The organism is Croceicoccus pelagius (assembly GCF_001661915.1).
GTDB lineage: Bacteria > Pseudomonadota > Alphaproteobacteria > Sphingomonadales > Sphingomonadaceae > Croceicoccus > Croceicoccus pelagius.
This window is the reverse complement of the sequence record NZ_LYWY01000019.1, coordinates 55,516-112,326: the sequence shown is the minus strand read 5'-3', so window position 1 is coordinate 112,326 and position 56,811 is coordinate 55,516. Positions and strand designations below refer to the sequence as shown.

The 56,811-nt window shown below is 61.7% G+C and carries 53 protein-coding genes and 1 tRNA gene (2 of these 54 cut by a window edge); 22 read left to right on the top strand and 32 right to left on the bottom strand.

Going from position 1 to position 56,811, the window contains the following annotated elements:
* The 3 genes in view from A9D15_RS03995 to A9D15_RS03985 are tightly spaced (at most 34 nt apart) and all read left to right on the top strand, a layout consistent with a single transcriptional unit that may run on beyond the window.
* Positions 1-859 carry the 3' portion of a hypothetical protein gene (locus tag A9D15_RS03995; protein WP_066761994.1) on the top strand. Its footprint begins 341 nt before the window's first position, so only the last 859 of its 1,200 coding nucleotides appear in the window; its start codon lies off the left edge, out of view; it ends in the stop codon at positions 857-859.
* Between the two features lie 34 nt (positions 860-893).
* Positions 894-1,856: a hypothetical protein gene (locus tag A9D15_RS03990; protein ID WP_066761993.1), complete on the top strand. Its 963-nt coding sequence runs from the start codon at positions 894-896 to the stop codon at positions 1,854-1,856.
* On the top strand, positions 1,843-3,186 hold the full coding sequence (locus A9D15_RS03985; RefSeq protein ID WP_066761989.1) for a sensor histidine kinase: 1,344 nt from the start codon (positions 1,843-1,845) through the stop codon (positions 3,184-3,186). The genes A9D15_RS03990 and A9D15_RS03985 overlap by 14 nt, the downstream gene beginning before the upstream one ends.
* Here A9D15_RS03985 and A9D15_RS03980 read toward each other — a convergent pair.
* From A9D15_RS03980 to gltX, 3 genes are read right to left on the bottom strand one after another with little or no spacing between them, the layout of a single operon-like run.
* Positions 3,183-3,386 carry a hypothetical protein gene (locus A9D15_RS03980; protein ID WP_066761988.1) on the bottom strand — a complete coding sequence of 68 codons (204 nt, stop codon included), beginning with the start codon at positions 3,384-3,386 and terminating at the stop codon, positions 3,183-3,185. The genes A9D15_RS03985 and A9D15_RS03980 overlap by 4 nt on opposite strands.
* 26 nt (positions 3,387-3,412) lie before the next feature.
* Complete coding sequence (locus A9D15_RS03975; RefSeq protein ID WP_066761987.1) at positions 3,413-4,687, bottom strand: citrate synthase; 1,275 nt, start codon at positions 4,685-4,687, stop codon at positions 3,413-3,415.
* 30 nt (positions 4,688-4,717) lie between these two features.
* Complete coding sequence (gltX, locus tag A9D15_RS03970; RefSeq protein WP_066761986.1) at positions 4,718-6,217, bottom strand: glutamate--tRNA ligase; 1,500 nt, start codon at positions 6,215-6,217, stop codon at positions 4,718-4,720.
* A 60-nt stretch (positions 6,218-6,277) separates the two neighbouring features.
* Here gltX and A9D15_RS03965 point away from each other — a divergent pair, with 60 nt between their 5' ends.
* Positions 6,278-8,449 carry a ComEC/Rec2 family competence protein gene (locus tag A9D15_RS03965; protein ID WP_172807459.1) on the top strand — a complete coding sequence of 724 codons (2,172 nt, stop codon included), beginning with the start codon at positions 6,278-6,280 and terminating at the stop codon, positions 8,447-8,449.
* A 15-nt stretch (positions 8,450-8,464) separates the two neighbouring features.
* Here the strand turns inward: A9D15_RS03965 and lexA are convergent, their stop codons facing one another.
* From lexA to A9D15_RS03920, 9 genes are all read right to left on the bottom strand, one after another.
* Positions 8,465-9,148: a transcriptional repressor LexA gene (lexA, locus tag A9D15_RS03960; RefSeq protein ID WP_066761982.1), complete on the bottom strand. Its 684-nt coding sequence runs from the start codon at positions 9,146-9,148 to the stop codon at positions 8,465-8,467.
* 82 nt (positions 9,149-9,230) lie between these two features.
* Positions 9,231-10,418 (bottom strand): molybdopterin molybdotransferase MoeA, encoded by a 1,188-nt coding sequence (locus A9D15_RS03955; protein ID WP_066761980.1) that lies wholly within the window; start codon positions 10,416-10,418, stop codon positions 9,231-9,233.
* Complete coding sequence (gene moaC, locus A9D15_RS03950; protein WP_066761978.1) at positions 10,415-10,906, bottom strand: cyclic pyranopterin monophosphate synthase MoaC; 492 nt, start codon at positions 10,904-10,906, stop codon at positions 10,415-10,417. Before moaC ends, A9D15_RS03955 begins: the two co-directional genes overlap by 4 nt.
* Positions 10,903-11,712, bottom strand: a complete 810-nt coding sequence (gene trpC, locus A9D15_RS03945) for an indole-3-glycerol phosphate synthase TrpC (protein ID WP_066762177.1) — start codon at positions 11,710-11,712, stop codon at positions 10,903-10,905. The genes moaC and trpC overlap by 4 nt, the downstream gene beginning before the upstream one ends.
* A gap of 8 nt (positions 11,713-11,720) precedes the next feature.
* Positions 11,721-12,686, bottom strand: coding sequence for an anthranilate phosphoribosyltransferase (trpD, locus tag A9D15_RS03940; protein WP_066761976.1), 966 nt, complete (start codon positions 12,684-12,686; stop codon positions 11,721-11,723).
* Positions 12,683-13,282 carry an anthranilate synthase component II gene (locus A9D15_RS03935; protein ID WP_066761974.1) on the bottom strand — a complete coding sequence of 200 codons (600 nt, stop codon included), beginning with the start codon at positions 13,280-13,282 and terminating at the stop codon, positions 12,683-12,685. The genes trpD and A9D15_RS03935 overlap by 4 nt, the downstream gene beginning before the upstream one ends.
* Entirely contained in the window at positions 13,279-14,238 is a 960-nt protein-coding gene (gene pip / locus A9D15_RS03930) for a prolyl aminopeptidase (protein WP_066762175.1), read from the bottom strand. Before pip ends, A9D15_RS03935 begins: the two co-directional genes overlap by 4 nt.
* Before the next feature lie 13 nt (positions 14,239-14,251).
* The gene (gene trpE / locus A9D15_RS03925) at positions 14,252-15,796 is read right to left on the bottom strand and encodes an anthranilate synthase component I (RefSeq protein ID WP_066761971.1); all 1,545 of its coding nucleotides are present in this window, start codon (positions 15,794-15,796) and stop codon (positions 14,252-14,254) included.
* A 7-nt stretch (positions 15,797-15,803) separates the two neighbouring features.
* Entirely contained in the window at positions 15,804-17,735 is a 1,932-nt protein-coding gene (locus A9D15_RS03920; RefSeq protein WP_066761970.1) for a peptidyl-prolyl cis-trans isomerase, read from the bottom strand.
* A gap of 191 nt (positions 17,736-17,926) precedes the next feature.
* Here A9D15_RS03920 and tpiA point away from each other — a divergent pair, with 191 nt between their 5' ends.
* The 4 genes from tpiA (at position 17,927) to A9D15_RS03900 (ending at position 21,747) form a co-directional block, all read left to right on the top strand.
* Positions 17,927-18,670 carry a triose-phosphate isomerase gene (tpiA, locus tag A9D15_RS03915; protein WP_066761969.1) on the top strand — a complete coding sequence of 248 codons (744 nt, stop codon included), beginning with the start codon at positions 17,927-17,929 and terminating at the stop codon, positions 18,668-18,670.
* Positions 18,671-18,764: 94 nt separating this feature from the next.
* Positions 18,765-19,151: a preprotein translocase subunit SecG gene (gene secG / locus A9D15_RS03910; protein ID WP_066761967.1), complete on the top strand. Its 387-nt coding sequence runs from the start codon at positions 18,765-18,767 to the stop codon at positions 19,149-19,151.
* 116 nt (positions 19,152-19,267) lie between these two features.
* Complete coding sequence (locus tag A9D15_RS03905) at positions 19,268-20,899, top strand: CTP synthase (RefSeq protein WP_066761965.1); 1,632 nt, start codon at positions 19,268-19,270, stop codon at positions 20,897-20,899.
* Between the two features lie 68 nt (positions 20,900-20,967).
* Entirely contained in the window at positions 20,968-21,747 is a 780-nt protein-coding gene (locus tag A9D15_RS03900; RefSeq protein ID WP_229660363.1) for a Crp/Fnr family transcriptional regulator, read from the top strand.
* 197 nt (positions 21,748-21,944) lie between these two features.
* Here A9D15_RS03900 and A9D15_RS03895 read toward each other — a convergent pair whose 3' ends face one another.
* Entirely contained in the window at positions 21,945-22,418 is a 474-nt protein-coding gene (locus A9D15_RS03895; RefSeq protein ID WP_066761963.1) for an Hsp20 family protein, read from the bottom strand.
* A 190-nt stretch (positions 22,419-22,608) separates the two neighbouring features.
* Between A9D15_RS03895 and grxC the strand changes: the two genes are divergently transcribed.
* The 4 genes from grxC to A9D15_RS03875 all read left to right on the top strand — a co-directional run bounded on the left by grxC (position 22,609) and on the right by A9D15_RS03875 (position 24,362).
* Complete coding sequence (grxC, locus tag A9D15_RS03890; RefSeq protein ID WP_066761961.1) at positions 22,609-22,881, top strand: glutaredoxin 3; 273 nt, start codon at positions 22,609-22,611, stop codon at positions 22,879-22,881.
* Between the two features lie 19 nt (positions 22,882-22,900).
* Entirely contained in the window at positions 22,901-23,725 is an 825-nt protein-coding gene (locus tag A9D15_RS03885; RefSeq protein ID WP_066761956.1) for a carbon-nitrogen hydrolase family protein, read from the top strand.
* Complete coding sequence (locus A9D15_RS03880) at positions 23,722-24,213, top strand: DUF1178 family protein (protein ID WP_066761954.1); 492 nt, start codon at positions 23,722-23,724, stop codon at positions 24,211-24,213. Before A9D15_RS03885 ends, A9D15_RS03880 begins: the two co-directional genes overlap by 4 nt.
* A 72-nt stretch (positions 24,214-24,285) precedes the next feature.
* A tRNA-Arg gene (locus A9D15_RS03875) sits at positions 24,286-24,362 on the top strand.
* A gap of 442 nt (positions 24,363-24,804) precedes the next feature.
* Here the strand turns inward: A9D15_RS03875 and A9D15_RS03870 are convergent.
* The 8 genes from A9D15_RS03870 to A9D15_RS03840 all read right to left on the bottom strand — a co-directional run bounded on the left by A9D15_RS03870 (position 24,805) and on the right by A9D15_RS03840 (position 33,292).
* A complete protein-coding gene (locus A9D15_RS03870) occupies positions 24,805-25,899 on the bottom strand; it encodes an alkene reductase (RefSeq protein ID WP_066761952.1) in 1,095 nt (364 codons plus the stop codon).
* 42 nt (positions 25,900-25,941) lie between these two features.
* Positions 25,942-27,321: an NAD-dependent succinate-semialdehyde dehydrogenase gene (locus A9D15_RS03865; RefSeq protein WP_066761950.1), complete on the bottom strand. Its 1,380-nt coding sequence runs from the start codon at positions 27,319-27,321 to the stop codon at positions 25,942-25,944.
* A 296-nt stretch (positions 27,322-27,617) separates the two neighbouring features.
* Positions 27,618-27,956: a hypothetical protein gene (locus tag A9D15_RS03860; RefSeq protein ID WP_066761946.1), complete on the bottom strand. Its 339-nt coding sequence runs from the start codon at positions 27,954-27,956 to the stop codon at positions 27,618-27,620.
* 269 nt (positions 27,957-28,225) lie between these two features.
* On the bottom strand, positions 28,226-30,163 hold the full coding sequence (gene asnB, locus A9D15_RS03855) for an asparagine synthase (glutamine-hydrolyzing) (RefSeq protein ID WP_066761945.1): 1,938 nt from the start codon (positions 30,161-30,163) through the stop codon (positions 28,226-28,228).
* Positions 30,164-30,218: 55 nt separating this feature from the next.
* Positions 30,219-31,310, bottom strand: coding sequence for an aspartate/ornithine carbamoyltransferase family protein (locus A9D15_RS03850; RefSeq protein ID WP_156521637.1), 1,092 nt, complete (start codon positions 31,308-31,310; stop codon positions 30,219-30,221).
* Entirely contained in the window at positions 31,307-31,429 is a 123-nt protein-coding gene (locus tag A9D15_RS17040) for a hypothetical protein (RefSeq protein WP_268237094.1), read from the bottom strand. The genes A9D15_RS03850 and A9D15_RS17040 overlap by 4 nt, the downstream gene beginning before the upstream one ends.
* Complete coding sequence (locus tag A9D15_RS03845) at positions 31,426-32,850, bottom strand: sodium:solute symporter family transporter (RefSeq protein WP_066761943.1); 1,425 nt, start codon at positions 32,848-32,850, stop codon at positions 31,426-31,428. Before A9D15_RS03845 ends, A9D15_RS17040 begins: the two co-directional genes overlap by 4 nt.
* Positions 32,843-33,292, bottom strand: coding sequence for a hypothetical protein (locus A9D15_RS03840; RefSeq protein WP_082924240.1), 450 nt, complete (start codon positions 33,290-33,292; stop codon positions 32,843-32,845). Before A9D15_RS03840 ends, A9D15_RS03845 begins: the two co-directional genes overlap by 8 nt.
* Positions 33,293-33,514: 222 nt before the next feature.
* Between A9D15_RS03840 and A9D15_RS03835 the strand changes: the two genes are divergently transcribed.
* Entirely contained in the window at positions 33,515-34,780 is a 1,266-nt protein-coding gene (locus A9D15_RS03835; RefSeq protein ID WP_066761941.1) for a Zn-dependent hydrolase, read from the top strand.
* Positions 34,781-34,826: 46 nt separating this feature from the next.
* On the opposite strand, the gene A9D15_RS03830 is transcribed toward A9D15_RS03835, so the two are convergent.
* Positions 34,827-35,723: a histone deacetylase family protein gene (locus tag A9D15_RS03830; RefSeq protein ID WP_066761939.1), complete on the bottom strand. Its 897-nt coding sequence runs from the start codon at positions 35,721-35,723 to the stop codon at positions 34,827-34,829.
* Positions 35,723-36,580: an archaetidylserine decarboxylase gene (gene asd, locus A9D15_RS03825; protein ID WP_066761938.1), complete on the bottom strand. Its 858-nt coding sequence runs from the start codon at positions 36,578-36,580 to the stop codon at positions 35,723-35,725. Before asd ends, A9D15_RS03830 begins: the two co-directional genes overlap by 1 nt.
* Before the next feature lie 187 nt (positions 36,581-36,767).
* On the opposite strand from asd, the gene A9D15_RS03820 reads away from it, so the two are divergent.
* Positions 36,768-38,114, top strand: a complete 1,347-nt coding sequence (locus A9D15_RS03820) for an aromatic ring-hydroxylating oxygenase subunit alpha (protein WP_066761936.1) — start codon at positions 36,768-36,770, stop codon at positions 38,112-38,114.
* Positions 38,115-38,118: 4 nt separating this feature from the next.
* Positions 38,119-38,577 carry a nuclear transport factor 2 family protein gene (locus A9D15_RS03815; RefSeq protein WP_066761934.1) on the top strand — a complete coding sequence of 153 codons (459 nt, stop codon included), beginning with the start codon at positions 38,119-38,121 and terminating at the stop codon, positions 38,575-38,577.
* A 43-nt stretch (positions 38,578-38,620) separates the two neighbouring features.
* Here A9D15_RS03815 and A9D15_RS03810 read toward each other — a convergent pair whose 3' ends face one another.
* Positions 38,621-40,786, bottom strand: a complete 2,166-nt coding sequence (locus A9D15_RS03810) for a M3 family metallopeptidase (protein ID WP_229660365.1) — start codon at positions 40,784-40,786, stop codon at positions 38,621-38,623.
* 276 nt (positions 40,787-41,062) lie between these two features.
* On the opposite strand from A9D15_RS03810, the gene A9D15_RS17110 reads away from it, so the two are divergent.
* The 3 genes from A9D15_RS17110 (at position 41,063) to A9D15_RS03795 (ending at position 44,033) form a co-directional block, all read left to right on the top strand.
* The gene (locus A9D15_RS17110; RefSeq protein ID WP_066761932.1) at positions 41,063-41,410 is read left to right on the top strand and encodes an FtsB family cell division protein; all 348 of its coding nucleotides are present in this window, start codon (positions 41,063-41,065) and stop codon (positions 41,408-41,410) included.
* Between the two features lie 170 nt (positions 41,411-41,580).
* Complete coding sequence (gene pdhA / locus A9D15_RS03800; protein WP_066761930.1) at positions 41,581-42,666, top strand: pyruvate dehydrogenase (acetyl-transferring) E1 component subunit alpha; 1,086 nt, start codon at positions 41,581-41,583, stop codon at positions 42,664-42,666.
* Positions 42,666-44,033 carry a pyruvate dehydrogenase complex E1 component subunit beta gene (locus A9D15_RS03795; protein ID WP_066761928.1) on the top strand — a complete coding sequence of 456 codons (1,368 nt, stop codon included), beginning with the start codon at positions 42,666-42,668 and terminating at the stop codon, positions 44,031-44,033. Before pdhA ends, A9D15_RS03795 begins: the two co-directional genes overlap by 1 nt.
* A gap of 73 nt (positions 44,034-44,106) precedes the next feature.
* Here A9D15_RS03795 and A9D15_RS03790 read toward each other — a convergent pair whose 3' ends face one another.
* From A9D15_RS03790 to A9D15_RS03780, 3 genes are read right to left on the bottom strand one after another with little or no spacing between them, the layout of a single operon-like run.
* Positions 44,107-44,601, bottom strand: a complete 495-nt coding sequence (locus A9D15_RS03790) for a TadE/TadG family type IV pilus assembly protein (protein WP_066761926.1) — start codon at positions 44,599-44,601, stop codon at positions 44,107-44,109.
* 5 nt (positions 44,602-44,606) lie between these two features.
* The gene (locus tag A9D15_RS03785) at positions 44,607-45,098 is read right to left on the bottom strand and encodes a TadE/TadG family type IV pilus assembly protein (RefSeq protein WP_066761924.1); all 492 of its coding nucleotides are present in this window, start codon (positions 45,096-45,098) and stop codon (positions 44,607-44,609) included.
* A 9-nt stretch (positions 45,099-45,107) separates the two neighbouring features.
* The gene (locus A9D15_RS03780; RefSeq protein WP_066761922.1) at positions 45,108-46,589 is read right to left on the bottom strand and encodes a pilus assembly protein TadG-related protein; all 1,482 of its coding nucleotides are present in this window, start codon (positions 46,587-46,589) and stop codon (positions 45,108-45,110) included.
* A gap of 278 nt (positions 46,590-46,867) precedes the next feature.
* On the opposite strand from A9D15_RS03780, the gene A9D15_RS03775 reads away from it, so the two are divergent.
* Positions 46,868-47,386, top strand: a complete 519-nt coding sequence (locus A9D15_RS03775; RefSeq protein ID WP_156521636.1) for a hypothetical protein — start codon at positions 46,868-46,870, stop codon at positions 47,384-47,386.
* A gap of 70 nt (positions 47,387-47,456) precedes the next feature.
* On the top strand, positions 47,457-47,927 hold the full coding sequence (locus A9D15_RS03770; protein ID WP_066761918.1) for an EF-hand domain-containing protein: 471 nt from the start codon (positions 47,457-47,459) through the stop codon (positions 47,925-47,927).
* Positions 47,928-47,933: 6 nt separating this feature from the next.
* Here the strand turns inward: A9D15_RS03770 and trmFO are convergent, their stop codons facing one another.
* Positions 47,934-49,310, bottom strand: a complete 1,377-nt coding sequence (trmFO, locus tag A9D15_RS03765) for a methylenetetrahydrofolate--tRNA-(uracil(54)-C(5))-methyltransferase (FADH(2)-oxidizing) TrmFO (protein WP_066761916.1) — start codon at positions 49,308-49,310, stop codon at positions 47,934-47,936.
* Positions 49,311-49,436: 126 nt separating this feature from the next.
* On the opposite strand from trmFO, the gene A9D15_RS03760 reads away from it, so the two are divergent.
* On the top strand, positions 49,437-50,066 hold the full coding sequence (locus A9D15_RS03760; protein WP_172807458.1) for a lysoplasmalogenase family protein: 630 nt from the start codon (positions 49,437-49,439) through the stop codon (positions 50,064-50,066).
* Positions 50,067-50,069: 3 nt separating this feature from the next.
* Here the strand turns inward: A9D15_RS03760 and gyrA are convergent, their stop codons facing one another.
* Positions 50,070-52,769 carry a DNA gyrase subunit A gene (gene gyrA, locus A9D15_RS03755; RefSeq protein ID WP_229660379.1) on the bottom strand — a complete coding sequence of 900 codons (2,700 nt, stop codon included), beginning with the start codon at positions 52,767-52,769 and terminating at the stop codon, positions 50,070-50,072.
* A gap of 406 nt (positions 52,770-53,175) precedes the next feature.
* On the opposite strand from gyrA, the gene A9D15_RS03750 reads away from it, so the two are divergent.
* A complete protein-coding gene (locus A9D15_RS03750) occupies positions 53,176-54,414 on the top strand; it encodes a tetratricopeptide repeat protein (protein WP_156521634.1) in 1,239 nt (412 codons plus the stop codon).
* Positions 54,415-54,495: 81 nt separating this feature from the next.
* Here the strand turns inward: A9D15_RS03750 and A9D15_RS03745 are convergent, their stop codons facing one another.
* From A9D15_RS03745 to tyrS, 3 genes are all read right to left on the bottom strand, one after another.
* The gene (locus A9D15_RS03745) at positions 54,496-55,215 is read right to left on the bottom strand and encodes an NYN domain-containing protein (protein ID WP_066761906.1); all 720 of its coding nucleotides are present in this window, start codon (positions 55,213-55,215) and stop codon (positions 54,496-54,498) included.
* A 60-nt stretch (positions 55,216-55,275) separates the two neighbouring features.
* On the bottom strand, positions 55,276-55,626 hold the full coding sequence (locus A9D15_RS03740; protein WP_066762161.1) for a PilZ domain-containing protein: 351 nt from the start codon (positions 55,624-55,626) through the stop codon (positions 55,276-55,278).
* Between the two features lie 112 nt (positions 55,627-55,738).
* Positions 55,739-56,811: the 3' portion of a tyrosine--tRNA ligase gene (gene tyrS / locus A9D15_RS03735; RefSeq protein WP_066761901.1), read on the bottom strand. The gene runs 157 nt beyond the window's last position; 1,073 of the gene's 1,230 nt are visible here — the last part of the coding sequence; its start codon lies beyond the right edge, outside the window — the gene reads right to left on this strand; it ends in the stop codon at positions 55,739-55,741.

The following is a 56,811-nucleotide window of genomic DNA, read 5'->3' as shown; positions in this document are numbered from 1 at the left end:
GCTTGAGGCAGGGTTCGAGCGGATCGATGCGGAACTTGCCTGGGGCGGTATTCTCGTCATTCCCGGTGCCTTGGCCGAGCGGTTACGTCAGTTGCCGCGCGATTGCGACGTTGCCTCCTCGCTGCTGCGCATTGCGTTGATGGCAGGCGTCACGCAACGCGCCGTCGATCCGCAGGCACTTCCCGACAGGCGGTGGGTCATCGTGCGCAGCGAGAGTGAGGGGCAGGCGATCGAGGCGCATCGTCTTCGCCTCAGCCTTGCCGAAGCGCATGGCAAGACGCCAGGTGCAAAGCTTGCGGGCCTGATCGTCGGGAAATTCGGCAATCGCCTGTTCGAGGCGGACCGGTCGGCCATCCTCGTATGGTGGGCAGCGATCCTGCCAGCGGCAGCCGCTGTTGCCTTTGCGGGCTTCGCCATGTTCGCGGCTGCCTTCTTCTCCATCGCGGCCACGTGGCTGGTGGTGCGCTGCGCGATCATTCTCGACAAGGCGGAGCGGCAGGGCAGGATCGACGCCGCTATGCCCGACCGCAGGCCGACTATCGTGCATCTCGCAATCGACCTGCTGTTATTCGTTGTTCTCGCCCTGGCGCTCACCGGATCTATCGAAGGTGAGCGGCTCGGGGCACTGGGCCCGTGGTTCGCATCGACCGTTTTCGTCTGTTTAGTCCGTCTGGGCGCGGTCCTGTTTCCCGTTCCCCATGCGCGGCCCTTCTTCGAGGACCGGGTGACACAGTGTGTCGTACTGGGGCTGGCCGTCATTGCCGGTTGGACGACACCGATCGTCATGGCAGTGTCTATGGCTGTCATGGCCGGGTGGGCGGCATTTGTGACATTCCGCGCGAATCAGGTGACAAGATAACGCGGCTTTAACCATGGGGTGTTAGTCCGTTCGCATGGGTGAACTGGAAAAGGCCACGGGCCTGCAATCAGTTATGCGGGTTGAGCTGAAGCGGGGAGACCGCGTTCTCGGCGCGCGGGGCGTCGTCTTGCGTCAGCTTATCGCGACCGAGGACCGTTCCATGTTCAGCGATGCGATTGTCGCTCGTGTGCGCGCAATGGCCGAGGATCTGGCCCGACAGGTCGGCTACAAGCTGGCGCAGGCGGCAGGCGAACGCGATCCGCGCGGATGGGCCAACTCGATTACGGAGCCGCTTTCGGGCGCCCTGATCGATGAGCCTGTCATCGTCGATCACCTCCATTCGATTGCCCTAGAATGGCAACTTACAGAATCGATGCAGCGCCGTGCAGGTGTCGATCCCGCGCTTTCGCCCCTGCTTCAGGCGCTGATCGGGGCGGACGATCCGACCAGTTCGGCCCTCGCGATGGACCTTCTGACGTCGCAGGCAGCCTTTGCCCGGCATCAGCAGCGCATGAGCCTGCCGGTGAACGAACTTCCAGCCGAAGTGTTGCATTCGCTGCTCGAAACGCTGCGCCACGCGGTTGCGGGCGATCTTGCCTATGAAGCACATGCGCGGAACACCGAACACGCGATCCGGGAAGGCTACGACGAGTCTCAATGCCGCATCTCGCTGGCCAACCGGCTTGTCGGGGCTTTGGGGGCAGGGGCATTTGCTGCGCTTTCGATCACCCATGCAGGCGTTCCGGTGTTTCTGTCGGCGCTGGCCGCGGCAACGGGCGATTCCCGTGACACCGTGGCCGTCGCGACGAGCGAGAGCCAGCTTGCGCGCCTTGCCCTGTCGCTGCGCGCAGCAGGCCTTGGCGACCGCGAGATCGAGCGCGAGTTCTACGCCATCCACCCCGAGATCACGCTTCCCGAAGGTTTCGGACGCTTGCAGGGCGGCGACGCCCGTGCTCTGCTGACCGGGCAAGGGGTATCGGACGATGTCAGGGGCTGAAGCCATCACCGAGACGGCAGCGGTAGAACCGCTGGTCGCGCGCAGCGATGCGGCGGACCGTCTCGTTGCTGCGGATGGTCCGCTGGCCGACATGCAGCTGGCCTGCGGCGGCGAAATTCCCGGATTGATCGCAGCGCCCGGACTGCTTGAACTGGTTCGCAAGTCACGCAGTTTCGGCATGAAGCTGGGCCGTCCGCTGGTCATGCGTCATAGCGAGGGCAGCCTTGAAGGCTGGGCCGAGGTCGAGCCCGATGGCGAAGGGTGCGCGATCCGCCTTTCGGACTGGCACCGATCGAGCCACGGAACCGGCACCAGCAACGGAGAGGCGACGCGCCTTGCGGTCGAGAACCTGCTGGCCGAAGGTGTCGTCTGGCTTGACGAAGGCCAGCGCGTTCTCGCGGTCGAGAGCCAGGTCGCTGATCTGGCCCCCCTCGTCGGACAAGCGCGTACGATGCGCGGGCAGCACTGGACCGGACTTTTCGACTTTTCGGCTCACGACACCGGAACGCCGCCGATCTGGCAGGCGCGGAGCGGGATGACCGTGCGGATCGCCGGGTCTCCGCGCGAATGGCACTTGCTGCTCGCTTCGGCCAACGTGGGTTTTCAGCTCCTGCTTCGCCCGGTTGGCGAGAACGAGTACGAGACCGAGGAAACGGATCTCCTTCCGCCGAACCTGCTGGGTGAGGAACTTGCGCCGGCCATGCGCAATCCGGTGGCACGGATCATTCGTCAGGCCGAGGCGATCCGCGACAGGCTGGCAGGTCCGTTACCGGCGGAATACCGTGAGTATGCGCTCGATATGGTCAATGCCGGCCGTCACCTCGGCGAACTGGCCGATGATTTGGGCGATGCGGAGGCAATCGAGCACGGTACTATCGCGATCCATGCAGAACCCGTCGCAGTGTCGGACATTGCGGAAATCGTCTGCCGCTTGCTTCAGGTTCGCGCCGATGCCCGTTCGGTGACGTTCGACGTGTCGAACAGCGATGCGGTTGCCATGGCGGATCGCAAGCGGGTGACGCAGATACTCCTCAACATCGTCGGCAACGCGATCAGCTATGGCCCCGAAGGCGGGCGCATCCTGGTCGATATCATGCGCAGCGGCGTGAACGTGGTCGTTTCGGTCACGGACGATGGCGAGAGCCTGTCGGCCGAGGAATTTATCCGCATGTTCGACAAGTTCGAACGGCTTGGCCGCAGCGGCGATGGCGGAAGCGGTCTCGGCCTCTACATCGCGCTGATGCTTGCGCGTGCGATGGGCGGCGACCTTGAAGGTTCGGCGGACGAGGGGGGCGGCAACCGCTTCACCCTGACGCTGCCCTCGGCCTAGTCTTTTTGCCCGCGGTTGCGGGTCAGCCAGATCAGCAGCAATCCGGCGCCAGCGGCAATCAGGCCGTAAGTGGCCCATTCCCTTTCGCCGAGCATGAAGCTTTCGGCGGGCCACATGACGAGGCCCAAGCCCTGGAGCGTCCAGAGCATTCCGGAAAGAAAAAGGGCGATGCCTAAGATCCTGATGAGGAATTTCGGCATCGCCTTGATCCTTACCTGTCAGCCGTTCAGCGCTTGTCGAACGGCACGTAGTCGCGCTGCGTCGGGCCGGTATAGAGCTGACGCGGACGACCGATGCGCTGGGCGGGATCGGAGATCATCTCGTTCCACTGCGCGACCCAGCCGACGGTGCGGGCAAGGGCGAAGAGCGCGGTGAACATCGTGGTCGGGAAGCCGATCGCCGAAAGGATGACGCCCGAGTAGAAATCGACGTTCGGGAAGAGCTTCTTTTCGACGAAGTAGTCGTCGTTGAGAGCCATTTCTTCCAGCTGAAGCGCGACTTCGAAGACCGGGTCGTTGACCTTGAGCGCGTCGAACACCTCGCGGACGGTCTTCTGCATGACGGTCGCGCGCGGGTCGTAGTTCTTGTAGACGCGGTGGCCGAAGCCCATCAGGCGGAACGGATCGTCCTTGTTCTTCGCACGTGCGATGTACTCGGGGATGCGCTCCGGACGGCCGATTTCCTGAAGCATATTGAGAGCCGCTTCGTTCGCGCCGCCGTGTGCCGGCCCCCAGAGGCAGGCAATGCCGGCCGCGATGCAGGCGAACGGGTTCGCGCCCGAGGACCCTGCCAGACGCACGGTCGACGTCGAGGCGTTCTGTTCGTGGTCGGCGTGAAGGATGAAGATACGGTCCATTGCCTTCTCGACGGCCGGGATCACCTCGTATTCTTCCGCCGGCACGCCGAAGGTCATGCGCAGGAAGTTGCCGGTGTAGCTCAGCGAGTTGTCCGGATAGAGGAAGGGCTGACCGATTGAGTACTTGTAGGCCATGGCCGCGATCGTCGGCATCTTGGCGATCAGGCGGTGCGAACTGATCTTGCGATGTTCAGGGTCCGCGATGTCGGTGCTGTCGTGATAAAACGCCGAAAGCGCACCGACGACGCCGCACATGATGGCCATCGGGTGGGCATCGCGGCGGAAGCCCTGGTAGAAGCCGCGCAGCTGATCATGCAGCATGGTGTGACGGCTGATCGTGTAGGTGAAGTTTTCGTATTCGTCCTGGCTGGGCAGTTCGCCGTTCAGCAGGAGATAGGCCACTTCCATGAAGCTTGAGTTTTCAGCCAGCTGGCCAATCGGATAACCGCGGTGGAGAAGGACGCCTTCTTCGCCGTCGATGTAGGTCAGACCGGAATCGCAGCTCGCCGTCGAGGTGAAGCCCGGGTCGTATGTGAACATACCCGACTTGCCGTAAAGCTTGCCGATGTCGACGACATCGGGGCCGATCGTTCCGCTCTTGACGGGAAATTCGTATTCGCCGCCCCCGGCGTTCAGCTTCGCCATGTTGTCAGCCACTACTCTGCCTCCATTACGTTAATTGGCCACCGCGCCGTCCGCCTTTGCCGCGTCGGTTGCCTGTGCGTCTATACGCGCCAGACTCTCTTCGCGTCCAAGAAGAACGAGCACGTCGAAAATTCCCGGCGATGTTGCTTGGCCGGTCAGCGCCGCACGAAGCGGCTGTGCCAGCTTGCCGAGCCCGAGTTCGCGCTCTTCCGCCATTGCCTTGAGTTCCGTTTCGAGCTGCTCGCTAGTCCAATCTGAACCAGCTTTCAACTTTTCGGAGATTTTACCGAGCAACGCGCGGGCATCCTCGGTGAGAAGCTTTTCCGCCTTTTCGTCCATGGGAAGCGGACGCTGACGGAAAAGAAACAGGGCGCCTGCCGCCAACTCGTCGAGATCCTTGGCGCGTGCCTTCAGCGAAGGCATCGCTTGGGTCAGCAGCGCGATGTGCTTGTCTGCACCGAAAGCCGGTTCCAGCTTGGCGATGCGCGGTGCGGTAAGCTGCGCCAGACGAGCATCGTCGGCTTCGCGAATGTACTGCCCGTTCATGCTGGCCAGCTTCTTGAAGTCGAAACGAGACGCGCTCTTGCCCACTGCAGGCAAGTCGAAAACCTCGATTGCTTCGTCGATAGTGAAGAATTCCTGGTCTCCGTGGCCCCAGCCAAGCCGCAAGAGGTAGTTCACAACCGCTTCGGGCAGCAGGCCAAGCTCGTCACGGTAGGCGTCGACGCCCATCGCGCCGTGCCTCTTCGAAAGCTTGGCACCGTCGGCCCCGTGGATCAGCGGGATGTGGGCATAGACCGGCTCTTCCCAGCCGCCCTCGATCTCCTGCATCGCCTTATAGATCGGCAACTGCCGGAAAGCGTTGTTCAGGTGATCGTCCCCGCGGATGACGTGGGTCACGCCCATGTCGTGATCGTCGACGACGACCGCCAGCATATAGGTCGGCGTGCCGTCCGAACGCAGCAGGATGTAATCGTCGATCTCGACGTTTTTGACCTTCACGCGGCCCTGAACGGCATCCTCGATCACGGTCTCGCCGCTAGTAGGCGTCTTGAGGCGGACGACATAGGGCGCCCCTTCGGGAGCCTCCGCCGGATCGCGATCGCGCCAGCGGCCGTCATAGCGCATCGGCTGCTTGTTCGCGCGTTGCTCTGCCCGCATCGCTTCAAGCTCTTCAGCCGTGGCAAAGCACTTGTAGGCAAAACCTGCGTCGAGCAACTTGTGCGCGACTTCGGCATGACGCTCCGCCTGCGCGGACTGGAAAACCGGTGCCTCGTCATAGTCGAAGCCGAGCCAGTTAAGGCCGTCGAGAATGGCGTCGATCGCTTCCTGGGTGGAGCGGGCGCGATCGGTATCCTCGATCCGCAGCAGTGCCTTGCCGCCGAAATGACGTGCATATAGCCAGTTGAACAGCGCCGTGCGTGCGCCGCCGATGTGCAGGAATCCTGTGGGAGAAGGCGCAAAACGGGTGACAACCGGGCGATGGGCGTCGTTAGCGCCGTTGCCTTTCGCTGCCGAACCGCTTGCCATATTGCCTTGTTTCCTTTCAATAATGTCCGGGAGGGGCCGCTGACGGGGGAACGGCAAGACATGACGGGTGATGTCGCCGTTCCGGTCGCGGATGGGGCGCCAGATCGGGCCCCGCCACCTTCGCAGGTGCGGCAATGGGGAAGGTTGCGCGATTTGTCCAGCCTCCGTTGGGTCGAAACCGCACTCGTGATGCGCCAGTTCGAAAAGATGCCTTGGCTGGCGGTTGCCATGCTGGTCGGCATTCTGGTCTGGTTCGGCCTTCCGTCGCCGGGCGAATGGCTAGTTTTTCTAGGACTTTGCGGGCTGTCGGCGGCGCTGGTCCTGCTGTTTCTGGACGACGAAACCTATCCGTTTGTCCGGGGGGCTGTGGTCTCGCTGGTACTGATGATGGCGGCGGGCCTGATGATCGCGTGGGGGCGATCCACGCTTGTCGGTACGCCGGGGATCGGAAGGCCGGTAGTCGCCGAAATGACCGTCCGTGTGATCGAGCGCGAGGAAGCGTCCCGAGGCAGAAGTGCGCGACTTCTTTTGGCAACGCGCGACGCGACCGGAGAAACGATCAGGGCACGCGTGACCTTGTCGGAAGAATTCGACCTTCCCGAACTTGGCCCGGGGGCGCTCGTGAGGGCGCGCCTGCGCCTGATGCCGCCATCCCGAGCGGTTGCACCGGGGCTTTACGATTACGCACAGGCGGCATGGTTTGACGGAATATCCGCCACCGGGTCGGTCATGTCGGAATTCGAGGTTTTCGAGGGCGCGAGGAGCCGCGAGACAAGCGACGTCCAGGCGGACCTGCATAAACTCGTCCTCGACCGAATCGATGACGCGGGTGCGGCAGGCATCGCCGCAACGCTCGTGACGGGTGAGCGATGGGCAATTCCGGATGCCGACGCGGAGGCAATGCGCAACTCCGGCATGGCGCACCTGCTGTCGATCAGCGGTCTTCACGTCGGGGCGGTCATCGCGATCGTATGGTTCGTGAGCCTACGGCTACTCGCCTTGTGGCCAGCGCTGGCGCTACGGGTTCCCTTGCCGTTCGTGGCGGCAGTTGCGGGCGCTTTTGCGGGGATCGGCTATACCTTGCTTACCGGTGCGGCCTTGCCGACAATTCGAGCGTGCATTGCGGCGATTTTGGTGCTCGCGGCGATGGCGCTGGGAAGGCAGGCTCTTTCCATGCGGCTTGTGGCGATTGCGGCGATCGTCGTTATGCTGTTCTGGCCGGAAGCTGTCGTCGGAGCCAGTTTCCAGCTGAGTTTCGCGGCGGTGATCGCGATCGTCGCCCTTCACAACAGCGCGCAGGTCGTGCGGTTCAGGGCGGCAACGCGCCAATTCTCGTTGCCCGTGCGCGCCTTGCGTCACGGGTGGATGCTGTTCTTGACCGGCCTTGTCATCGAAGTGAGCCTTTTACCGCTGGTCTTGATGCACTTCCACAAGGCCGGCCTGTATAGCGCAGCGGCCAACCTGTTCGTAATCCCGCTCACAACGATGGTCGTCATGCCGCTCATCGGCATCTGCCTGGTGCTGGAGCCCCTAGGTCTGTCGGACCCGTTGTGGTCGCTGTGTGGGACGGCTACCGGCTGGCTGCTCGACATTGCCCATACGACATCATCAGCACCGCGAGCCGTCAAGATCTCGCCTCTGGTGCCCCTCTGGCTGGTTTTCACCATCGCAGCGAGTGGAACCTGGCTTGCGCTCTGGACTGGGAGATCGCGGCTGCTTGGTGTTCCGGGTATGGTACTCGGTATCCTCGCGCTGCTCTCGCTTTCGCCTCCCGATCTGATTGTCTCGGGAAGTGGTAGACAGCTTGCGCTCAACTCCGGGGGAAATACGTACTGGTTACGCGGGCCGGAAAACTTCGAAAGCGAACGGATCGGCGAACTCGTCGGTTTGGCGACAGACGACAGTGGGGGAAGCTTCGCGAGCAGCCTTACGTTGATCGACTTCCCCGGAGCGCGGTGCAACGACGCGTTTTGCAGTATCGAGGCCGGAGGTGGTCAAGATGTGCAAATTCTGATCGGTAGAGGGCGTGTCCACGCTGACCCGGATGAATTGCGGCAGGCCTGCGTCCAAAGCGACATCGTGATCGCTGAGAACGCGCTTCCCCACTTGTGTGAGCCGAAGTGGCTCATGCTCGATGGAAGAATGTTGTCGCGAAGAGGCGGGGCGGCGATCGATATCGATGCGCGAGTGGTCAGCTACGTACGCCCCGCCGGGGACGCCCATGGTTGGTAGTAAGGGCGTCGCGTTTCAGTGATAGCGGCGCAGGAGACCGGCAAGGCGACCCTGAACCTGGACCTCATTGGCGGCATAAACCTGCGGTTCGTAGGCCGAGTTCGCCGGATCGAGCCTGATCATGCCACCCTCGCGGTGCAGATACTTCAAAGTCGCTTCCTCGCCGCGGACAAGCGCCACGATGATTTCACCGTCGCGGGCCACGTCGGTCTTGCGAACCAGCGCGAAGTCCCCGTCAAAAATACCGGCCTCGACCATCGAGTCGCCCGAGACTTCGAGGGCATAGTGCTCACCCGAACCCAGCAGTGCTGCCGGAACCGGAAGGGTCTGCGTATCTTCCATCGCCTCGATCGGGACACCGGCAGCAATGCGGCCGTGGAGCGGGATTTCGATCACGTCGTTGGCCGGAGCAGGCGCAGGCGGCGTCTTCGCTTGCGGCATTTCGACGACGTTCGACGGAGCCGGACGAGCGGAACCGCTGACGTCATCAGGCTGACGCAGGATTTCCAGCGCGCGGGCCCGGTTGGGCAGGCGGCGGATGAAGCCGCGCTCCTCAAGCGCAGAAATCAGCCGGTGCACGCCCGACTTCGACTTGAGATCGAGCGCTTCCTTCATCTCCTCAAACGAGGGAGAGATGCCCGATTCCTCGAGCCTGCGCTGAATGAACAGGAGCAATTCGTGTTGCTTGCGGGTGAGCATGACCTGATCCCTTATCCGCCGTTCAACTGTGAACGAATAAGGAACAATTAGAAAACAAAGTTAGTCCCGTCAAGCGTGCGACTTATCCGATCCGGATAAATCGAATTTCGCTTCCCGCGAGGGCAGTCTCGCTGAACGGTGGGCGGAAGATCAGGGCATCGGCGCTCGCCAAGGGCAATAGCGCACCGCTGTCCTGCAATGTGATGAGTTCGACACCATCTGCTTTGTGTACGGCTCTCAGGAATTCTGCCCGCTTCCCGGTGGACGGAAGGTCGGAGAGCGTTCTCGCGGAAGAGAAATGGGGGAGCGGTGCGCGAGCGCCCAGCAAAGCCCGAACGTAAGGTAGGGCGAACAGGTTCGCTGTCACGAAGCTCGAAACCGGATTGCCGGGCAAGCCTATGATCGTCTGCTGCCCGCGCTGGCCGACCATGATCGGCTTGCCGGGTTTCATGGCGACCTGCCAGAAGTCGATGTCGGCGCCGACCTTCTCCAGTGCCGGGCGCATGAGGTCATGATCGCCGACCGAGGCTCCTCCGCTTGTCAAGATGAGATCGGCGTCTTTCGCGCTGTCGAGAGTGGCAACGATGGCATCGATATCATCGGCAACCGGACCTGCCAGCGTAACTTCGCACGGCAATCGCGCCAGCATCGCGCAGAGCATCGGACCGTTGCTTGCCGGGATCTGGCCTTCGGAAAGGGGCTCTCCGGCCTTTACCAGTTCGTCGCCGCTATCGACTACGACGACGCGGGGCTTGCGGAACACCGGTATTTCGGGGTGGCCACTACTGATGGCCAGGGCGAGAGTTGCCGGTGTCACCTTCGCGCCATCGCCGAGAATCGCGTCTCCCTCTTCGAAGTCCTGCCCGCGAGGCCGCACGTGTCGCCCGAGCGGGCGGGGAGGATCGCCGTGGAATGTCAGGGCCCCCCCATCGAACTCACAGTCCTCCTGCAGGACCACCATGTCCGCGCCTTCGGGCAGGATCGCGCCGGTCGAAATACGGATAGCCTCTTTAGGCCCGATGGCGATCGTGGCGGGGTGGCCGGCCGCGCTTTCACCGGTCACTTTCCAGGGACCGGGCATGTCCGTCTGCTTTACGGCCCAGCCATCCATGGCGGAGAGCGGGTGGGCAGGCTGCGTGCGGCGAGCGTGGAGAGGTACGGCAAGGTAGCGGTCGAGCGCTTCTCCGACCGGAACCGTCTCGATCCCACCCGGCGTTGCCAGCGCGAGGAGCCGTTCCTGCGCCTCTTCCAGCGCGAGGAGTGGCTTCAAGGTTCCAGTCCCTCGAAACCCGGAGCACGCCAGCGGCCCGACTTGCCGCCGTCCTTGGCGACCAGCCGAATGTCGCTGATCACCATCGCTTTGTCGACCGCCTTGGCCATGTCATAGATTGTGAGAAGTGCCACGGAAGTCGCTGTAATAGCTTCCATTTCGACACCTGTCCTGGCCGAAAGCGCAGCGGTCGCGGTGGCGCTGATTGCCCCGTCTTCGAAAGCGAAATCGATCGACACACTGTCGAGGCCGAGCGGGTGGCAAAGCGGAATGAGGTCTCCCGTCCGTTTTGCCGCCATGATGCCCGCGATCCGCGCCGTGGCGAGGACGTCGCCTTTCCTGACAAGCCCGTCGCGAATGGCGGTAAGCGCCTCGGTCGACATCTTGATCCGGCCGGTCGCGACCGCCATCCGGCGTGTGACTTGCTTTGCGCCCACATCGACCATGCGGGCCGCGCCGTCCTCGTCGAGATGGCTCAGTCTGCTCATACAGCGTCAGCTTCGCCCGTCAGTAGTGCCCGTGTCGCGCTTTCGAGATCAGCTTGCCGCATCAGGCTTTCCCCGACGAGGAACGTGCGGACGCCGTGGGCGGCCAAACGCTCGCAATCCGCGTGATTGTCGATGCCGCTCTCACCAACCAGCAACGAGCCTTTGGGGGCAAGGGGGGCGAGCCGCTCGGTATTGGCGAGATCGGTGACGAAGGTGCGAAGATCACGGTTGTTGACGCCGATGAGGCGCGATTTGAGCCGCGCGGCGCGTTCCATCTCGATCTCGTCGTGGACTTCGACCAAAACGTCCATACCACGTTCGATGGCCGCAGCTTCGATCTCGGCCATCTGCGTGTCTTCCAGTGCTGCGACAATGATCAGGATCGCGTCTGCCCCGATCGAACGGGCTTCGGCGACCTGCCAGGGATCGATCATGAAATCCTTGCGTAGCACCGGCAGCGTACAAGCCTTGCGGGCGGCTAGCAGGTAATCTTCATGCCCCTGAAAATAGGGCGCGTCGGTGAGGACCGAGAGACAGGTTGCCCCGCCAGCGGCGTAGTCACGCGCGTGGTTTTCAGGGTTAAAATCCTCTCTGATCAATCCCTTGGAAGGAGAAGCTCGCTTGATCTCTGCGATGAGGCCGAAGCCGGTTACAGATGCCTCGCGCAGTCGCGCTTCGAACCCGCGGACCGGTTCACGCGCGAGTTCGGCGGCTTCGAGATCGGCGAGCGAGAGCTTTGCTTTTCGCTCGGCAACTTCACCACGCTTGGTGTCGCATATCTCGATGAGTTTGTTGGGTGCCGTCATGCCAGCCTTCATGCCTTCACCGTGGCGATCCAGCAATCGAGCAGTGCCTTGGCAAGCCCTTTGTCGATTACTTCGCCCGCTTCTTCCGCTCCTGATGCAAGGTCGTACGCATCTCCGGCCAGCCACAGGGCGGCAGCGGAATTGAGGACGACCGCATCGCGATAGGCGCCGGTATCTCCCATCAGCAGGCGGCGCAGCGCATTTGCGTTGTATTCGGGATCACCGCCCTTGATCGCATCTAGCGAATGCGTGGCAAGGCCAGCATCGCTTGGCGATAATTCGCAAGGTACATCAAGGCCGATGCCTTCGATCCGCGTCGGACCTGCAATCGACATCTCGTCGAGGCCTTCCATGCCCGAGACGACCAGCGCCCGCTCGGTCCCGAGGAGGCGCATCGCCTCTGCATAGAGCGGCACGAGGTCGGGACTAGCGACGCCGACGAGCTGACGCTTCACGTTCGCCGGATTGGCGAGCGGTCCGGTCAGGTTGAAAATTGTGCGCCGTCCGAGTGACTTGCGGATGGGGGCGATGCGGGCGAGCGCCGGGTGGTGCGACTGTGCGAAGAGAAACGCGATGCCCAGATCAGGCAGTGTCTCTTCCGCTTTGATCCCCGCGCGTGCGAGGTCGAGGCCGAGCGTTTCCAGCGTATCTGCACCGCCCGCCTTGCTGGAAGCTGCCCGATTGCCGTGCTTCGCGACCGGCACGCCGCAAGCCGCGACGACAAGCGCAACCGCGGTCGAGACGTTCAGGCTGTGCTGTCCGTCGCCGCCGGTGCCGCATACGTCGATGGCGTTTTGGGGGGCGGCAATCGTTAGCATCCGCGCCCGCATCGCACGCACGGCTCCGGCGATTTCTTCTGCCGTTTCGCCGCGCTCGGCCATTTCGACCAGCAGGTCGGCGATGGCATCGTCGGTCATCTGCCCGTCGAGCATCTGGCCAAACAGCGCCTCGGTTTCTGCGATCGAGTAGCTCATGCGGGCAACTTCGGCTCGACGCCGCAGATCTTCAGGAAGTTCGCGAGCAGCGCATGGCCATGCTCTGTCGCGATGCTTTCCGGATGGAACTGGACGCCGTGGATCGGCAAATCGGCATGGCGGAAGCCCATTGCATGTGTGCCGTCTTCGCCGGGGCGCGGTGTTGTCGCGTTTACCAGCAGGCTGGCGGGAATGTCCTCAACCACCAGCGAGTGATAGCGCGTGGCGAGATAGGGAGACGGAATGCCTTCGAAAACGCCGGTGTTGTCATGATCGACCGGGCTGGTCTTGCCATGCATCAAGCCGCCCTGAACGACCTTTCCGCCGAAATACTGGCCAATCGACTGGTGGCCTAGGCACACGCCAAGCAGCGGCTTGCCCGCATCGGCGCAGGCTCCGACAAGATCGAGGCTGATACCGGCCTCGTTCGGGGTGCAGGGACCGGGCGAGAGCAGGAATCCCTCCGCGCCCGTGGCGATTGCCTCCGCCGCAGTCATGGCGTCATTGCGTACGACTTCGACCTTGACGCCCATTTCCATCAGGTAGTGGACGAGGTTCCAGGTGAAGCTGTCGTAATTGTCGATGACGAGGATCATGCATCGCCCCCGGCAAACTTGTCCGTCGCGCGGACGAGACCGTCGATGATGCCCGGCTCGCTCGCTGAGTGACCGGCATCAGGGACAATCCATAATTCGGCTTCGGGCCATGCTTTCTTCACTTCCCACGCCGAAGTCGGCGGGGTGCAGATGTCGTAGCGGCCCTGAACCATCACGGTCGGGATATGGCGGATGCGGTCGATATTGGCGAGCAGCTGGCCTTCCTCGAGGTAGAACCTGTCGCGAAAGAACCGCACGCAGATGCGCGCGAATGGCAGCGCCTTCGACGGATCGGCGAACTCTTCAAGAAGCTCCGGATTGGGCAGCAGGGTCGCGACATTGGCTTCCCAAAGCGACCATTCGCGCGCCGCGGCAAGTGCCACGGCCTCGTCGTCGCTGTTGAGGCGGCGTTCGTAGGCGGTGACCAGATCGCCGCGTTCGTCTTGGGGGATGAGGCCGGTGAAGGCGTCCCACTGTTCGGGCATAATCTCGCTGGCGCCGCGGCCGTAGAGCCATTCGTCCTCTTTCTCGCGGGCAAGGAAAATGCCGCGCAGGACAAGCTCGGTCACGCGGTCAGGATGAGTCTGGGCATAGGCAAGCGCGAGGGTGGAGCCCCAGCTGCCGCCGAACGCCTGCCATGCCTCGTGCCCGCACATTTCGCGCAAACGTTCGATATCGGCGACTATGCGCCAGGTATCGTTGTTCTCGATCTCGGCAAACAGCTTCGACTTGCCGCAACCGCGCTGGTCGAACAGCAGCACGTCATAGCGCGCCGGGTTCCACTGGCGGCGATGGCTGGGCGACATGCCGCCGCCGGGGCCGCCGTGAAGGAATACCGCAGGCTTTGCGCCGGGCGTGCCGACACGCTCGTAATAGAGCGAATGGCCTTCGCCCACGTCCAGCCAGCCGCTCTCGTAAGGCTCGATTTCCGGGTAGAGAGTGCGTCGTTCGGTCATATCCGTCATGATTCTACTGGCCGTAACCCGGCTCTCGCGCGACGCGAAGCGCCTCTCGCGCGGCGGCGACGAGCGCGCCGGCCTTCGCCTCGCACTCGCGCTGTTCGTAATCGGGATCGCTGTCCGCGACGATACCGGCGCCGGCCTGCACGTGCATCGTGCCGTCTTTTACCAGCGCCGTTCGCAGAACGATGCAGCTGTCGACCGAACCGTCGGGCGAGAAATAGCCGACGCCGCCCGCGTAGGCTCCGCGGGTTTCCGGCTCCAGCTCGGCGATGATCTGACAGGCGCGTACTTTGGGAGCGCCGCTGACGGTGCCTGCGGGAAAGCCTGCGAACAGAGCATCGATCGCGTCGCGCGCGGGATCGAGCGCGCCGACTACGTTCGAGACAATGTGCATGACGTGGCTGTAGTTCTCGACCGTGTAGCTGTCGGTAACGCGCACGGTGCCGGCCTCTGCCACGCGGCCCACGTCGTTCCGGCCGAGGTCCAGAAGCATGAGGTGCTCAGCCCGTTCTTTGGGATCTTCGAGCAGGCTTTCGCGGTTGGCGCGGTCTTCTTCCGGCGTTTGGCCGCGAGGACGCGTGCCGGCGATCGGGCGGATCGTCACTTCGGGCTTGCCGTCCACATCGTTGCGCACGCGCACGAGGATTTCCGGGCTAGACCCCGTCAGCGCAAAGCCCGGCAGGTCGAGGAAATAAAGAAACGGCGACGGGTTCACACGGCGCAGCGCGCGATAGAGATCGAGCGGGGGCAGCGGGAACGGCGTCGAGAACCGCTGCGCCAGCACGACCTGAAATATGTCGCCAGCGGTGATGTAGTCCTTCGCCTTCAGCACCATCTCGCGGTAGCGGCCCGGCGCAAGGTTCGGGTTGAGCGCCGGTTCGGGCACGTCGTTCGGATAGGGCTGCGCAGAAAGGCGCGCCGCGCTGAGCCGCGCGAGGCAATCGTCGATCCGTCCGCGTGCCTTGGCAATTGCATCGTTCGCGGATTGGTCGTTCGGCCAGACCGGCGCGACACAGTAAAGCGCGTCTTGCAGGCGGTCGAACACCAGCACCAGCGCAGGGCGCGTGAAGAGCATGTCCGGCACGTCGAGCGGATTTTCAGGCGGGCGAGAGATCGTCTCGACAAGTCCGATCGTTTCGTATCCGAAATAACCGACGAGGCAGGCGAGGGCGGGCGGCAGGCCTTCGGGAATGGCGAAGCGGCATTCCTCGACCAGCGCGCGCAGCGAAGTGAGCGGATCGCTTCCCGTGTCCTCGAAAGCGTCGCGGTCAAGCCGCCACTGGCGGTTGATCTCAGCCTTTGTACCTTCGGCGCGATAGACAAGATCGGGGTCAAGCCCGACGAGGCTGTAGCGCCCGCGAACTTCGCCGCCTTCGACCGATTCAAGCAGGAAATCGCCGCGGCCCGGTTCGATCAGTTTTACCGCTGCGGCAACCGGTGTGTCGCAGTCGGCAATGACCTTGCGCCACACGACGCCCGGGCGCCCTGCGGCCAGTTCGCTCTCGGCCAGCCTGTCGCGGGTGGCCTCATCACTGGTGGTCGGCGCCCCCATGCCGGTATCAGCGGTTGCCGGTAAGCTGGGCCACGACCGCATCGATCGCGGTCTGGTTCTTCGTCACACCGACATCAGCCTGGATCGCGCGGGTGAGCTGCTCGCCCATCTCGCCGCCCATGGCCGGGCCAAGCTGACGAACGGTTGCGGCCACCAGCGGATCGTTGTCACCGATGTCCTTAGTCTCGATCCTGTCGAGATCGACGATGAACCAGCCTGCCTTCTGCGGTGCTTCCAGCTTCTTGGTCGAACCCTTGGCCATCGAGAACATGAGCGCTAGCGGCGGAGGAACCTGCTGCTGTGCGCCGACCAGTTCCTGGCGGCTCATGTCGACGGGGCTGACGGGCGGCGTGGTTTTGCCGATCAGCTTCATCGCCTCCGCCGGGGTCTGTCCCTTGCGGATCGCGGCGAGCACCTTGTCCGCCGCTGCGCTGGCCTTTTTCGAGCCCTGCTCCTGCTTATAGGCGGCTTCGAGCGCGGGCTTGATCTGGTCGAATGGCGGCGGTGCCGACGCGGTGATCTTGCCCGGTTCGTAGAGGATGTAGGATTCGCCGTCGGCAGCGATGGCGATCTGAGCGTCGCTGCCCGAATCCATTGCAAAAACGTTTTGTACGACACGCAGAACCTGTGCGGGCACGTCCGCCGAAGCCTGATCGAACGGTTGACCGTTTTCGAGAAGCGCACCGGTCGTCTTAACTTCGGCGTCAAGCGACTTGGCGACTTCTTGCAGGCTGGCACCGCTGTTGAGCTGGTTTTCCGCTTCCGACGCACGTTCGGCGAGCGCCGTGCGGCGCTTTTCCTCGGTAACGATGGCGGCGATTTCGCCCCGCACTTCGGCAATCGAGCGGTCTTCGGTGCGCGTGATCGAATCGACGCGCATCAGATACCAGCCGAGCGGTCCGCGAACCGGCCCTGCGATCTTGCCTTCGGCCGCGTCATAGACGGCCTGCGTTACGGCGGGCGAAGTCTTGGCTGACAGGTCTGAACGGCTTTCGACCGAAACTTGTGTCGTCGACAGACCCTTTTCGCGTGCAACTGCCGCCATGCGCGAGGGATTTGCAAGTTCGGACAGCACGGCGTTGGCCGCAGCTTCGGTCGGCATGACGAGCTGTGTCATGACGCGCTTTTCCGATCCGGCGAACTCGTCCTTGTTGCTTTCATAATAAGCAGCGACATCAGCATCGGTCGCGGCAATGTCGGCAACGCCGCTGCGATCGATGATCGCATAGCGGACTGTCCGGCGTTCAGGCAGCGAATAGCGGCTGCGGTTGGTGGCGAGATAGCTCTTCAACTGGTCGTCGGTCACCTTGATATCGGATGCGAAGATCGAGGAAGGCACGAAGGCCACCGAACCGTGGCGCGTCTCGTTCAGAAGGCGCGCATACTGGCGGGCCATCTTCTCGGGAAACTGCGTGCCGATCTGGGCGGGGATCAGCATCATGCGCGCGGCCAGACCTTGCTCTAAGTCTTCGCGAACCAGCTTTTCCGAAAGACCGCGCTGTTGCAGCGCCGCCTGGTACATTTCCTGACTGAACTGGCCGTCGGGGCCCTGGAACGCCGGAATCTGTGCCAGTTCGCTGCCGACCAGCGAATCGCCGATGCGGATGCCGTGCTCTTTGGCGAAAGCGAAGACGGCGAGACGTTCGGTCATCTGGTCAAGCACGCCGTCCGTGGCACCGCCGTCGAGAAATTCCTTCCATGTCAGGCCCGGATTCTCGCCCCGAGCCCGTTCAAACGCGCCATTTAGCGTTTCCCGGTAGGTACTTGTGGAAATCCGTTCGTCACCCACGGTCGCCACGCGTTCGCCGCCCGCGATGCCGCCGAAACCGGAACCGGTGATGTCTGCGCTGGCAAAGGCAAGGGCGATCAGCCCGACAAAGCCCAAGGTGACCGCGAGGCCGATAGGTGATTGGAAAAGCTTGCGAAAACCCTGGATCATGTCTTTCCGGCCTGTCAAAATTCAAGTGGGGCGGTCCTGCCGGGAATGCCCGTTTGCGCGCCGCTCTAAACGGCTAAAGGCAAGCCTGCAACCAATCGGCGTCTCGTGCTTTGACACGGTGGACGGGTTCGGCTAGCCGCCGCGCACTTCGCATCTTTTCGGTTAACAGGGCAGGGCAGGACAAGGGGCTCATGAGCCAACGCTACTACATCGTCGGCAATTGGAAGATGAACGGCATGCGTGCCGCCTTGTCGGAAGCACGTGCGATCGATCGCGCGGCGCAACGCTTGCCCAAGGTCGAGGTCGCCATAGCACCGCCGGTAACGCTCATCGCCGCCATGCGCGAAAGCTCGACCGGCATCGGCGTTGGTGCCCAGAATTGCCACCACGCGGAAAAAGGCGCGCACACCGGTGACCTTTCGGCACCGATGCTGCGTGAGGCCGGGGCCGACTTCGTGATTGTGGGCCACTCCGAACGCCGCGCAGACCACCATGAAACGAACGAGCAGGTAAAGGCCAAGGCCGAAGCCGCGCAGGCCGTAGACATGGGCGTCATTCTTTGTGTCGGCGAATCGGAAGCCGAGCGCGATTCGGGCGAGGCCGAGGAAGTCGTCGCGCGCCAGCTGGCAGCGTCGCTTCCCGAAACGGCACAGCGCCTCTCGGTCGCCTACGAACCCATCTGGGCGATCGGCACAGGCCGCGTCCCGCAGGTTTCCGACGTTGCCGCCATGCACAAGCGCCTGCGCGCGGTGCTGACCGACAAGTACGCAGAGGAAGGCGCGGACGTGCGTATCCTTTACGGTGGTTCGGTTAAGGGCGAGAATGCCGAAGAACTGCTCGCCGTTGCCGAAGTCGGCGGCGCGCTGGTGGGCGGGGCAAGCCTTACCGCGGACGGTTTCGTTCCCATCATTGCAGCTGCGGCCGAGCAGGACTGATATCGGCTGACCGTCGCGGTCCTTGCGCCGCGCTGGCCATGGCGCTAAGGGCGGCGACGATTTCAAGAGATACCAGACGGAAGTTTAGCAGGTCATGTCGCTTTTTCTGTTCCTGACCGTAGTCCAGGCGCTTGTCGGCGCTGGGCTCGTGGCGGTTGTCCTCATGCAGCGTTCCGAAGGCGGCGGCCTCGGCGTTGGCGGCAGCCCGTCGGGTCTGATGTCGGCGCGCGGCGCGGCTGACTTCCTGACGCGTGCGACGACGATTCTTGCGACGCTGTTCGTGATTCTCTCGATCGCGCTTGCTGCCGTTTCGGTGAGCACCACTTCGGGCAGCAAGGTCGATACCTCGCTCGACCGTTCGATTCCTGCCGACGTCGATCCGCTGGGCGCGCCTGCTGCTGCTCCGGCCGATACGGCTGCTCCGGTTCCTGCCGAAGCGCCCGCCAACGACGATCCGCTTGCGGGCGCAGTCGGCGAATAAGGCACGCATGCCGTCGCGTGGCCGGGTGGCCGCGCGAAAAAATGTCATCTATTTGTGTAAACCGGTGCTCGCATTGCTTGCGGCGATGCACCCTTATTGATTAAGGCCCGACTCCCATGGCGCGGTACATATTTATCACCGGCGGCGTGGTCTCCTCGCTCGGCAAAGGTCTCATGGCGGCAAGCCTTGCAGCACTGCTGCAGGCGCGCGGGTACAAGGTCCGTATCCGCAAGTTCGATCCCTACCTCAACGTCGATCCGGGAACGATGAGCCCCTATCAACACGGCGAGGTATTCGTGACCGATGACGGCGCGGAAACCGACCTCGACCTCGGTCACTACGAACGCTTCACCGGCGTGTCGGCGCACCAGGGCGACAACATCACTTCGGGCCGGATCTATCAGTCTATCATCGCCAAGGAACGCCGTGGCGACTACCTCGGCGCGACAGTGCAGGTGATTCCGCACGTCACCGACGCGATCAAGGAATTTGCGCTTGCCGATACCGAAGGGCTGGACTTCGTCCTTTGCGAATTCGGCGGTACGGTCGGCGACATCGAAGGCCTGCCCTTCATCGAGGCGATCCGCCAGCTGCGCAACGAACTCCCGCGCGAGGATACCTGCGCGATCCACGTCACGCTGGTGCCCTACATCAAGGCGGCAGGCGAGCTCAAGACCAAGCCGACGCAGCACTCGGTCCGCGAACTGACTTCGCTGGGCGTTCAGCCCGACGTCCTGCTCTGCCGCTGCGAACAGCCTCTGCCTGAGGGTGAACGCCGCAAGATCGCACAGTTCTGCAACGTCCGGCCCGAGGCGGTCATTCCCGCGCTCGATGCCAGCAGCATCTATGCGGTGCCACTGCAGTATCATGCCGAAGGCCTCGACAACGAAGTCCTCCGCCATTTCCGCCTCGAGGCTCCGAAGCCCGAACTGGCGACCTGGCACGACATCGTCGACAGGTACGAGAACCCGGAAAGCGAAGTCACTATCGCCGTCGTCGGCAAATATGTCGGGCTGCCCGATGCCTACAAGTCGCTGAACGAGGCGCTTGTCCACGGCGGCATGGCAAACCGGGTCAAGGTCAACATCAACTGGATCGACGCCGAACTGTTTGAGCAGGACGACAGCGACATCATCGCGCAGCTTGAACCGATGCACGGCATTCTCGTACCCGGCGGATTCGGCAATCGCGGCAGCGAAGGCAAGATCGAGAGCGTGCGCTTCGCGCGCGAACGCGGCGTACCGTTCCTTGGCATCTGCCTCGGTATGCAGATGGCCTGCATCGAAGGCGCGCGTAATACCGCCGGCATCGCGGGCGCGTCGTCGAGCGAGTTCGGCGAATCCGCCGAGCCCGTCGTCGGCATCATCACAGAGTGGATGACGCCCGAGGGCTTGGAAACCCGTGCCGCTGGCGGCGATCTTGGCGGCACGATGCGTCTTGGCGCCTACGACGCGAAGCTGGCCGGAAACAGCCGCGCTGCATCGCTTTACGGCAGCACCGAGATCTCGGAACGCCACCGCCACCGCTACGAAGTGAACGTGGCCTACAAGGATCGCCTTGAAGACGGTGGTCTGATGTTCTCGGGCATGTCGCCAGACGGCCTCCTCCCCGAGATCGTAGAACGTCCGGACCACCCGTGGTTCGTCGGCGTGCAGTTCCACCCTGAATACAAGAGCCGTCCGTTCGATCCGCATCCGCTGTTCGCCGGATTTATCGGTGCCGCTCTGGAACAGTCACGCCTGATGTGATGCTGATACAGGGAAAGGGGTTGTCAAAGCCCCGTTCCCGAACGATAGCAAATTACAACGTTTAACTAATGTTAAGCGTTGCGGGTCGTTTTATCCGGGCGATGGTGGCCTGGACGGCGCGCCGAGGCGAGGCTGTCGTAGGTATCATGTCGTCTGTGGACACGAGTGAACTGCTCGGCTTGCTGCCGGCAGGAAGTCTGTTTGCGGACTGCACAGCCGAAGAACTCAGCCATATTCTCGCCCGCGCGAAGCCCCGCAGATTCCTGGCGGGTGCCGAAATTCTCTCGCAGGGAGAGGAGGGCGATGCGCTCTTCATTCTTGTATCGGGTGTCGCCCGCGTCAGCGTGATTGCCGCCAACGGGCGCGAGATCGTGCTCGACTATGCCGAAGCCGGCGAGATCCTGGGTGAGATCGCGATGATCGACGGCGGCGACCGCACCGCAAGTGTTCATGCCTTCACCGATTGTGAAGCGCTGCGCCTCGACCGTCCGGCGTTCGAGACGGCGATGATCGAACAACCCGCGATGGCGCTGCGTGTCATGCGCGCGCTGGCCCGACGCCTTCGCCAGACAAACCTCACGATCGAGGCCGAGCGTGCCTATACCTCGGGGCCGCGGCTTGCGCGTTTTCTGCTGCGCCTGATGATCGGCGAGGGGGATAAAAATGGCGGCAGCCAGCTCAAGCTTGCGCTTAGTCAAGGTGAGTTGGGCAACTTCGCTGGTATGAGCCGCGAGCAGATCAATCGGCAGCTGTCGGCGTGGGTAGATTGCAACATTGTGGCCCTGAATCAGGGAAAAGTAACAATTGTTGACAGAAATGCGCTAATCGATATCGCGGAAGAATGTTAGAAATGTTATAAGGGTTTGCTTCCCGGGGGTGACTATCTTTCTGCGACCCGGATGGTCATTCCAGGGGGGCAACGCGGCGGTGACGTCGCGGGGGTGGGCTTCGGCTCACCCCCAAATTACATAAAATAAGCAAATCATACTAAAAAAGGCGCGCCCGAAATTGCCGGACGCGCCCTTTTTTATGTGTTTACCGCAGGCTAAGCGGCCTTGTCTTCGCCATTGCCTTCGTTTTCGACGACGGAAAGCTGCTTGGCGCCATTGATTGCGATCTTTTTCGGCTTCATCGCTTCGGGCACTTCGCGTTCGAGGTCGATCACGAGCAGGCCGTCAGCCAGTTTCGCGTCCTTCACCAGGACGAAATCGGCCAGTTCGAAGCGGCGCTCAAACCCGCGCTGTGCGATGCCGACATGAAGGAATTCGCCTTTCTGGGATTCCTCGGCCTTGCGGCCCTGCACGGTCAGCAGGTTCTGCTGCGCGGTGATCTCGATATCCTCGGGCTTGAAGCCGGCGAGGGCGAGTGTGATGCGATAGTTGTCTTCGCCACGGCGCTCTATGTTGAAGGGCGGATAGTTGTCGCCCGAATTCATCCGCGCATTGTTTTCGAGCAAGTCGAAAAGGCGGTCGAAACCGACGGTGGTGCGGCGATAGGGGGTAAAATCAAAACGGTTCATCTTGCAAATCCTCCTCAAGAAGCAATTCACTGCAGGCGATGGTCCGGCCCAAAGGGCGCCGGGCTTACCCGCATTCGATATTGGCATCGCACCCTTGCGGCATGCGGTACCGACACACATCTGGGTAGTCGAAATGCCTGCTTCAAGTCCCCATTGGCAGGCAGTAGCGTCGTTATCGAAAGGAAATTGCGTGTCCGAAGACAACAAGCCGAAGGTCGAGATCTACACCCAGTTTGGCTGCCCTTACTGCCACCGCGCGATCGCCCTGTTGAAGTCGAAAGACATCGAGTTCACCGAATACGACGTGACGATGGACAGCAAAAAGCGTGCCGAGATGGTTGAGCGCAAACCGGGCGCCCGCACCGTGCCGCAGATATTCATCGACGACGAAGCCGTCGGCGGCAGCGATGAACTTGCCGCGCTTGAGCGTTCGGGCAAACTAGACCCGATGCTGGGTCTCTGATCGCGGCGTGAGCGTAACCGTGACCCGCATTGCCCTTTTTCAGTCGACGACCGGGATCGACCCCGATGCCAATGCCAAGGCGATCGAGGCCGCAATTGCCGAAGCAGCGGCAGGCGAGGCGAAGATGCTTTTCACGCCGGAGATGTCGGGCCTGCTCGACCGCGACAGGGCGAGGGCGCGGGTTCACATCGTGCCTGAAGCTGAAAATACGGTCCTGCGGCAAGTGCGCGCCGCGGCCAAGGCGCACGGCATCTGGGTCGCGCTCGGCTCGCTCGCTGTTGAGCGCGAGGATGGCAAGTGGGCGAACCGCTCTTTTCTGATCGATGCCGATGGCGGCGTGGTCGCGCACTACGACAAGATGCACATGTTCGACGTCGATCTGGCGACGGGCGAAAGCTGGCGCGAATCCAATGCCTATGCGGCGGGGGATGCGGTGGTCACTGCCGAAAGCCCGCTCGGCTGCCTCGGCCTTGCCATCTGTTACGACCTTCGCTTTCCCGCGCTGTTCGAGTCGCTCGGCAATGCGCGCTGCGACGCGATTGCCTTGCCGGCCGCTTTCACGGTTCCCACCGGCAAGGCGCATTGGGAAGTCCTCATCCGCGCCCGCGCGATCGAGGCCAGCGCCTACATGATCGCAACCGCCCAGGTCGGCACACATGAGGACGGGCGCCAGACCTACGGTCACAGCCTCGTCGTCGACCCTTGGGGCGAAGTCCTGCTCGACATGGGTGAAGCATCCGGTATCGGGTTCGCCGAAATAGATCACGCGCGTATCGAGGAAGTGCGCCGTCAGCTTCCCAGTCTTGCCAATCGCCGGAAAATCCCTAATTCGCAGGCGCAATGATCGTATTTGACCTCTCCTGCCAGCCAAACGGCCACCGGTTTGAAGCCTGGTTCCGTTCCTCGGACGACTATGCGCGTCAGAAGGACGGAGGGCTGCTTGTCTGCCCGGAATGCGGATCGCCGGACATCGAGAAGGCCGTCATGGCGCCATCCGTCGGGCGCAAGGGTAATCAGGTGCCTTCGCACGAGGTCCGGGTCGATATGCCTGCCGAAGGTGAGCTTGTGCCCACGGCGTCTGTGGCCAACGTGACCCCAAAAATGCGGGAGGCCCTGGTCAAGCTTGCCGCTTTGCAGAAAGAAGCGCTCGAAAAGTCGCGCTGGGTCGGCGGCGACTTCGCCGACGAAGCCCGCGCGATGCATTACGGCGAGCGTGAGGCAGAGGCCATCCATGGCGAAGCCACGGGCGAGGAAGTCGAGGAACTGCTCGAAGAAGGCGTTGAGATCGCGCCCCTGCCGTTTCCCGTCGCCCCGCCGGACATCGTCAACTGACCGCGTAGCAACGCGGTCACGGCACTTAACGCATTGTCATTGTGGCAAGCCGCTTATAAATGACCCGTGAGTGCGCCCGTAGCTCAGCAGGATAGAGCATCAGATTCCTAATCTGGGGGCCACAGGTTCGAATCCTGTCGGGCGCACCATCAGCAGATTTCCCCGATCTCGCATTCACCAAATCCTAGGTGATGCGCGTCTGAGAACAAGATTGTGACCGTCTGCGAAATGTCCGCTTTCCAATGCTGAAAAAGCGACAGAACACCCTGAAAGACGGAATTTCTTTCGCAAGCGTGATGTTAAATTTCGCTTGAGCAAGAAGAGCCTCTGGTGATTTGCACCTTACAATGGAGTGGCTGCGATATTCGCCAGCGACGGACGAGCGGTTTTTTCCGCGCTAGGGTCCGTGGCGAAACCAACATTGCAATGTCTCTGGTTTCGGTTCACCGCTATTTGTGGGGCACATCGCTCTCCTTACAGCCCTTGACGAGGCTATTAGCTTCGGACGATGTCTGACTTGACTAGGAACTGCTTCCGTGGAGGGCGCAAGCCGGATCGGACCTGCGCCCGACCCGGCTTGCTGATCAATATTCAGTGCATCGGATTCAGGAACGGGTAGTCGGTATAGCCGTTCTCGTCGCCGCCGTAGAACGTATCCTCATCAGGATCGTTCAATTCAGCTCCGATACGCAAACGCTCGGGCAGGTCGGGATTTGCGATGAATGGCCTGCCGAACGTGATTGCATCGGCATGGCCCTTAGCAATGGCTTTCGCCGCACGTGCGCCATCGTATCCACCGTTGCCAATGTAGACCCCTTCGTAGAGTGCACGAAGCCGCTGTAGAAGGGAGCGATCGGCGTCGCTGGTGTCCTGTCCGTAGAACTCCTCGACGACGTGGAGATAAGCCAGCTTGCGTTCGCTAAGCATGCGATATGCAGCGCTGAACGTAGTCTCAGGATCGCTGTCGGAGATGTCGTTGGCCTGGCCTAGTGGCGACAGGCGAACGCCGACCCGCTCCGCCGGGACGACTGAACAGACCCGGTCGAGAACTTCGCGCAGAAGACGCAGGCGATTTTCTACCGAACCGCCGTACTGGTCGGCGCGCTTGTTCACGCCGTCCTGCAAGAACTGGTCGAGCAGGTACCCATTCGCCGAATGGACCTCTACCCCGTCGAATCCGGCGGCAAGCGCGCATTTTGCAGCGTGTTCATAATCGTCCAGCGTCGCAGCGATGTCGTCGGCGGTCATCGCGACCGGATCGGACGTGTTTTCAAACCCGTTCTCGGTGAACGTCTGGGTTTGGGCAGTGACAGCGCTGGATGAAAAGGGCTGCGCGCCATCCGGAAGCAAAGATACATGGCTGATCCGCCCGACGTGCCACAGCTGGCAGAATATGCGCCCGCCAGCGGCATGGACGGCTTCGACCACCGGCTTCCAACCTGCCACGTGGCTATCGGTGTAGATGCCGGGCGTGTCCTTGTAGCCTTTGCCCATCGCCGAAATCTGCGTTGCCTCAGAAACGATCAGACCGGCAGATGCACGTTGACGATAATAGGTTGCCGCCATCTCTTGCGGTGTTCCGTCAGCCAGAGCGCGGTTGCGGGTCAGCGGAGCCATGAGAACGCGATTGGGTATTTCAATTGCCCCCACACTCAGGGGTTTGAAAAGAATATCGGTATCACTCATCGAAAATAGTCCTGAAAAAAATAGGAAAAGCGCGAAAGGAAATCAGGCCGCGATCTTGATCGCCTTGGCGTTCACGAATTCCTTCAGGCCTTCGGGGCCATGCTCGCGACCGTATCCTGAATCCTTTACGCCGCCGAACGGAAGGCTGGGCGATGCGACGTCGAAGCTGTTGATGAACACCATGCCGGTGTCGAAGTGTTCAGCCGCGAGCCTTTTGGCGCGCTCGACATCCTTGCTGAAGATACCGCCGCCAAGCCCATACCGGCTGCTGTTGGCGATCCGCATCGCGTCATCATCATCCTTCGCCTTGATGATCGAGGCAGCAGGGCCGAACAGTTCATCCTCATAGGCTGGCTGACCGGGCGTTACATCGGCAAGAACGGTCGGGGGATAGAACCAGCCAGCCCGGTCGGGGATCTTGCCGCCAGTGACAAGGCGTGCGCCCTTGGCGACACTTTCTTCAACTTGCTTGTGAAGCTTCTCTCGCTGCGGCTTGCTGACCATTGGGCCCAGCTGGGTGTCTTCTTCGGTCGGATCGCCGACCTTTATCGCTTCGAACTGTTCAGAATAGGCTTTGACAAATGCGTCGTAGTTCGTCTCGGTTACGATGAAGCGCTTCGCATTCACACAGGTCTGTCCATTGTTGTAGATCCTGCCGGCAACGCAGGTTTTCACGGCAACGTCTAGGTCTGCATCATCGAGAACGAGGTATGCGTCATTCGAGCCAAGTTCGAGGACCGTCTTTTTTACTACTGCACCAGCCTTCGCGGCAATGTGACGACCGGCCTTGTCGCTACCCGTCATGGTCACGCCGCGGACCAGATCGTGTTCGATGACCCGATCGGACTGATCGTGCGTAATGAAGAGAACGCCGAACAGCCCCTTTGGCAGGCCCGCTTCCTCATAGATATCGCGCAGAAATACCCCGCTTCCGGTGCAGTTCTCGGCGTGCTTCAGCAGAACGCCGTTACCGGCCATCAGGCTGGAAATAGAATAACGCACTGCCTGATAGGCAGGAAAATTCCATGGCTGGATGCCGTATATGACGCCGACCGGCGCATGCGCGACGAAGGCATTCGCGCCGTCCACTTCGCGTTCTTCGTCGGCCAGCACCTTGGGGCCGTGTTCAGCGGTGTAATCGCAGATGGCCGCGCAAAGCTCGATCTCGTCGCGGCTGTCGCCGATGAGCTTGCCGACCTCGCGGGTCATAAGCTGAGCGAATTCTTCCTTCTTTTCGCGCAGTTTTGCACCAATGGCCGCTATAACGGCGGCGCGATCATCCAGATCGCGAAGTCGCCATTCCCGGAATGCATCGTGGCTGGTCTGGACAACCGCGTCCGCTTCGTCGTCTGTCATATAGGGGTAAGTCGCGATGACCTCTTCGGTCAGAGGGTTCGTGGTGGTGAGATGCTTGTCTGCCATTTTCTGATCCTATCGGTCGCACCTGCCCCCGTGGCATGACAGATCGCGTTCTGCCCGCGTGAGGCAGAATACCGACCGATCGCTGCGAAGTCCGAGGGGAGCAGTGGTTTGCAGTCTGGTTCATCAAACCAAAGCATCGTCCCCCGAACAGTTCCGATCGCACGGAAATGCAGGGACGAACCGACAGTGTTTCATGCCGGAATGCATCCCCACTTGCTGGCAGCAGAATTAGTCGGGTGCCACGAGACCTTTTGTAGCTTTGCCGCTGTTAGAAACTGTGTCGGCAACCAATTCGATCAGCGCTTCTTCTTGGCAATTGGCGCATTGAAGTCCGGGTCCTTGTTCGCCACCCAGTCGACGAACTTGCGAACCGGAGGGAGGGCAAGAAGGCTTTCAACATCCATTCCGTAACGCTGAAGTTCGGAATTTGTGAAATTGTTGATCAGCGTTTGCTGGCAGATGGGGTGCATCGGCACGACCTCGCGCCCACCCCGGCTCTTTGGCACGGGATGATGCCATACTATCGTGGTACCAGTTGGCCGGCCACACAGCCAGCATGGCACTGAAGCCTCCGGGACGTTCTCCTCTCGATCCCAGTCTTCGTCGATGTCATGCTTTGAACGTTTACGGGCCATGATCTGCCTGAATTGCCTGAACCTGTGGATGCCACTTCTAGGCGTCTGTACCCGCCAGTGGCAATGATAGAGCAGGCATTCCCCTTTGGTTCAGATCCAAATTCTGTTCGGTATCTTCGAACTTTACGGCCCATGCCCTCTCCCAAGTTCGGAAATCGGCCTTTGGGATGGCGCAATACGTTTTGAACTACCGCATTCTGGGAGCACTCGCATTCTGTGCGCCTCACTTCGTTACCGATAATTGCCGCCTGGAACTTGTCCCGCCTTTGCTAGAGCAATTCGTCGATCGCGTGCAGCGCGATGGCGTGGTTCAGGATGATGTCCTTGCGCGTGTTTTGCGCGTGGTCGTCGCTCTTGCGGTAATCTTCAATGGACTGGCGCAGCTTGGCTTCGTCAAAAATGCCGTGCTCGGCGATCTCCTCGCTTGAAAGCCACTTTTCGATCAGCTTGTTGATCTCGGCTGTCTTCTCGGCGTCGGTGTGTGCAGGCGGCGCCATAAATGCGAATTTCTCGCGCTTGTAGAGAACTTCGGGAAGGACGTGCTTCATTGCTTCTCGAACGACCCATTTTTCGATCCCGTCGCGGATGCGGACATGGGGCGGGATGCGTAGGGCGAGTTCGGCGACGTGATGGTCGAGAAAGGCCGGCCGGCTTTCGAGGCTGTTGGCCATATCGACACGGTCGCCGCCCCAGTTGAGGATCTGGCCCTCCAGCATCGTCTTGATCCACGAATACTGCACCTTGTCGAGCACGTGACGCCCGTCGAGCATCGAACGATCGAGGCTGTAGGCGATGGCCGCCACCGGATCGTAGTCGCCCAGCCTTGCCTTGAACTCGTCAGACAACAGCGGCTTCACCCGTTCGAGCACCAGCATCCACGGCTGGATCCAGCTGGGCGTAAAGCCCATGACTTCCTCGAATGCGGGGTGGCTGATCTGCTTTTCGGCCAGGACCGAGCCTGAGAAGATCGCGTTGCGCTTCTTCATGTCCTCGCCCGCCGCGGTTTGGGCATAGGCGGGATCGTGCAGGAAGTAGTCGGCCTTGAACTGGGCATAGCCGCCGAACAGTTCGTCGCTGCCTTCGCCGGTGATGACGACCTTGTAGCCGACCTTTCGCACGTGTTCGCTCATCAACATCTTGGCGACGCCCAGCGTGTTGTAGAACGTGCGTTCGGAGTAATAGACCGCCTTCTCGAAGTTCTCGCCGTAAAGGTCGGTCGCCTTCAGTTTCAGGATGTCCTGGTCCGCGCCGACCATCTCGGCCATCTCGGTCGCGATGTGGGCTTCGTCATAACGGTCGTCGTCGAAACTGATGGTGAAGGCCTTGACCGGCGACTGCTGGATCGCGGCGGCCATGCCGATGATAGAGCAGCTGTCGATCCCGCCTGAAAGATAGCAGGCAACCGGAACGTCTGCCTCCAGCCGCAGGGTGATCGACTCTACCAGCGCGCGGCGCACGTTCTCGATGTGCTCTTCATCGGACAAGTCGTCATGCTGGCCGTCCAGCGGGAATTCAGCATCCCAGTAGCGGCGCTCTTCAACCTCGAAATCATCACCCTTTCGGCTCACGATCAGCATGTGACCGGGCTTCAGCGCGTGGATGTCCTCGAACAGGGTCATGCCTGGCACCATGACCTGCATCATCTGGTGAAGCTGGGCCTTGGGACACACATTGCGCGGCACGTCGGGGTGGGCGAGCATGGCCTTGATCTCGCTCGCCCAGAAGAAGCCCTTGTCACCCTTGTGATAATAGAGCGGGCGGATGCCGAAACGGTCGCGAACGATGATAAGCTGCTGCTTCGCCTCGTCGAACAGCGCGAAGGCGAACTCGCCGCGCAAATGGTGGACGAAGTCCAGCCCGTGCTTGTCGTAAAGCTTCATCGCGATTTCTGAATCGGATCGCGTGTTGAACCAGTAGCCGTCGGTGCGCAGCAGGCCCCTGATGCGCTTGTAGTCGTAGAATTCGCCGTTGACCGTCAATTTCAGGTGCGCCGTGCCGTCATCCTCGCGGCCGTGGATTGGCTGCGTGCCGCTGTTGAGGCCGATGATCGATAGGCGCGTGTGGATCATGGCGAGGCCGTTTTCGGGATCGTGCAGGAAGCCGCGTCCGTCGGGCCCGCGATGGTAGAGCGTGTCCGCCATCTTCTCGGTATGGGCTTTTGTCTGATCGTCGTAGTGGGGGCTCCACAGCCCGGCGATGCCACACATGGGTCGGTATTTCCTTTTCGTCGACCGGGACTGTCGCCCGTTGGTCTTGCAGAGATCAGGCGATGAATTCGCGGGGGACCACGTGGCGCACGCGGCCAAATATGGCCAGCAGGAGCGCCTGTCGCAGCCAGACCGCACCGTCCGCCTGGTTGAAGTAGAGATTGTGCTGCGTCTCGTCCAAATCGGTCGAAAGCTCTTCACCACGCGCCAGCGGGTGCAGGATGACGGTGTCGGGCTTCAGCTGGCTTTTCTTCGAGAGCGAGAACGCCTCACCGAAGAAGCGGTATCCGTCACCGAGGAAGGCGATGGCGTTCATGTAGATGACGTCGAGATACTCAAGGCTCTGCTGCAGGTTGCGGCTGAAATCGATGCCGATAGGGCTGTTATTCGTCATCTCGCGGATTTCATCGCCCAGGGGGTCCGCCATTTCCGAAAAGATGGTGATGTGATTGATGTTCTCATGAAAATTCAGCGCGAGGGACAGGAAGCTCTTGACCGTACGCATGTTACCCGGCGTGCCGATGATCCCGATGTTGAGACGGAATTTGTCCGGCAGTTTGCCGAACGCCAGTTCCGGCCGCCACTTGCATAACGCATACCAGTCGGCCAGCGCCTGTGTCGGATGCTCGTCCGACCCGTTGCCGCCATTGATCAGCGGGATACGCAGGTATTCGGCCAAGTCCTGCAGGCTCGACTGCTCGGTATGCCGGACCACGACGACATCGGCATAGGAATTGAACATCTGCCCGATGTCGCGCATCGATTCGCCCTTGGCGACGCCGGTCGTCTTGGCATCGGCCACCGACAGCGTCTTGCCTCCGACGTGGAGCATCGCGCTTTCGAAACTGAGGCGCGTTCGCGTGCTGGGTTCGAAGAAGGCCGCAGCAAGAATCTTGTCTTCCAGCGCGCGGCCGGCCTCGAACTTGCGGAGTTGCATGTAGGCGGCAAGCTTCATGAGTTCGCGCATCAGAGGCAGGTCGAACTGCGATGACGACAGGACCGACGTGTCGTGCAGCCGGTCCAGCTGTTCGAGATCAAGCTTCGGGCTCATGTCGAGGAATGTCTGCGGATCGGGGCAATTGCCCATCCGCCCTGCCTTTCGCAGCGGGTCCGCGACGTGTTCGACCTGGCTTGCGGGGCGTATCACCAGATCTCTCCCGACTTGCCGTCACGGATCAGCATCGCGGCAAGACCGAGCGCGGAAAGGCCGCACCAGATTAGCGATCCGTAGATCAGAACGGAGAGGAATCCTTCGCTAAAGGTCATGCGGCTTCCTTGAGGACGGTCCAGTCGAAGCGACCCTTGGCAAAGCCGCAGGCACCCAGCGTCCAGACCATTGAGACGGCGGTGGCGATCAGTGTGGCAACGTACCAGCCGATCGAAAAATAGCAGTAGAGCCCGATACCTGCGCCCAGCAACATTGCACCGACGGCGCCGACGGTATTGGCGCTGCGCCAGTAAAGCCCCGTGACGATCGGCCAGATCATCGATCCGACGAGCGGTCCTGCGAAGAACAGCACCGTTGCCAATGTGCCGATGCGCGGCAGGCAGACGAGCCACGTCAGCACGCCAAGGCCAAGAGTCACAAACTGCGCTGTGCGCTTCAGGCTCTCCGCACTCGAAGAAGGATGCAGCAGGCGACGCCAAATATCTTCGGTGACAAGGTCCGATGTCGCGGCAAGCAGACTGTCGATGCTGGATGCGAGCGAACAGAACACGACGATGAAGATCGCGATCGCGCCCGCGCTTCCCAGTACTTCGGCAACGACCAGCGGGCCGACCATGTCCGCGCTGGGCACCGCGACGCCCAGCGCGCCCGATGCCAGCGCGATGAAGCCTGCGGCGACCGGTATCGGCAGCCAGACAAGCCCGCCCATGAGAAAGGCTTTCGACGCAACGCCGTCGCGGAAGGCAAAGGCGCGGCTCCACCACACGTTGTTGTGAAAAACCTCGCCTAGACCGAACAACAGGTTGTTGAAGATCGCCATGACCGCGGCCGGGAACAGGACGTCGAGAAGCGCGGGCTTCGTCGCCGTGAGATTGGCGTGGATCTCGGAAACAGAGACATTTTGCAGTACGGCGAAACCGGTGACGCAGATGCCGACTATGATGACAAGCGACTGGATGAAGTCGGTCCCGATTACGGCGGCAAGTCCGCCGCGCATCGTGTAGATGACGCAGACCGCAAGGATCACACTCATCCCCCACGCGTAGTCGATCCCGGCCAATGCCTCGAGCAGGATGCCGCCCGCCATCGCCATGCTGACCAGCCATGTGAGCGAATAGAACAGCGTGAAGACGAGGAAGATCGCCCACGCGACACGTCCGTAGCGCAGCCGGAAGAAGTCGCCGCTGGTATAGCCGTGCGGCATCAGTTGCCGGATGCGTTTTGCCATCGGCGCGAAAAGGATCAGTCCGAAAGCCGCAGTGGAGTAGGCCAGCATGCCCCACACGCCGAGTTGCAGCGCGAACTGCGGAGCCAACATCGTCGTATTCGACGTGATCCACGTCGCCGCCGCCGTCGCGGTGCCCAGAGCCAATCCGACATTACGCCCGGCGAGAGCGTGATCCTCAAAGCTCTTGTTGCGCTTGCCCCAATAGATACCGAGGCCGATCCACAGGGCCGAGAAGGCCGCTAGCAGTATCCAGCCCAATGTGGGGTCGAGAAACACCTTGCTCTCAACCATGGCGCGCGCCCCGCAAGACCACGATGACGATGCCCAGCGTTACCAATGCTCCGATGAGCACCAGAAACAACGCCCTCGAGAGAGACTGAGGTCGAACCTCGACGACCACAGGTTCCGACAGGGACCCGTCTTCGCCCGCAAGGCGCAGCTCGTAATCGCCATCGCGCAGGCCTGACAGGAAGATCCGGGAGTCTGTTCCCTTGTAGACAAGCTTCGTCCCGCGCGAAGTTTCGCTCATCGTCAAGGTGACTTCGCCATCGGCCTGCCACTGGACATCGACTTGTCCGCTATCGCTGGCGAGCGCCATGTCGGGGCTGAAAGTCGGAGGTGAGGCAAAAGCGGCAGCGGGCGCAATCGTCGTGATCAGGATTGCCAGAAACGCCAGAACCGATCTTGCACGGGCAACGGCATGCTTCTCTGGGAAGCGGGCAAAATCAAGCATTTGGGCTTGCCCTGGCCCGTGGTGATGCGCGCTGTCTTGCTGTCGGATAAATCCTTGTCCGTTAAGCGACCGGTTCGGTCCTACCCCGTGCTCTTGATACGGCGGCTAACAAATCGGGTCCGGAAATGGAACCGCTCATTTGGAAGTGCAGGTGGCTGGTTTCGTAGCCTGGCGGACGAGTGCGCCTTGTCTGGGGGCAACAGGCACGCCTATGGTCGGCCCATGATAATTGCAGGAAATACGCTCGGACAGATATCCGCCCCCGCAATCGATATCGACAGGATCGAGAGCGACATCAACGCCATAGCGCGTTTCGGCTTTAACGAAGAAGACCGTGGCGTCTATCGCCAGGGCTTCAGCGAAGAGGACATGGCGGCGCGTAACTGGCTGCGCGAACGGTTCGGTGAACTGGGCATGGATCACCGCATGGACGGGGCGGGGAACGTCATCGGCCGCTTCGGCCCCGCGGAAGGTCCGGCAATCCTCATCGCCAGTCATCTCGATTCCGTGCCCGCCGGCGGCATTTTCGACGGTGTGCTGGGCGTGGTAGCCGGCATGGAAGTCGTACGAGCGATGAAGGATGCCGGGATCGAGCCAGCTATTCCCATCGAGGTGATCGCGACGAGCGAGGAAGAAGGGCGCTTTGGCGGTATGCTGGGCGCACAGGCGATGACAGGCAAGCTGACGCGCGGCTGGCTGGACATGGCGCGGGACGAACACGGCTATGCCCTCAAGGACGCGATGAGCGCGGCAGGGCTTGACCCATACGGCGCACTCCACGCCTATCGCCGGCCCGAGGAAATCCACGCCTTCCTCGAAATTCATGTGGAACAGGGCCCTGTTCTTGACATGGAAAAGACGACCATCGGCATCGTCGAGGGTATTTCCGGCGTCTTCAAGTGGAACTGCCGCCTGATCGGCAAGGCGGACCATGCCGGCACCGCGCCGATGGATATGCGATCCGATGCGCTGATGGGCATGGTCGATTTCGCTCACGAAATTCGCCGCATCATCGACGAACACGGCACCGACAAGAGCCGCATCACGATCGGCCACGTGGCCTGCAAGCCGGGCTTTCCGCACACGGTGCCCGGTCAGGTCGACTTCACGATCGTCGGTAGAGACCTTGATGAAGCCGTGATGACCGATCTGGCTGCTGCTTGCGAAAGAGTGCTGTCGTCCATTGCGCGCCGTCACAAGCTGCATTTCGCGTACGAGCAGATGAGCTGGCTCCAGCCTGCGCATTGCGACACCGGCCTTATGGCGCTGATGGAGGAAAAGGCGAAGGCGCGGGGCTTTTCCTATCGCATCATGCCATCGGGTGCGGGGCATGACGTGCAGTTCTTCTGCAACCACGTGAGGGCGGGCATGTTCTTCGTGCCGTCGGTCGGCGGCATCAGCCACGCGCCCGATGAGTGGACTCATTGGTCCGATATCGAACGCGGTGTGCAACTTCTGCTGGATTGCGTACTCGAGCTGGCGACCTGACAGCTCAGGCCGCGGTGCGATCGTTTCGGCGCATCGGCCTCGTCGATCATTTCCAGGCGTCAGCCAGCGTCAGCATCGTTCTGGCATGGCGCACGGCAAGCGCTACTCGGTCGTTACCGTAGCCGCCGCCGAGAGTGCTTGCCATGGGAATGCCCCGCATTCGCGCTTCCCGGGCGACGAACCGGTCACGCAGGTCGAGACCATCATCGGTGAGCGAAAGCCGGCCCAGTTTGTCATCGCCATGCGCATCAACACCTGCCTGTAAAAGGATGAGATCGGGAGCAAAGCGGTCAAGAACCTGGGGCAGGGCATCCGACAGGGCAGCAAGGTAATCGCCATCGCCCGTCGCGTCGGGCAGGGCTATGTCGAGCGTCGATTGCGCCTTGCGCGTCGGGAAGTTTTTCTCCGCATGCAACGAGAGGGTGAATATGTCATCGCGCCCCGCGGTCAGGGCGGCGGTCCCGTCACCCTGATGGACGTCGAGATCGAGGATGAGGACGCGCGCTGCGTCCCCTTCTGCGACCAGCCTGTGCGCCGCGAGGGCAAGGTCGTTGAAGACGCAATACCCGGCGCCGCTTTCGGCTTGCGCATGGTGGCTACCGCCAGCGCTGTTCGCGGCAAATCCGTGTTTCTGGGCGAGTTTGGCGGCCAGCCAGGTTCCACCGGGCGATAGCTGCGAGCGGTGCGAGACGCGCTGGTCGATCTCAAAACCGATCCGGCGCTGCTTGGCGGCGGGGACTGTGCAGGTGAGGACTTCCTCGACATATTGCGGGTCGTGGACGGCCTCCAGCCACTCGCGCGGCATCATTTCAGGTTCGTGCACGGTCAGCGGCGCACCGCTTTCGTTGAGGGCACGCATGACCAGCGCATACTTGTCGTGGGGAAAGGTGCCAGCGCTTTCCCGCGCGATCGCGTAAGCGGGATGATGGACGACGTGCAGCATCACGCGTGTGGAGGGCGATTTCCCATCGTCTCGCCAAGGCGGACCGGACGCTCCGGAGCCCAGTCATCGTTGAACGCAATCGTGTCCTTTTCGAAAAGCATCACGATCGTCGAGCCCAGCAGGAAGCGGCCCATTTCCTCACCCTGCTTCAGAACGATGTCCTGCCCTTCGTACGTCCATTCCGAGATCCTGCCGCTGCGCTTCGCATTGACGACCCCGTGCCAGACGGTCGCCATGCTGCCGACGATGGTCGCGCCGACTAGGACCATGACGAAAGTGCCATAGGTCGCGGAATCGAAAACGCAGACGACACGTTCGTTACGGGCGAACAGGTTTGGTACGCCCCGCGCGGTCGTCGGATTTACCGAGAACAGCGCGCCTGGCACGTAGATCATGCGGATCAATGTACCGTCGCAAGGCATGTGCAGCCGGTGATAGTCCTTGGGTGACAGGTAGAGGTTGGCAAAGCAGCCGTGCCGGAAATTGCCGGCAAGCTTTGCATCGCCGCCCACAAGTTCGGTTGTCGTGAAGTGATGTCCCTTCGCCTGCAGGATCTGGCCATCGTCTATCCGGCCAAACTGGCTGATCGCGCCGTCGACCGGGCATACGAAATCGGCAGACGCCAGCGGCCTTGCACCGGCCCTTAGCGGGCGGGTGAAGAAGTCGTTGAACGTCACATAGCTGGCGATATCGGGGTTCACGGCCTCGCTCATGTCGACGCCGTACTTTGCCACGAACCAGCGGATCAGTTTCGTCGTCATGGACCCGCCCCGCGCGCCGGCCACGCGTCCCGCGAACGTGGTCAGCCCCTGTTTGGGCATCAGATATTGCGGCAGGACTTTGAGGCTGTTGATCATGTCATCTCATAACGCTGGGAGCGGCGGTAGGTTGCCAGTCTGTGCCCGCGATAGGTGCGAGCCAGGCATTTCCCAATCAAAAAACCGCACCAGGTGAGTTTGGCACGCCCCTATCACTAAGGGTACTTCAGTCCGCGCCCGATCATACCCTAGCTTCGCCCACAACGGACGATAGCGGGAGAGAGCGGTGAGTGACGGCAGCTTCAGGATCGATCCTGCATGGTACTGGTCGCAGGAGCGGGCGCAGGCAGAGTGGGACGCGGTATGGACGCGCACCTGGCACATGGGCCCGCGTGAGGAGGACCTGCCGCAAGGCGGCGACGTCTTCATCCATTCTCTGGGGCCGGAAAGCCTGCTTTTCGTGCGGCGCGACGACGACAGTGTCCGCGGTTTCTACAACGTGTGCCGCCATCGCGGAAACCGGCTTCTGCTGGGCCCCGACGGTCCGGCCTACGCAAAGAATTTCACCTGCGCCTTTCATGGCTGGGTCTACGATCTGGACGGAAAGCTGGGCCATGTGCCTTATCGCGAGCGGTTCGATCCGGCGAAGATCGACGACCCGGCCTGCACATCGCTGCGCGGCTTCAGGACCGAGAGCTTCGCCGGCTGGATCTGGTTCACACTCGATGACGAGGCTGTACCGCTGCGCGAGTTTCTTGGCCCGGTTGCCCAACGGCTTGAAGGCTATCGGATGGAGCGGGCGACTATCGTCGATTACAAGACGTTCGAGTTCGGTTGTAACTGGAAGACGACTTTCGATGCCTTTAACGAAAGCTATCACTTCCAGTCGCTGCATCCCGAAATTCTGGCCTGGGGCAACGAGGATGCGCCGATCGCGCTGCAGGGCATTCACAGCTTCATGTACAACGAGTACGGCAGCCCAAGCGCCCTGTTCCCCGAGCAGGACAAGCTGAATCCCGCGCTGGAGGCTCTGCTCGAAGCAAGCGGCATCGATCCTGTGACTTTCCCCGGAACGGCGACCGACGTGCGCCGCGCGGTACAGGAGGCCAAGCGCAGCCGGCAGGAAGGTAGCGTCTTTCCTTATGCCAGCCTTAGCGACGGGCAACTGAGCGACGCCTATCATTTCATGTTGTTCCCCAGCCTGCACTTCAACCTCTTCCCCGAGTTCTACGTCGCCATGCGCTATCGCCCGCATCCAAGCGGCGATCCCGAGAAGATGTATTTCGACTTCATCATGTGCGCGCCCCTGCAGGAAGGCGAAAAGGTCGCCCCCTACGAGCACAAGGTCGTGCGTGGCGGCGAACAGGAAGTGGGTGACGTGCTGGAATGGGGCGTGCGCTCGCACCCCGTTGTGAACCAGGTGTTGGGGCAGGATGTCGATCTTGTCGAACACGTCCAGAAAGGCATGCACTCCAAAGGGTTCGACGTGCCGATCCTGAGCAGTGACGAGCGCCGGCTGGAGCATTTCCATCGCAACATCGATGCCCTCATCAACGGTGCATCGCTGGCCGACCTGATGTCTGACAATCCGGTCGAGGAACAGCCGACAAGTGGCGGTAAGGTAAAGGAATAAGACAATGTCACGACAGGAGAACATCGACCTGCTGAACCGCTATTTCCAGCACATGCACGACGGCGAATGGGCCGAGGCGGAGGCGATGTATCACGACGATATCGTGGTCCACATGCTTGGCACGACACCTGCATCGGGCCGGCTCGAGGGCAAGGCGATGGTCACCGACGACCTGATCGCCGAGAAAGTTCATGGCGCACTGGTGCCAGAAGGGATTGCTTTTGCCCGGCGCTGGAAGGTCATGTGCGCCGATGACGAGCGCGTCGTCGCAATCATGGAGGGCGGCGGGCCGACCAAGGGCGGCGACCTGTACGACCAGACCTATTGCGAGATTTTCCGGTTCAAGGATGGCAAGATCATCGAGATGCATGCCTTCTTCGACACCGCGCTGGCCGAGCGGGCCCTGTTCGACAATCCGCTCGCCACTCCGCGCGAACCCGGATCGGCCCGCATGGATTACTGAGGGGAAGGGCGGTCCGGCCAGAACGCCGGACCGCCCTGCCTGATCAGTTTGCTTCGTCGAGCAGGCCGCGCTGGCGCAGCATCGGTTCGACTTCGGGGTCCTTGCCGGTCATGGCGCGGAAAGCCTCGCCGTAATCGACGGTGCCGCCGCGCGACAGTATCGTCGCGCGGAAGTGGTCGCCGTTGGCGCGAGTCATGCCCCCGTTCTCGTCGAACCACTCGCCCGTGTCGGCCGAGAGCATTTCGGTCCAGAGATAGGCGTAGTATCCGGCCGAGTAGCCGCCCGACCAGATGTGGCGGAAGTAGCTGGTGCGATAGCGCGGCGGAACGAGGTCTGTGTGCAGCGGATTCGCTTCCAGTGCCGCCGCCTCGAAGCCGTTGACGTCTTCGGGTACCTTGCCGTCGGGCAGGGTATGCCAGTTCATGTCGAGCATAGCCGCCGCCAGCGTTTCGCCCAGAGCGTAGCCCTGATTGAATGTCTGCGATTCCTGCACCTTTGTCAGCAGGTCTGCGGGCATCGCCGCGCCGGTCTCATAGTGCTTGGCATAGTTTGCGAGAACAGTCGGCTCCTCCGCCCACTTCTCGTTCGCCTGCGACGGGTATTCGACGAAGTCGCGCGCAACAGCCGTGCCCGAAAGCGAGGGGTACTTCTGGTCCGCGAACATGCCGTGAAGGGCGTGACCGAATTCATGGAACATCGTTGTCACGTCATCGAACGTTGCCAGCGCCGGTTCGCCGGCGGCGGGCGGTGCGATGTTGAGCACGTTGTAGATGACCGGCTTCTCGCCAAAGAGGTGCGACTGCGACACAAAGCTCGACATCCATGCGCCGCCGCGCTTGTTGTCGCGCTTGAACGGGTCGAAATAGAATAGCGCAAGTTCCGAGCCGTCCTTGTCGAAAACGGTATAGACCGACACGGTCGAGTGCCAGGTCGGGATGTCGTCGCGCTTCTTGAAGGTCAGACCGTAGAGCTTGTTGGCGGCGTAGAACACGCCGTCTTCCAGCACGCGGTCGACCTGGAAGTAGGGCTTGATCTGGCCTGCATCGATATCGAACTTCTTGGCGCGGACCTTCTGTGCGTAGAAGTCCCAGTCGTAGGGTTCGACCGAGAAGTTCTTGCCCTCGGCAGCGATCTCTTCGTTGATCGCGGCGGCTTCGCGAAGCTGTGCTGCCGCCGTCGGACCGGCAAGACCCTTCATGAACTCGATCGCGGTCTGCGGATCGCCGGCCATGCGGTCGTACATCTGGTAGCTTGCAAAGTCAGGCTCGCCGAACAGCGCGGCCTTCTTTGCACGCAGGGTGGCAAGCTGCTTGATGATCCCGCGCGTATCGGTAGCGCTGCCGTCGGACGTGCGGTTCCAGCTTTTCTCGAACAGTTCGCGGCGGGTGTCGCGATTGGTCAGAGAGTCGAGCTTGGGCTGCTGTGTCGTGTTCTGGAGTGTAATGATCTCCTTGCCGTCCAGCCCGCGTTCGTGCGCGGCCTGTGCGGCTGCGGCGATTTCGGCTTCGCTGAGACCGGCAAGCGCGGCGCGGTCCGCAACGACGAGAGCTTGATGCTTGTCCGCTTCGGTCAGCGTCTGCGAGAACTTCGTGCTGAGCGAGGACAGTGTCGTGTTGATCTCGCGAAGCTGGGCTTTGGCGTCCGGCGACAGCTTGGCACCGGCGTGGACGAAGTCCTCGTAAGTGCGCTCAAGCAGAGCCTTGTCCTCTCCGGTCAGGTCCATCGAGGCGCGCGCGTCATAGACGGTCTGCACACGCTGGAAGATCGCTTCGTTGAGGTAAAGCGCGTCGCTATGTGCTGCCAGCTTGGGCGACAGTTCGGCATCGATGGCGTCAAGGGTGTCGTTCGTCACTGTGCCTGTCTTGACCGAGAAGACCGAGCGGGTGCGGTCCAGCATGCGGCCGGTTTTTTCCAGCGCGACGATCGTATTGTCGAAGGTGGGCGCCGCCGGGTCGTTGGCGATCGCGGTCCATTCAGCGCGCTGGATCGCCATGCCCTGCTCAATCGCGGGTTTGAAATCGGCATCGGCGATCCGGCTGAAATCAGGGGCGTGGAAGGGCAGGGGCGAGGCGTCGGCGAAGATGCCGGTGCCCTGGGGGATCGCGGTCGTTTCAGTCGCGGTGGCCATGGTCGTGTCCGTCGTGGTGGTGCAGGCGCCTAGGCTTGCGACGCAAAGCGCCGTGCCGATCAGCAGAACCGGTTTGTACAAGGAAAAGTCTCCGCGAGCATGCGTTTTCGGTGGCCGCGGGAGGGACCGCGGGCGGGGGTTGAAATTGGTCGCGAAGACCGGGCCATGAGGCACGGTCGGGGGCGACCACGCGCGCAAAGATCACAAATCCGTATCAAATGAAACCGGTTTGCGGCGAACAGTACTCTTGGCTGAGCCGGAGGCAGGCAACTCGTTCGGCGAAACTTATCCACCATTCGGCGCAAAAGCGCAGTTTCCCGCTTGCGGGCCGGGCGTGGTTGTGATTCTGGTAACCCTATGTCCTCGAACAACCTCACATCGCTCGGTCGGCGCCGCAAGGTGGCAGCACGGCCGCACCTGCCGAAGCGGCGCTTCGGGCGGGTCGCTGCGGTTGCTTCGCTGATTTTCCTTGGCGCTCTCATGCTCGTCGGCCCGACCGGCGTCCGCGCGTGGAGCGAGTCTGCGCGGATGCTCGATCAGCGCGAGAAGGAACTGGCCGACCTGCAGGCAGAGCGTGATCGGATCGCCAATCGCGTTGAACTGCTCGATCCAGCCAACGCCGATCCCGATCTCGTCGGCGAATTGCTGCGCAGCAACCTGAATGTCGCACACCAGGACGAAGTGGTTTTGTCGCGCGACGATTGATCGCTTTATCGCCCGGCGACCAATCGGTTTTGTCGCACGGCGAGTGGCCCTTTTCCAAATCGGTTAAATCAGTTCGTGGTCTTGTGCGTCGGGGTCTCTCAATCCTATACGACGGATGAACGTGCGCACCTCCCTCCCTCGCGCGTAACGTAAGAACAGAGGTACATCGATTGGCTACGAGGAAAGCGAAAGGCGGCAGCCAGGCAGCTGCGGTAACGTCTCCCACAGACGACCCCGAATTCGCCCTGCGGTCCCTGCAGGAAAAATATAACAAGCAGGGCAGCTACAAGGCGAACGACGACGAGCTCATGGAGTTCTACCGTCAGATGCTGCTGATACGCCGCTTTGAAGAGCGTGCGGGCCAGCTTTACGGTCTCGGCCTCATCGGTGGCTTTTGCCACCTGTACATCGGTCAGGAAGCTGTAGCCGTCGGTCTGCAGTCGGCCCTTGCAGAGGGCAAGGACTCGGTCATCACCGGCTATCGCGATCACGGCCACATGCTGGCCTACGGCATCGACCCTAAGGTCATCATGGCGGAACTGACCGGCCGCGAAGCCGGCATTTCGCGCGGCAAGGGCGGTTCGATGCACATGTTCAGCACCGAACACGCCTTTTATGGCGGCCACGGCATTGTCGGCGCGCAGGTCTCGCTGGGCGCGGGCCTTGCCTTCGCACACAAGTACCGTGACGACGGCGGCGTCTGCATGGCCTACTTCGGTGACGGTGCAGCCAACCAGGGCCAGGTCTACGAGAGCTTCAATATGGCGGCTCTGTGGAACCTGCCGATCATTTTCGTGATAGAAAACAACCAGTACGCCATGGGTACCAGCACCGCGCGTTCCAGCGCAGAGACCGAGTTCCACCGTCGCGGTACTGCGTTCCGTATTCCGGGCATGGATGTCGACGGGATGGATGTGCTTGCCGTGCGCGGTGCGGCCGAAATCGCGCTCGAACACGTGCGCGGCGGCGGCGGTCCGGTGCTGATGGAGCTCAACACCTATCGCTATCGCGGTCACTCCATGTCGGACCCGGCCAAGTATCGCAGCCGTGACGAGGTCAAGGAAATGCGCGACAAGCATGATCCGATCGAGGCAGCCAAGGCCGAGCTGATCAAGCGCGGCATCGACGAGGCAAAGCTCAAGGAGCTTGAGAAGGATATTCGCGCACAGGTCGGGGAAGCTGCTGACTTTGCCGAAACCTCGCCCGAACCGGAATTGTCCGAACTCTACACCGACGTGCTGGTGGAAACCTACTGATGGCTGTCGAACTCAAGATGCCCGCGCTCTCCCCGACGATGGAGGAGGGCACTCTCGCCAAGTGGCTGGTCAAGGAAGGCGACGAGATTTCTCCCGGCGACATCATCGCCGAGATCGAGACCGACAAGGCAACGATGGAATTCGAATCCATCGACGAAGGGACTGTCGGAAAGATCATGGTCGCCGAGGGGACCGAAAACGTGAAGGTCGGCACCGTGATCGCCGTTCTCGACGGTGACGGTTCCGATGTCGCGGCCCCGGCCCCGATGCCTTCGGCCAGCGAACCTGCCGAAGCCAAGGAAGAAGCACCGACCGAGCCTGCGAAGCCCGCGACCGCAAAGGTCCAGATCGCCCGCGATCCGGACCTGCCGGAAGGGACCAGGATGGTCTCCACCACGGTCCGCGAAGCACTGCGCGACGCGATGGCCGAGGAAATGCGCGCCGACGACCGCGTCTTCGTGATGGGCGAGGAAGTCGCCGAGTACCAGGGTGCCTACAAGGTGACCCAGGGCTTGCTCGAAGAATTCGGTGCCAAGCGCGTCATCGATACGCCGATCACCGAATACGGCTTTGCCGGTATCGGAACGGGTGCGGCGATGGGCGGTCTGCGTCCGATCGTCGAATTCATGACGTTCAACTTCGCCATGCAGGCGATCGACCACATCATCAACTCGGCGGCCAAGACGAACTACATGTCGGGCGGCCAGATGCGTTGTCCGGTCGTATTCCGCGGCCCTAACGGCGCGGCCAGCCGCGTCGCGGCGCAGCACTCGCAAAACTACGGCCCGTGGTACGCCAGCGTCCCCGGACTCGTCGTCATCGCGCCTTATGACGCAGCGGACGGCAAGGGCCTGCTGAAGGCCGCGATCCGCAGCGAGGACCCGGTCGTCTTCCTCGAAAACGAGCTGATGTACGGCAAGAGCTTCGATGTGCCGGACATGGACGATTTCGTCCTGCCGATCGGCAAGGCACGCATCGTGCGCGAAGGTTCGGACGTGACGATCGTGTCCTACTCGATCGGCGTCGGCCTCGCTCTCGAAGCAGCCGAGAGGCTGGCGGGTGAAGGGATCGAGGCCGAAGTCATCGACTTGCGCACGCTGCGCCCGCTAGACACCGGCACTGTTTTGGCGAGCCTCAAAAAGACCAACCGCCTGGTCGTCGCCGAAGAAGGCTGGCCGACCTGTTCGATCGCCAGCGAAATCTCTGCGGTCTGCATGGAGGAAGGCTTCGACGATCTCGACGCGCCGGTGATCCGCGTGACCAATGCCGACGTTCCGCTGCCCTATGCGGCGAACCTCGAAAAGGCGGCGCTGATCGATACGCCGCGCATTATCGAGGCGGTGAAGAAGGTTTGTTACGTCGACTGACGGCCAGCGAACCGCCAAACAGAAAGGGCCGGCTTCGCAGCCGGCCCTTTTCTTTTGTGCTTGATCGAGCGGATCAGGTGCCGAAGACCGGTTCTTCGACGGTACCCGGATCCACAGGGTCTGGATCGGGAAGATCGGCACCGGGAATGAACACTGAGCGAGTGTAGTCCAGGTTCAACAAAGGTACGTCGGTAAAGCCGAGCAGGTTCGGCACCTTGTATTTCATGCGAACATCGATCCTGCGGACCCGGTCCATGCTCTGCGTCTCTTCGTTCTCGATAAAGACCTGCAATCCTTCGGAGTGAAGCAGGTAGGGCGCCGACACCGCGACGGCCATCGCCTTCAGCTCGATATCCTCGTCCGAAAAACCATTCCCCTTCTGCGCTTCGACGGCCATGAATCGGCTCATCTCGCCCGCGACGCCGCGTACAGCGTTCTGCGCTTGGAGATACATCCCCGCCTGGAACACACCGATCAGCATGGTGATCAGGACCGGCAAAAGCACGGCCATCTCTATGATGGTGCTTCCCGCTTCGTCCCGGCGAAACTTTGCGAATGGGTTCGTCATGGCTCTCATCCGATCTGTATCGATCGCTTGACTTCGAAAGTCAGATTCTGGCCGATCCCGTAATTCGTCCAGATGGGCGAGTACGTGTCCTTCATGTAGATGACCAGAAAGGCGCTTTCTGTCTGTGAAGTATTGGCGCAACCTTCGGTCGCTTGGCGCGTCGAGTTGTTGCCGCAGCGCCAGCGCTTGTAGACGCTAACCTGGCCTGCCTCGATCTGGGCGCCGGTTTCGACGACAGTCAGGTCGCCGGCCTCTGCGAGATATTCCTTCAGTTCCGAAATTGTCCTTTCGACATCCGCGTCGTTTTCAGGCGCGGCGGCAAGGATGATCTCCATGCCGTTTGCGGCGACGGACTGCATCTCTGTTTGCCGCGCGACCATTGCGCTGATCTCCACGCCGCCGAGCGTCATCGCGATGAGTGCCGGGGCAACGAATGCCGTTTCAATCAGGGTCGAGCCAGCCTGATCTCGGTGGAATTTTCGAAGGATCCTAAGCATGATCCTTCCTCACGCAATCAGCTTGACGGTGCCGTAGATCACCGAGGTTTCGTGGCTTTCACCTTCCGGGCAGAACTCGGTCATGTCCGTCGTACCGGTGAGTGTGACCTTGTTGGCAACGATCATCAGGCACATGTTCGCGACTTGCGCCGTGCCGGCCATGGTGATCGAACTTTTCGGCAGATAGACCGAACCGCTGATCCACGTGTTGCTCGTGCCAGCGAAGAGGTGCCCGTTACCTTCGCCTGACGGGTTGGCACCTTCGGAATCGGGATCTTCGAAGATGAGCATGCCCATCATGGCCTTGGCCCATTCGTCGGTCATTCCCGGATAGGTCATCAGGGTATCGTACGTGATCCCCTGGAGGTTGATTTCCGTTCCGTCGACGGCGACATCAACGGTATTGTCCAAATTGGTTTGAGCCGTGCCTCCCAACGCGAGTTGGGCTCCCCCGGTCAGTACGAACATGATGTCGTTGCCGATGACGCGGTGATCGCCATTGATCTTCAGCGTACCGCCATTGATGACATAGATACCAGCCTGAAAGGTGGTGTCGCAGGCGACGGTAAGACCCCGGTCATAGATGCCGGGCCTGGCGATGCCCAGTTCGACGGTTTCGCCGCTATTCTTGCCCTTACCGGTCGCCTTGCACGTATAGCTGCCCTCGTTCGAAACGAGATCGACCGGCGCGACGACGTCCTTGAACGGGTCCACAAGCTGGTCTTGTGGAACGTTTTCAAGGATGATGTCGTCAGTCATGTAGTTGAGCTGGTCGTCGATGGTGCCGGCCGACGTGATCGAACCGGCATCGATGGTTGGCTGACCGTTTACGACAATTGCGTCGCGGCCCTCCCACCCGCTGGTTCCGTCATCCTTTGTAACGCATTCACCTGCCTCGTTGAACGAAGTGACGCACAGGCGCTTTGAATTCGACATCGCCATGATGCCGCACCCGGCGGTGAAGAGCGCGTCACCGTTGAGGCGGATTGCGTCGGAATCGCCTTCTTCCAGCGAAATAAGACAATTGCTGACAGTGGCGCCGCCCGTGAAGGCGGCTTGCGACATGACCGACACCGTCGTGTCGTTCTTCGTGAAATAGCTGGTGAAAGGCAGGCGCTTGGTGGCCGATGCATTCACCGTTACCGCGTTGTTCAAGACACCGGCATAGTGCGACTTCACGATTGTCGGTGCGCCGTTGAAATCCGCGGTTACCGCCTCGTTTGCGTTGAACTCGGTGAGACCACGTGCGGCCCATTCAGTGCTGTTGGGATTTTCCGCCAGCTCCCACGCAGCGGCCATTGCTGCCTGGTCTGCGGCATATTGCAGTTCGCGTTTCCACAGGTAGTACTGCGCGAAATCGATGGCAAAACCGCCACCGCCGATCACCATCGGCATCCCGAATGCTGTCAGGATAAGGGCGTTGGCGCTGGTTTCCCGGCGAAAACGCTTGAAGAAGCGGCAAGCGCTCTTGGCCGAACGGCGAAGGATCATCAAATGGCTCCCATGCAAAAATCTGCGCCCTGACCGTGCGATGCGCACGACAGAGATCGGGCACACAGGTTGAGATTACGTAAACTCTGGTAATCGGAGCTTAAACAGATGTGGTTAGCGAGACGTTAGTGACCCATGACTCTGACTTGCAGGCCTTTTGGGAGGAGGCAGAAGAGCAGCTTTTGCCGCCGATCCGGCTCGCGATTGCCTATGCGCCGGCTGCAGCGCGACAATTGTGGACTGGGTTCTTCATGCTTGATCGCCGATTCGCGCAAATCGTGGCGACGGCACGCGAACCGATGCTGGCGCAGATGCGGCTCGCCTGGTGGCGGGAAACATTGCACCGACCGGTAGAGGACTGGCCTGCTGGTGAACCTCTGCTGGCGGCCCTTTCTGACTGGGGGGAAGAGCGGAGCGCGCTTGCCGGACTTGCCGATGGCTGGGAGGCGATGATCGGCGAACCGCCTCTCGATGCTGCGGCATTCGCCTCGCTGGCCGGTGCGCGGGAAGACGCTATTTCGGCGCTGGGCAGGCTGTCAGGCGCGGATGCCGCGCGGGCGGCGGCGCATCGCTGGGCGCTGGCCGACATCGCGATGAATCTTTCGGATGAGACCGAGCGCGGGCGAGTCGATGCCCTGTTAGCATCCGCGACCAAGCCGTCGGGCAAGTGCCCGAAATCCATGCGGCCTATCGCAGTTCTGGACGCACAAACGCAGCGGGCACTTGCCGAAGGGCGGCGCATCGGCGGGCCGGGCGATCTGGCCGTGGCCTTGCGCATCGGGCTGCTTGGTCGGTGATAGTTTGAATTGCTAACTTTTCTCGCACGGTCAGTCCGTTAGGGTCCTTACCTGCAGGAGGGTCGCAATTATGAATCGCATGGTCGTGGGCGCGCTGGGCGCCCTGATGCTCGTCGCCATGGGGCTGTTCTGGTGGCAGGGCAGGGCCATCGAGGTAGATGGGCTTCCCCCGCCTGACATGGATGCCGCGCCGCAGGTTCGGGAGCCGGAGGCTCTGCCGTCCGCGGATGTCGGCGCAATACAGGGGCCCAGGCTACCCACCGCGATCAAGATGGATGACGAGCAGCGCCGGTTTGCCCGTTATGACATCAATCGCGATCTTATCATCACGCGTAACGAAATGCTTTCGACGCGGGTAAGCGCTTTCCGCAAGCTCGACGTCGATGGTAACAACCTGCTGACGTTCGAGGAATGGGCCGTGACGACCGTGAACCGCTTTGACGGCGCGGATGCGGACAAGGACGGTCGTCTGACCCCTGCGGAATACGCGACGACCGCGCCGAAGAAGAAAGCGCGGCCTGCGTCGAAGTGCCGGTGTTGAGCTGGGTCAGGCCGGCTCGGTAATCCGCGCCGCTCCCAGCCATTCGGCCATGTCGCGCTTTGCCCGCTCGGTATAATAGGCCTTGCGCTGCTTTTTCTTGATGCTGTCGTCATCGGGCATCGGGAAAAGACCGAAGTTCACGTTCATAGGCTGGTAGCTATCCGCCTCGGCATCGCCGGTGATGTGCGAGAGCAGCGCGCCTAACGCCGTCGTGCGCGGCAGGGGCGTCCAGTCGTGGCCGGCCAGTTCGGTCGCGGTCATCATTCCTGCCAGCATCCCGATAGCAGAGCTTTCGACATAGCCTTCGCAGCCCGTGATCTGGCCTGCGAACCGCACGTGCGGCGCGCTTTTCAGGCGGAGCTGGCGATCCAATAGCGTCGGTGAATTGAGGAACGTGTTGCGGTGCAGACCGCCAAGTCGCGCGAATTCCGCGTTCTCAAGGCCCGGAATCGTGCGGAACAGTTCGACCTGCGCGCGGTGCTTCAGTTTGGTCTGGAAGCCGACCATGTTCCACAGCGTGCCCAGCTTGTTGTCCTGCCGCAGCTGCACCACGGCATAGGGCCATCGGCCCTGCGGAAATTCGGGCGTCACGTCATGCGGATTGTCCAGCCCCACTGGCTTCATCGGGCCAAAACGCAGGGTTTCGACGCCGCGTGAGGCCATGACCTCGATCGGCATGCAACCGTCGAAGTAGGGCGTGTCGGCTTCCCATTCCTTGAACTCGGTCTTCTCGCCATCCATCAGCCCTTGCCAGAAGGCGAGATACTGCTCCTTTGTCATCGGGCAGTTGATGTAGTCCCCTTCTTCATTAGAGGCCTCGGTCCGCTTGTTCCAGCGCGACTGGATCCAGCAGATGTCCATGTCGATGGAGTCGCGATAGACGATGGGCGCGATGGCATCGAAGAAGGCGAGGCTGTCTGCGCCGGTCGCGGTGCCGATCGACCGGGCGAGCGATGCCGCGGTCAGCGGACCGGTGGCGACGATGGTTGTACCCTCGTTCGGTAAGGCATCAATGCGTTCGCGCACGATCTCCACGTTGGGGTGTTCAGAGAGTGCCTTCTCGACATTTTCGGAGAACACGTCGCGGTCGACGGCGAGCGCCGATCCTGCCGGGACTTGCGCGACCTCGGCCGCCTTCATGATCAGCGAATTACACTGGCGCATCTCGTAATGGAGCAGACCGACTGCGTTCGCAGTGTCGTCGTCTGACCGGAACGAGTTCGAACAGACGAGTTCAGCGAGCCCGTCGCCCTGGTGGGCAGGCGTCGTGTCGCCGCCGCCGCGCATTTCGGACAGGCGCACTTTCACGCCGCGGTTCGCAAGCTGCCAGGCCGCCTCGCTGCCTGCGAGACCGCCGCCGATGATATGGACCTGGTGTGTCATGTGCGCGGGTTAGCGATTGCCTATCGGGTAATGCAAATGCAAAGAGACATCGAAAGCCGACTGGTCGGCGCAGGGGAGCACAAGACAAAGGTCGTGAGACGCGCATTGGCACAAAGGCGGCCGTGGTTGCTCGCCAGCATTATCGTCGCGGTGGCGTGGTGGTTCTTCGAGGATAGCCACATGATTCCCGGCCTTTTCAAGGTCGTATGGAAGGGGCTGCCGCTCGTCCTGCTCGCGCTCTATGCGTTTCAGCGCCACCTCGGTCCCGACGGACACGCGCTCACCGGCCTGTTGCTGATCGCGGGCGTGTCGGACATGTTTTCCGAGCTTCAGTACGCCAGCGCGGCGACCCTGATGGGCTTTTCGCTGCTGCTTGGTATCTGGCTCTATGCCCGCAACCGGCGCGATCACACGGTCGGGTCGCAGAAGGTGCTCGCCCTCGTGCTCGTCATCGCTGTGCCGATTATCAGCTGGTTCCTGCTTCGCGGCGAAGAAGGGCGGCTGCTCGCGACCGGCTTCTCGCTGCTGCTTGCGATCATGGCCGCCATGGCCTGGACCAGCCGCTTTTCGCGCTACCGCGTCGGCGTCGGGGCAATCCTGTTCGTAGTGTCGGACCTTCTGCTGTTCGCAACGCTTGGCCCAATCCACCACGACAACCCGATCGCGTTGAAGCTGGTGTGGCCGCTCTATTACGCGGGCCAGCTCCTGATCGCTACGGGTGTCGTCAGCAGGCTGCGACGCGACGCCGCAGCCTGAATATCAGGCCTCGGTCGGTGGCGGGTCGTCGCGGTCCTGCGTGGTCTGGGGTGTCGTCTCGTCCGCATCACGGCCAAGGATTTCCTCGACGATCGCTTCCTCGGCCTCGTTCTCGGGTGCTTCTTCCTCGTCAATGCGGGCGCAGCCCACGACATGTTCACCCTTGGCAACGTCGAACAGACGTACGCCTGCCGAGCCGCGACCGATGACGCGAAGCGACGATAGCGGCATTCGGATCAGCTTCGCCTGGTCGGTGACGAGCATAAGCTGCTCGCCCTTGTGCGCGGGGAAGCTGGCGACGACCGGGCCGTTACGCTCAATATTGTCGATGTTGGTGATGCCCTGACCGCCGCGCCCGGTGCGACGATACTCGTAGGCCGAGCTCATCTTGCCATAGCCGTTGGCGCAGACGGTAAGGATGAACTCTTCGGCTTCCTCCATCCGGGCCATCGTATCTGCGTCGAGTGTCGGTTCGGCCTCGTTCTCCTTCCACGGAGCGGCACGCAGATATTCGTCGCGCTGTTCGAGTTCGGCACCGTTCAGGACCGAGATCGAGATGACCTTGTCATCACCCTTCAGCGTCATGCCGCGAACGCCGGTCGACGTGCGCGACTGGAATTCACGGACATCTTCGGCGGAGAAGCGGATCGCCTTGCCTTCGCGGCTTGCCAGCAGGACGTCGTCGTCTGGCGTCAGCAAGCGCACACCGACGAGGTAGTCGTCGCTGTCGTCGTCAAAGCGCATCGCGATCTTGCCGTTCGAAGGCACGTTCGTGAACGATGCCATCGAGTTGCGTCGCACGGTGCCGTTGCCGGTGGCGAACATGACATGCAGGTTGCCCCACTCCTCCTCGTCCTCGGGGAGGGGAAGGACCGTCTGGATCGTCTCTCCATCGCCGAGCGGCAGGAGATTCACCATCGGGCGGCCACGGGTGGTCGGGCCACCTTCAGGCAGCTTCCAAACCTTCATGCGATAGACCTTGCCCGCGGTCGAGAAGAACAGCACCGGATTGTGCGTGCTGGTCACGAACAGATTGGTGACCGCGTCCTCGTCTTTCGTCGCCATGCCGGCGCGGCCCTTGCCGCCGCGGGCCTGAGCGCGGAAGGTCGAGAGCGGCGTGCGCTTGATGTAGCCGCCCATCGTTACGGTGACGACCATCTCGTCCCGCTCGATCAGGTCTTCGTCCTCGATACCGTCCCATGCAGGTGCAATCTCGGAGACGCGCGGCGTTGCATAGGCGTCGCGCACTTCGCGCAGCTCGTCCTGCATGACCTGATAGAGCTTTACCCGGTCGCCGAGGATTTCGAGATAGCCCGTGATGTCAGTGGCCAGCTTCTGCAGTTCCTCGCCGATTTCCTCGCGGCCCATTGCCGTCAGGCGGTGCAGGCGCAGGTCGAGTATGGCGCGGACCTGGGTTTCGCTCAGCGTATAGGTCGGCTGCTTGTCGAGGTCGTCGTCGTCCTCGATCGCTTCCACAAGGCGGATGTAGGGGGCGATTTCACCCATCGGCCATTCGCGGGCCAGCAGGCTTTCGCGCGCTATGGCTGGGCTTGCCGAACCACGGATGATCTTCACCACCTCATCAAGGTTCGTCACTGCGATAACGAGGCCGAGCAAGATGTGCGCACGTTCGCGGGCCTTGTTCAGCTCGAACTTGGTGCGGCGGGTGATGACGTCTTCGCGGAAGTGGATGAAGCTTTGCAGGATGTCCCGCAGGTTCAGCACTTCGGGCCGGCCTCCGCGGATCGCCAGCATGTTGGCCGGAAAGCTCGACTGCGCAGGCGTGTACCGCCAGATCTGGTTGAGCACGACCTCGGGTGAGGCATCGCGCTTCAGGTCAACGACGACGCGCACGCCTTCGCGGTTCGATTCGTCGCGGATGTCGGACACACCCTCGATCCGCTTGTCCTTGGCGGCCTCGGCGATCTTCTCGACGAGGTTCGACTTGCCGACCTGGAACGGCATCGAGGTGAGAACGATCGAGCGGCGGTCGCCGCGCTTTTCCTCGATCTCGTGGCGGCAGCGCTGCAGGATTGAGCCACGCCCCTCGCGGTAGGCATTACGCGCACCCGACTGGCCGAGGATCAGCGGAGCGGTCGGGAAGTCGGGGCCGGGGATGATCTCGAACAATTCGTCAACGGTGATGGCCGGGTTCTCGATCATGGCAAGGCAGCCGTCGATCACTTCGCCAAGGTTGTGCGGCGGAATGTTCGTCGCCATGCCGACCGCGATGCCGCCTGCGCCGTTGACCAGCAGGTTCGGGAAGCGGGCGGGCAGAACCTCGGGTTCGCTGCGCGAACCGTCGTAGTTGTCGGCAAAATCGACGGTATCCTTGTCGAGATCGTCGAGCAGCGAATTGGCGACGCGGGCAAGGCGGGCCTCGGTATAACGCATCGAAGCCGGCGGATCGGGGTCCATAGAACCGAAGTTGCCCTGACCGTCGATAAGCGGCAGTCGCATCGACCAGTCCTGCGTCATGCGGGCCAGCGCATCGTAGATCGCGCTGTCGCCGTGCGGGTGGTAGTTGCCCATCACGTCGCCGACGATCTTCGCGCTCTTGCGATAAGGGCGTCCGGCGACGAACCCGCCTTCCTGGCTGGCGAAGAGGATGCGGCGGTGAACGGGTTTCAGGCCGTCGCGGACATCGGGCAGCGCGCGGCTGACGATGACGCTCATCGCGTAGTCGAGGTAGCTCGACTTCATCTCGTCGACGATGTCGATCGGTTCGATGTCGGGTTGGCCGGGAAGCGGCGCAGTATCAGTCAGATCGTTCACGAATGACGGCTCTTGTTCTCTATGATTTTTCGTATGTCCGCACCCTAGGGGAGGGGGGGCGCAATGGCTAGCGAAACGGCAGAATTGAGCCAGTCGAAGGCGGTCTTTTCCACACTTTCCGGCCATGTCGTAACAGGGCGATGCTGCACATGGGCAAACGCGCCATTCAATCCGCGTTCAGCGGTGATCCCCTAGTTACAATGTCAATTGTGCAAGGTCCTGTCCGGTTGCCAATAGGGGCAAAAATCGGCATGGCCCGCACGGAACGGGAATTCACGCGCCCCGGCGGTTGATTGGCCGCCGACGGCGCATCTGGATGGTTGAGGAGTATTTCATGAAGCGTTCGATTTCGCGTGTTGCGATGGCCATGGCACTGGCAATCGGTGCCACGGGTATGATTGCCGTCGCTGCGCCTGCTGAAGCTGCGCAGAAGAAGAAGGGTGCCAGCGGCCAGTACTCGAAGGAGTTCATCGCGGTCTATCAGCCTATTTCGACGAAGGTCGATGCGGGTGACACCGCCGTTGCTGCCGAACTGCCGGGCCTTACCGCGACGATCAAGTCGCCCGACGAAATGCTCGCCGGTGGCCAGCTGATCTATAACGTCGGTGCCAAGACCGGCGATCAGGCCCTGCAGTACCAGGGTGTGAAGATGATGGCCGACAGTGGCAAGCTGCCGGAAGAAAGCGTCGGGAAGATCTATCTTGCCGCAGGTCAGCTTGGCTACAACGCCAAGGATTATGCAACTGCGCGTTCGTACCTTGAAAAGGCGCAGGCCCTGATGCCGAACGACCCGCAGATCCCGTCGCTGATTGCCGAGACGTATGTCGGCGAAGGTCAGTTTCAGCAGGGTCTCACCATGATCGAGAAGGCGATGGCCGCAACGCGCGCCGCCGGTCAGAAGGTTGACGATTCGGTTCCGTTCCGCGGTCTTGCGATCGCTGCGAACAATGGTCTCAACGACCAGGCTTTCAAGTGGGCGATGCACGTCCTCGATTCTTCGCCGCGCGCGGAATATCGCGGTGAAGCCTACAAGGTCCTGTCGGCACTTTCGCCCTTCACCAAGGAAGAAGAACTCGACCTGCTGCGCCTGATGGCTCGTAACGACGGCATGACCGTTCGCCAGCAGTACATGGCATATCTGCAGGGCGCTGATGCCCGTCGCCGCCCGGCTGAAGTCAAGTCGATCATCGACATGGGCATCGCCGACGGCGTGCTCGACGGTTCGTCGGCCATCGTCAGCGAAGAGCTGAAGGTTGCCAATAGCCGCATGGCTCAGACGCTCAAGGAGATCGACGCCGATTCCAAGAACCCGCAGGGTGCGAGCGAAGCAATGGCCATCGCCGACGTCTACCTCGGTTACGGCAAGGGTGCTCAGGCCGAAGCACTGTACACCAAGGCGATCTCGATGGGCGTGACGGACAAGGCCGCCGCGCTGACCGGTCTCGGCATCGCGCAGGCTGACCAGGGCAAGTATGCCGAAGCCAAGGCGACGTTCGAGCAGATCACCACGGGCAACCGTTCTACCCTTGCCAAGATGTGGATCTCCTACGTGAACAGCAAGAGCGCCAGCTGATTGGCGCGTCACCGCCAGAAACACAGAAAAGGGCGGCCTTGCGGGGCCGCCCTTTTTCTTTGTCCGCGCTAGGCGAGGGGGTTAGCGCAGGCGCTTGACCCAAGCCTGACCGTCGCGGCGCTGCACTTCGAAATTGGGAAGAGATTCCATCATGTCGATCAGCCGCTTGAAGCCGTAATTGCGCACGTCGAAGTTCGACCGGTTGCCTGCGATCTGTCCGACTTCGCCAAGTCGTGCATATCCGTCCTCGGACCGGTTCGCCGCGCGCCATGCCTTGCCGAGCAGGGTGACGAGAGCCTCGTCTACCGGTTCGCCCTGCGCCTTGGCGCCGTTCCTGGTGCCATCATCGCTGTCGTCGCGGATCAGGGCGTCGATGTCGATGAAACGGGTGCAGGCTGTCTGCAACGCCTGCGGCGCCTTGTTCTTCCAGCCGAAGCCATAGACAACCAGGCCGTCCTGACGCAGGCGCGACACCAGCGGGGTGAAGTCGCTGTCGCTGCTCATGATGCCGAAGCCGTCGACCTTACCTTGGTAAAGCAGGTCGATCGCATCGATCGTCATTGCCATGTCGGTGGCATTCTTGCCCTTGGTTAGGTCGAACTGCTGTTGCGGGCGGATGCCGTATTCGTTGGTGATCTGCGCCCATTTGGCAAGGTTAGGCTTGGCCCAGTTTCCGTAGGCGCGCCGGATGTTGACCTGCCCTAGCTCCGCCAGAGCGGTCAGCACGGGATCGATCCCGGCAGGCGTGGTGTTGTCCGCGTCGATAAGCAACGCGATATTCTGCAATGGTTGTTCTGTCATTGCACCGCGATGTGCGGACTGCGGCTTGCATTTACAAGTCGCAAGGGGGGCTGGATCGCATTACTTGGCTTTGCGCAGACGTGGCTTGGGTCTGGCGCGCGGCTGCATCTGGTCGACCATCGAGCCAAAGGCGTCGGGGCGCAGGATGCGCTCGAACTGGAAACCGGCGCGCCCTTCAGACACCCAGATCACGTGTGCTTCGATGCGGCCGATTTCGGGCAGGCGGAGCATAACGCGCTCGCCCCGTCCGATGGCCACGTCGCTTTCCACCATGAAGCCATTGGCCGAAATGTTCGTGATGTGCATGTGGATGTCGCCGATGCGGCGATGTTCGGCAAGGACCGGATAATCGACGGGATGGCGAGCTGCCTGACGAAGGTCCGTTACCGAAAGCTGCGCACCACCGATCACCCGCGTCACTCCAATTGCGTCCGATCCGCAAAGAGTAACCGGCAATGGCGAACAAAAGGTAAATGGCGGCAATGTTTTGCAGGGTTTCGGGTACCCTCCAACCGCTGCCGGATCAGCCTTTCAGGATCGCGTGCTTCTTCTTGCCGAGGCTGAGCTTGGCCGTGGCGCCCGCGTCCAGCGTGATCGTCGCGCCCGGATCGGTGATCGCTGCGTCGTCCAGCTTCACCGCGCCTTCGCCGACCTTGCGCTTTGCCTCGCCATTGGACTTTGTAAAGCCGAGCTCGGTCAGCGCTGCCATCACAGACAGACCGCCAGCCGGAAGGTCGAGCGTCGGAAGGTCGGCGCCAAGGCCGCCACCTGCGAACGTTTCTCGCGCCGTAGCCTCGGCAGCCTGCGCCGCTTCGGGGCCGCGGACCATCGCGGTAACTTCGTTGGCAAGACGGATCTTCGCGTCGTTGATCGCCGCGCCTTCGAGCGCTTCGAGTTTCGCAATTTCCTCCAGCGAGACATCGGTGAACAGACGCAGGAAACGGCCAACGTCGGCATCGTCACAATTGCGCCAGTACTGCCAGAAATCGTAATGCGGCAGCAGGTCCTCGTTCAGCCAGACGGCGCCGGCAGCGGTCTTGCCCATCTTGGCGCCGCTTGCGGTGGTGAGCAGCGGGGTGGTGACGCCGAAAAGCTCGGCCGCGTCCATGCGGCGGCCAAGCTCGATGCCGTTAACGATATTGCCCCACTGATCCGATCCGCCCATCTGCAGGCGGCAGCCGTAAGTCTGCGCCAGAGTGCGGAAATCGTAGGCCTGCAGTATCATGTAATTGAATTCGAGGAAGGTCAGCGGCTGTTCACGATCGAGGCGCAGCTTTACCGAATCGAACGTCAGCATCCGGTTGATCGTGAAGTGTGCACCGACATCGCGCAGCAGTTCGATGTAGCCAAGCGTCGAGAGCCATTCATCGTTATTGACCATGACCGCATCGGTTGGGCCGTCACCGAAATCGAGCATCCGCATGAACACCGGGCGGATCGCGGCAATGTTTTCCTCGATCGCCTCGTTAGTCAGCATCTTGCGGCTCTCGTCTTTGCCCGACGGATCACCGACTTTGGTCGTGCCGCCGCCCATGACGACGATCGGCTTGTGTCCGGCCTGCTGAAGCCGGCGCAGCAGCATGATCTGCACGAGAT

Bases quoted from the DNA above. Each gene is read 5' to 3' on its own strand.
- trpC (WP_066762177.1), bottom strand. From the start codon at position 11,712: ATGACGGCACCCAACAAACTCATCGAGATATGCGACACCAAGCGTGGT.
- gltX (WP_066761986.1), bottom strand. From the start codon at position 6,217: ATGGCAAGCGGTTCGGCAGCGAAAGGCAACGGCGCTAACGACGCCCAT.
- A9D15_RS03780 (WP_066761922.1), bottom strand. From the start codon at position 46,589: ATGATCCTTCGCCGTTCGGCCAAGAGCGCTTGCCGCTTCTTCAAGCGT.
- A9D15_RS03795 (WP_066761928.1), top strand. From the start codon at position 42,666: ATGGCTGTCGAACTCAAGATGCCCGCGCTCTCCCCGACGATGGAGGAG.
- A9D15_RS03975 (WP_066761987.1), bottom strand. From the start codon at position 4,687: ATGGCGAAGCTGAACGCCGGGGGCGGCGAATACGAATTTCCCGTCAAG.
- A9D15_RS03905 (WP_066761965.1), top strand. From the start codon at position 19,268: ATGGCGCGGTACATATTTATCACCGGCGGCGTGGTCTCCTCGCTCGGC.
- A9D15_RS03860 (WP_066761946.1), bottom strand. From the start codon at position 27,956: ATGGCCCGTAAACGTTCAAAGCATGACATCGACGAAGACTGGGATCGA.
- A9D15_RS03790 (WP_066761926.1), bottom strand. From the start codon at position 44,601: ATGACGAACCCATTCGCAAAGTTTCGCCGGGACGAAGCGGGAAGCACC.
- A9D15_RS03965 (WP_172807459.1), top strand. From the start codon at position 6,278: ATGACGGGTGATGTCGCCGTTCCGGTCGCGGATGGGGCGCCAGATCGG.
- A9D15_RS03990 (WP_066761993.1), top strand. From the start codon at position 894: ATGGGTGAACTGGAAAAGGCCACGGGCCTGCAATCAGTTATGCGGGTT.
- A9D15_RS03900 (WP_229660363.1), top strand. From the start codon at position 20,968: ATGTTAAGCGTTGCGGGTCGTTTTATCCGGGCGATGGTGGCCTGGACG.
- A9D15_RS03880 (WP_066761954.1), top strand. From the start codon at position 23,722: ATGATCGTATTTGACCTCTCCTGCCAGCCAAACGGCCACCGGTTTGAA.
- A9D15_RS03920 (WP_066761970.1), bottom strand. From the start codon at position 17,735: ATGATCCAGGGTTTTCGCAAGCTTTTCCAATCACCTATCGGCCTCGCG.
- asnB (WP_066761945.1), bottom strand. From the start codon at position 30,163: ATGTGTGGCATCGCCGGGCTGTGGAGCCCCCACTACGACGATCAGACA.
- A9D15_RS03815 (WP_066761934.1), top strand. From the start codon at position 38,119: ATGTCACGACAGGAGAACATCGACCTGCTGAACCGCTATTTCCAGCAC.
- A9D15_RS03865 (WP_066761950.1), bottom strand. From the start codon at position 27,321: ATGGCAGACAAGCATCTCACCACCACGAACCCTCTGACCGAAGAGGTC.
- tpiA (WP_066761969.1), top strand. From the start codon at position 17,927: ATGAGCCAACGCTACTACATCGTCGGCAATTGGAAGATGAACGGCATG.
- trpE (WP_066761971.1), bottom strand. From the start codon at position 15,796: ATGGGGGCGCCGACCACCAGTGATGAGGCCACCCGCGACAGGCTGGCC.
- A9D15_RS03985 (WP_066761989.1), top strand. From the start codon at position 1,843: ATGTCAGGGGCTGAAGCCATCACCGAGACGGCAGCGGTAGAACCGCTG.
- A9D15_RS03830 (WP_066761939.1), bottom strand. From the start codon at position 35,723: ATGCTGCACGTCGTCCATCATCCCGCTTACGCGATCGCGCGGGAAAGC.
- A9D15_RS03870 (WP_066761952.1), bottom strand. From the start codon at position 25,899: ATGAGTGATACCGATATTCTTTTCAAACCCCTGAGTGTGGGGGCAATT.
- A9D15_RS03785 (WP_066761924.1), bottom strand. From the start codon at position 45,098: ATGCTTAGGATCCTTCGAAAATTCCACCGAGATCAGGCTGGCTCGACC.
- A9D15_RS03770 (WP_066761918.1), top strand. From the start codon at position 47,457: ATGAATCGCATGGTCGTGGGCGCGCTGGGCGCCCTGATGCTCGTCGCC.
- A9D15_RS03750 (WP_156521634.1), top strand. From the start codon at position 53,176: ATGAAGCGTTCGATTTCGCGTGTTGCGATGGCCATGGCACTGGCAATC.
- moaC (WP_066761978.1), bottom strand. From the start codon at position 10,906: ATGAGCAGACTGAGCCATCTCGACGAGGACGGCGCGGCCCGCATGGTC.
- trmFO (WP_066761916.1), bottom strand. From the start codon at position 49,310: ATGACACACCAGGTCCATATCATCGGCGGCGGTCTCGCAGGCAGCGAG.
- A9D15_RS03935 (WP_066761974.1), bottom strand. From the start codon at position 13,282: ATGATCCTCGTCATCGACAATTACGACAGCTTCACCTGGAACCTCGTC.
- trpD (WP_066761976.1), bottom strand. From the start codon at position 12,686: ATGAGCTACTCGATCGCAGAAACCGAGGCGCTGTTTGGCCAGATGCTC.
- A9D15_RS17110 (WP_066761932.1), top strand. From the start codon at position 41,063: ATGTCCTCGAACAACCTCACATCGCTCGGTCGGCGCCGCAAGGTGGCA.
- pip (WP_066762175.1), bottom strand. From the start codon at position 14,238: ATGACCGAACGACGCACTCTCTACCCGGAAATCGAGCCTTACGAGAGC.
- A9D15_RS03840 (WP_082924240.1), bottom strand. From the start codon at position 33,292: ATGCTTGATTTTGCCCGCTTCCCAGAGAAGCATGCCGTTGCCCGTGCA.
- A9D15_RS03980 (WP_066761988.1), bottom strand. From the start codon at position 3,386: ATGCCGAAATTCCTCATCAGGATCTTAGGCATCGCCCTTTTTCTTTCC.
- lexA (WP_066761982.1), bottom strand. From the start codon at position 9,148: ATGCTCACCCGCAAGCAACACGAATTGCTCCTGTTCATTCAGCGCAGG.
- A9D15_RS03895 (WP_066761963.1), bottom strand. From the start codon at position 22,418: ATGAACCGTTTTGATTTTACCCCCTATCGCCGCACCACCGTCGGTTTC.
- gyrA (WP_229660379.1), bottom strand. From the start codon at position 52,769: ATGAAGTCGAGCTACCTCGACTACGCGATGAGCGTCATCGTCAGCCGC.
- A9D15_RS17040 (WP_268237094.1), bottom strand. From the start codon at position 31,429: ATGACCTTTAGCGAAGGATTCCTCTCCGTTCTGATCTACGGATCGCTA.
- A9D15_RS03845 (WP_066761943.1), bottom strand. From the start codon at position 32,850: ATGGTTGAGAGCAAGGTGTTTCTCGACCCCACATTGGGCTGGATACTG.
- A9D15_RS03835 (WP_066761941.1), top strand. From the start codon at position 33,515: ATGATAATTGCAGGAAATACGCTCGGACAGATATCCGCCCCCGCAATC.
- secG (WP_066761967.1), top strand. From the start codon at position 18,765: ATGTCGCTTTTTCTGTTCCTGACCGTAGTCCAGGCGCTTGTCGGCGCT.
- asd (WP_066761938.1), bottom strand. From the start codon at position 36,580: ATGATCAACAGCCTCAAAGTCCTGCCGCAATATCTGATGCCCAAACAG.
- A9D15_RS03745 (WP_066761906.1), bottom strand. From the start codon at position 55,215: ATGACAGAACAACCATTGCAGAATATCGCGTTGCTTATCGACGCGGAC.